The organism is Aquimarina atlantica (assembly GCF_000626715.1).
In the GTDB taxonomy this organism is placed as follows: Bacteria; Bacteroidota; Bacteroidia; order Flavobacteriales; family Flavobacteriaceae; genus Aquimarina; species Aquimarina atlantica.
This window is the reverse complement of record NZ_AQRA01000012.1, coordinates 1-57,671: the sequence shown is the minus strand read 5'-3', so window position 1 is coordinate 57,671 and position 57,671 is coordinate 1. Positions and strand designations below refer to the sequence as shown.

Annotated in this window: 52 protein-coding genes (1 of these 52 running past the window's edge); 25 read left to right on the top strand and 27 right to left on the bottom strand. The window is 32.7% G+C overall.

Going from position 1 to position 57,671, the window contains the following annotated elements; genetic code table 11:
• From sucC to ATO12_RS22070, 3 genes are all read left to right on the top strand, one after another.
• A protein-coding gene (gene sucC, locus ATO12_RS22080; RefSeq protein ID WP_034246807.1) for an ADP-forming succinate--CoA ligase subunit beta crosses the window boundary here: on the top strand, positions 1-594 show its final stretch. The gene continues 600 nt to the left of window position 1, outside the view; 594 of the gene's 1,194 nt are visible here — the last part of the coding sequence; the start codon falls outside the window, past its left edge; its stop codon occupies positions 592-594.
• An 89-nt stretch (positions 595-683) separates the two neighbouring features.
• Positions 684-1,190, top strand: coding sequence for a cupin domain-containing protein (locus ATO12_RS22075; protein WP_034246805.1), 507 nt, complete (start codon positions 684-686; stop codon positions 1,188-1,190).
• Positions 1,191-1,340: 150 nt separating this feature from the next.
• Entirely contained in the window at positions 1,341-1,673 is a 333-nt protein-coding gene (locus tag ATO12_RS22070) for a hypothetical protein (RefSeq protein WP_034246803.1), read from the top strand.
• Positions 1,674-1,730: 57 nt separating this feature from the next.
• Here the strand turns inward: ATO12_RS22070 and ATO12_RS22065 are convergent, their stop codons facing one another.
• Complete coding sequence (locus tag ATO12_RS22065) at positions 1,731-3,335, bottom strand: class I SAM-dependent methyltransferase (protein ID WP_034246801.1); 1,605 nt, start codon at positions 3,333-3,335, stop codon at positions 1,731-1,733.
• A gap of 91 nt (positions 3,336-3,426) precedes the next feature.
• A complete protein-coding gene (locus ATO12_RS22060; RefSeq protein WP_034246799.1) occupies positions 3,427-3,681 on the bottom strand; it encodes a DUF1456 family protein in 255 nt (84 codons plus the stop codon).
• Positions 3,682-3,797: 116 nt separating this feature from the next.
• On the opposite strand from ATO12_RS22060, the gene ATO12_RS22055 reads away from it, so the two are divergent.
• From ATO12_RS22055 to ATO12_RS22040, 4 genes are all read left to right on the top strand, one after another.
• Positions 3,798-4,199 (top strand): hypothetical protein, encoded by a 402-nt coding sequence (locus ATO12_RS22055; RefSeq protein WP_034246796.1) that lies wholly within the window; start codon positions 3,798-3,800, stop codon positions 4,197-4,199.
• Positions 4,200-4,482: 283 nt separating this feature from the next.
• Positions 4,483-4,920, top strand: a complete 438-nt coding sequence (locus ATO12_RS22050) for an Hsp20/alpha crystallin family protein (protein ID WP_034246794.1) — start codon at positions 4,483-4,485, stop codon at positions 4,918-4,920.
• A 193-nt stretch (positions 4,921-5,113) separates the two neighbouring features.
• Entirely contained in the window at positions 5,114-5,968 is an 855-nt protein-coding gene (locus ATO12_RS22045; protein ID WP_034246792.1) for an SPFH domain-containing protein, read from the top strand.
• Between the two features lie 3 nt (positions 5,969-5,971).
• Positions 5,972-6,151 (top strand): hypothetical protein, encoded by a 180-nt coding sequence (locus tag ATO12_RS22040; RefSeq protein ID WP_034246790.1) that lies wholly within the window; start codon positions 5,972-5,974, stop codon positions 6,149-6,151.
• A 74-nt stretch (positions 6,152-6,225) separates the two neighbouring features.
• On the opposite strand, the gene ATO12_RS22035 is transcribed toward ATO12_RS22040, so the two are convergent.
• From ATO12_RS22035 to ATO12_RS25170, 3 genes are read right to left on the bottom strand one after another with little or no spacing between them, the layout of a single operon-like run.
• Positions 6,226-6,849, bottom strand: a complete 624-nt coding sequence (locus ATO12_RS22035; protein ID WP_034246898.1) for a DUF2306 domain-containing protein — start codon at positions 6,847-6,849, stop codon at positions 6,226-6,228.
• An 8-nt stretch (positions 6,850-6,857) separates the two neighbouring features.
• Complete coding sequence (locus ATO12_RS22030) at positions 6,858-7,616, bottom strand: LytR/AlgR family response regulator transcription factor (protein WP_034246788.1); 759 nt, start codon at positions 7,614-7,616, stop codon at positions 6,858-6,860.
• 1 nt (position 7,617) lies between these two features.
• A complete protein-coding gene (locus ATO12_RS25170; protein WP_051576026.1) occupies positions 7,618-8,697 on the bottom strand; it encodes a sensor histidine kinase in 1,080 nt (359 codons plus the stop codon).
• 272 nt (positions 8,698-8,969) lie between these two features.
• Between ATO12_RS25170 and ATO12_RS22020 the strand changes: the two genes are divergently transcribed.
• Positions 8,970-11,354 (top strand): TonB-dependent receptor, encoded by a 2,385-nt coding sequence (locus tag ATO12_RS22020; RefSeq protein ID WP_034246786.1) that lies wholly within the window; start codon positions 8,970-8,972, stop codon positions 11,352-11,354.
• Positions 11,355-11,500: 146 nt separating this feature from the next.
• Here the strand turns inward: ATO12_RS22020 and ATO12_RS22015 are convergent, their stop codons facing one another.
• From ATO12_RS22015 to ATO12_RS21985, 6 genes are all read right to left on the bottom strand, one after another.
• Positions 11,501-12,028, bottom strand: coding sequence for a flavodoxin family protein (locus ATO12_RS22015; RefSeq protein WP_034246785.1), 528 nt, complete (start codon positions 12,026-12,028; stop codon positions 11,501-11,503).
• 174 nt (positions 12,029-12,202) lie between these two features.
• Positions 12,203-13,222, bottom strand: coding sequence for an adenosine deaminase (locus ATO12_RS22010; RefSeq protein ID WP_034246783.1), 1,020 nt, complete (start codon positions 13,220-13,222; stop codon positions 12,203-12,205).
• Positions 13,223-13,287: 65 nt separating this feature from the next.
• On the bottom strand, positions 13,288-15,294 hold the full coding sequence (uvrB, locus tag ATO12_RS22005; RefSeq protein WP_034246781.1) for an excinuclease ABC subunit UvrB: 2,007 nt from the start codon (positions 15,292-15,294) through the stop codon (positions 13,288-13,290).
• Between the two features lie 241 nt (positions 15,295-15,535).
• On the bottom strand, positions 15,536-18,361 hold the full coding sequence (locus tag ATO12_RS25165; protein ID WP_051576025.1) for a T9SS type B sorting domain-containing protein: 2,826 nt from the start codon (positions 18,359-18,361) through the stop codon (positions 15,536-15,538).
• Positions 18,362-18,386: 25 nt separating this feature from the next.
• Positions 18,387-19,223: an ABC transporter permease gene (locus ATO12_RS21990; protein ID WP_034246779.1), complete on the bottom strand. Its 837-nt coding sequence runs from the start codon at positions 19,221-19,223 to the stop codon at positions 18,387-18,389.
• A gap of 4 nt (positions 19,224-19,227) precedes the next feature.
• Complete coding sequence (locus ATO12_RS21985; protein ID WP_034246778.1) at positions 19,228-20,127, bottom strand: ABC transporter ATP-binding protein; 900 nt, start codon at positions 20,125-20,127, stop codon at positions 19,228-19,230.
• Between the two features lie 246 nt (positions 20,128-20,373).
• Here ATO12_RS21985 and ATO12_RS21980 point away from each other — a divergent pair, with 246 nt between their 5' ends.
• Positions 20,374-21,438 carry a hypothetical protein gene (locus tag ATO12_RS21980; RefSeq protein WP_034246777.1) on the top strand — a complete coding sequence of 355 codons (1,065 nt, stop codon included), beginning with the start codon at positions 20,374-20,376 and terminating at the stop codon, positions 21,436-21,438.
• Positions 21,439-21,551: 113 nt separating this feature from the next.
• On the opposite strand, the gene ATO12_RS21975 is transcribed toward ATO12_RS21980, so the two are convergent.
• From ATO12_RS21975 to ATO12_RS21945, 7 genes are all read right to left on the bottom strand, one after another.
• Entirely contained in the window at positions 21,552-22,325 is a 774-nt protein-coding gene (locus tag ATO12_RS21975; protein WP_034246775.1) for a sulfite exporter TauE/SafE family protein, read from the bottom strand.
• A gap of 28 nt (positions 22,326-22,353) precedes the next feature.
• Positions 22,354-23,412, bottom strand: a complete 1,059-nt coding sequence (locus ATO12_RS21970; RefSeq protein WP_034246773.1) for a nucleoid-associated protein — start codon at positions 23,410-23,412, stop codon at positions 22,354-22,356.
• 54 nt (positions 23,413-23,466) lie between these two features.
• Positions 23,467-23,982: an IS1096 element passenger TnpR family protein gene (locus ATO12_RS21965; protein WP_034246771.1), complete on the bottom strand. Its 516-nt coding sequence runs from the start codon at positions 23,980-23,982 to the stop codon at positions 23,467-23,469.
• A 42-nt stretch (positions 23,983-24,024) separates the two neighbouring features.
• The gene (locus ATO12_RS21960) at positions 24,025-25,041 is read right to left on the bottom strand and encodes a COX15/CtaA family protein (RefSeq protein WP_034246766.1); all 1,017 of its coding nucleotides are present in this window, start codon (positions 25,039-25,041) and stop codon (positions 24,025-24,027) included.
• 64 nt (positions 25,042-25,105) lie between these two features.
• Positions 25,106-25,462: a four helix bundle protein gene (locus ATO12_RS21955; protein ID WP_034246764.1), complete on the bottom strand. Its 357-nt coding sequence runs from the start codon at positions 25,460-25,462 to the stop codon at positions 25,106-25,108.
• Between the two features lie 65 nt (positions 25,463-25,527).
• The gene (locus ATO12_RS21950) at positions 25,528-26,952 is read right to left on the bottom strand and encodes a CCA tRNA nucleotidyltransferase (RefSeq protein ID WP_034246762.1); all 1,425 of its coding nucleotides are present in this window, start codon (positions 26,950-26,952) and stop codon (positions 25,528-25,530) included.
• Between the two features lie 7 nt (positions 26,953-26,959).
• Complete coding sequence (locus ATO12_RS21945) at positions 26,960-27,529, bottom strand: L-threonylcarbamoyladenylate synthase (protein WP_034246891.1); 570 nt, start codon at positions 27,527-27,529, stop codon at positions 26,960-26,962.
• A gap of 209 nt (positions 27,530-27,738) precedes the next feature.
• Between ATO12_RS21945 and ATO12_RS21940 the strand changes: the two genes are divergently transcribed.
• Positions 27,739-28,692 carry a hypothetical protein gene (locus ATO12_RS21940; protein WP_034246761.1) on the top strand — a complete coding sequence of 318 codons (954 nt, stop codon included), beginning with the start codon at positions 27,739-27,741 and terminating at the stop codon, positions 28,690-28,692.
• 131 nt (positions 28,693-28,823) lie between these two features.
• Here the strand turns inward: ATO12_RS21940 and ATO12_RS21935 are convergent, their stop codons facing one another.
• The gene (locus tag ATO12_RS21935) at positions 28,824-29,465 is read right to left on the bottom strand and encodes a class I SAM-dependent methyltransferase (RefSeq protein ID WP_034246759.1); all 642 of its coding nucleotides are present in this window, start codon (positions 29,463-29,465) and stop codon (positions 28,824-28,826) included.
• Positions 29,466-29,642: 177 nt separating this feature from the next.
• Positions 29,643-30,305: a class I SAM-dependent methyltransferase gene (locus ATO12_RS21930; protein ID WP_034246757.1), complete on the bottom strand. Its 663-nt coding sequence runs from the start codon at positions 30,303-30,305 to the stop codon at positions 29,643-29,645.
• A 108-nt stretch (positions 30,306-30,413) separates the two neighbouring features.
• Between ATO12_RS21930 and ATO12_RS21925 the strand changes: the two genes are divergently transcribed.
• From ATO12_RS21925 to ATO12_RS21915, 3 genes are all read left to right on the top strand, one after another.
• Positions 30,414-31,355, top strand: a complete 942-nt coding sequence (locus tag ATO12_RS21925) for a hypothetical protein (RefSeq protein WP_034246755.1) — start codon at positions 30,414-30,416, stop codon at positions 31,353-31,355.
• Positions 31,356-31,359: 4 nt separating this feature from the next.
• Positions 31,360-32,415 carry a glycosyltransferase family 4 protein gene (locus ATO12_RS21920; protein ID WP_034246753.1) on the top strand — a complete coding sequence of 352 codons (1,056 nt, stop codon included), beginning with the start codon at positions 31,360-31,362 and terminating at the stop codon, positions 32,413-32,415.
• A 107-nt stretch (positions 32,416-32,522) separates the two neighbouring features.
• On the top strand, positions 32,523-33,302 hold the full coding sequence (locus tag ATO12_RS21915; RefSeq protein WP_034246752.1) for a lipopolysaccharide kinase InaA family protein: 780 nt from the start codon (positions 32,523-32,525) through the stop codon (positions 33,300-33,302).
• Positions 33,303-33,318: 16 nt separating this feature from the next.
• Here the strand turns inward: ATO12_RS21915 and ATO12_RS21910 are convergent, their stop codons facing one another.
• The 7 genes from ATO12_RS21910 to ATO12_RS21880 all read right to left on the bottom strand — a co-directional run bounded on the left by ATO12_RS21910 (position 33,319) and on the right by ATO12_RS21880 (position 41,278).
• Positions 33,319-34,065, bottom strand: a complete 747-nt coding sequence (locus ATO12_RS21910; protein ID WP_034246750.1) for a LytR/AlgR family response regulator transcription factor — start codon at positions 34,063-34,065, stop codon at positions 33,319-33,321.
• Positions 34,062-35,099 (bottom strand): sensor histidine kinase, encoded by a 1,038-nt coding sequence (locus ATO12_RS21905; protein ID WP_081802137.1) that lies wholly within the window; start codon positions 35,097-35,099, stop codon positions 34,062-34,064. The genes ATO12_RS21910 and ATO12_RS21905 overlap by 4 nt, the downstream gene beginning before the upstream one ends.
• 11 nt (positions 35,100-35,110) lie before the next feature.
• Positions 35,111-35,980 carry a DUF4249 domain-containing protein gene (locus ATO12_RS21900; protein WP_034246748.1) on the bottom strand — a complete coding sequence of 290 codons (870 nt, stop codon included), beginning with the start codon at positions 35,978-35,980 and terminating at the stop codon, positions 35,111-35,113.
• Positions 35,981-35,991: 11 nt separating this feature from the next.
• A complete protein-coding gene (locus tag ATO12_RS21895; protein WP_034246746.1) occupies positions 35,992-38,367 on the bottom strand; it encodes a TonB-dependent receptor in 2,376 nt (791 codons plus the stop codon).
• A 152-nt stretch (positions 38,368-38,519) separates the two neighbouring features.
• Positions 38,520-39,287 (bottom strand): glycosyltransferase family 2 protein, encoded by a 768-nt coding sequence (locus ATO12_RS21890; protein WP_034246744.1) that lies wholly within the window; start codon positions 39,285-39,287, stop codon positions 38,520-38,522.
• A 37-nt stretch (positions 39,288-39,324) separates the two neighbouring features.
• Positions 39,325-40,386, bottom strand: a complete 1,062-nt coding sequence (locus tag ATO12_RS21885) for a glycosyltransferase family 9 protein (protein ID WP_034246742.1) — start codon at positions 40,384-40,386, stop codon at positions 39,325-39,327.
• A gap of 76 nt (positions 40,387-40,462) precedes the next feature.
• Entirely contained in the window at positions 40,463-41,278 is an 816-nt protein-coding gene (locus ATO12_RS21880; protein ID WP_034246740.1) for a 2,3,4,5-tetrahydropyridine-2,6-dicarboxylate N-succinyltransferase, read from the bottom strand.
• A gap of 126 nt (positions 41,279-41,404) precedes the next feature.
• Between ATO12_RS21880 and ruvX the strand changes: the two genes are divergently transcribed.
• The 12 genes from ruvX to ATO12_RS21820 all read left to right on the top strand — a co-directional run bounded on the left by ruvX (position 41,405) and on the right by ATO12_RS21820 (position 57,632).
• Positions 41,405-41,815: a Holliday junction resolvase RuvX gene (gene ruvX, locus ATO12_RS21875; RefSeq protein WP_034246738.1), complete on the top strand. Its 411-nt coding sequence runs from the start codon at positions 41,405-41,407 to the stop codon at positions 41,813-41,815.
• A gap of 24 nt (positions 41,816-41,839) precedes the next feature.
• Positions 41,840-42,430 carry a peptide deformylase gene (def, locus tag ATO12_RS21870; protein WP_034246734.1) on the top strand — a complete coding sequence of 197 codons (591 nt, stop codon included), beginning with the start codon at positions 41,840-41,842 and terminating at the stop codon, positions 42,428-42,430.
• Between the two features lie 206 nt (positions 42,431-42,636).
• Positions 42,637-43,059 (top strand): DUF5606 family protein, encoded by a 423-nt coding sequence (locus ATO12_RS21865; protein ID WP_034246729.1) that lies wholly within the window; start codon positions 42,637-42,639, stop codon positions 43,057-43,059.
• Positions 43,060-43,264: 205 nt separating this feature from the next.
• A complete protein-coding gene (locus ATO12_RS21860) occupies positions 43,265-44,905 on the top strand; it encodes a CTP synthase (protein ID WP_034246727.1) in 1,641 nt (546 codons plus the stop codon).
• Positions 44,906-44,996: 91 nt separating this feature from the next.
• Positions 44,997-46,883 carry a membrane protein insertase YidC gene (gene yidC, locus ATO12_RS21855; protein ID WP_034246724.1) on the top strand — a complete coding sequence of 629 codons (1,887 nt, stop codon included), beginning with the start codon at positions 44,997-44,999 and terminating at the stop codon, positions 46,881-46,883.
• A gap of 148 nt (positions 46,884-47,031) precedes the next feature.
• The gene (locus ATO12_RS21850; protein WP_034246722.1) at positions 47,032-47,721 is read left to right on the top strand and encodes a toxin-antitoxin system YwqK family antitoxin; all 690 of its coding nucleotides are present in this window, start codon (positions 47,032-47,034) and stop codon (positions 47,719-47,721) included.
• A 113-nt stretch (positions 47,722-47,834) separates the two neighbouring features.
• Entirely contained in the window at positions 47,835-49,022 is a 1,188-nt protein-coding gene (gene mnmA / locus ATO12_RS21845) for a tRNA 2-thiouridine(34) synthase MnmA (RefSeq protein WP_034246715.1), read from the top strand.
• A 27-nt stretch (positions 49,023-49,049) separates the two neighbouring features.
• Positions 49,050-49,994: an NAD(P)H-dependent flavin oxidoreductase gene (locus ATO12_RS21840; RefSeq protein WP_034246713.1), complete on the top strand. Its 945-nt coding sequence runs from the start codon at positions 49,050-49,052 to the stop codon at positions 49,992-49,994.
• A gap of 11 nt (positions 49,995-50,005) precedes the next feature.
• On the top strand, positions 50,006-50,779 hold the full coding sequence (gene mazG / locus ATO12_RS21835) for a nucleoside triphosphate pyrophosphohydrolase (protein WP_034246711.1): 774 nt from the start codon (positions 50,006-50,008) through the stop codon (positions 50,777-50,779).
• Positions 50,780-51,169: 390 nt separating this feature from the next.
• Positions 51,170-52,669 carry a helix-turn-helix domain-containing protein gene (locus ATO12_RS21830; RefSeq protein WP_131248878.1) on the top strand — a complete coding sequence of 500 codons (1,500 nt, stop codon included), beginning with the start codon at positions 51,170-51,172 and terminating at the stop codon, positions 52,667-52,669.
• Between the two features lie 572 nt (positions 52,670-53,241).
• A complete protein-coding gene (locus tag ATO12_RS21825; protein WP_051576022.1) occupies positions 53,242-56,268 on the top strand; it encodes a SusC/RagA family TonB-linked outer membrane protein in 3,027 nt (1,008 codons plus the stop codon).
• Positions 56,269-56,282: 14 nt separating this feature from the next.
• Positions 56,283-57,632 (top strand): RagB/SusD family nutrient uptake outer membrane protein, encoded by a 1,350-nt coding sequence (locus ATO12_RS21820; protein WP_034246709.1) that lies wholly within the window; start codon positions 56,283-56,285, stop codon positions 57,630-57,632.
• The last annotated feature ends 39 nt before the right edge of the window (positions 57,633-57,671 follow it).

Sequence of the window (57,671 nt, the reverse complement as noted above, 5' to 3'; positions counted from 1 at the left end):
GATGCATCTTTATTCGAAATAAATCCTGTTCTTAAGACAAGCGATGATAAAATTATGGCAGTAGATGCCAAGGTGACTTTGGATGATAATGCGTTATATCGTCATAAGAACTATGTAGATATGCGTGATATCAGAGAAGAAAACCCAATCGAGGTTGAGGCAAAAGAAGTAGGACTGAATTATGTTGATCTTGATGGAAATGTAGGATGTATGGTAAATGGTGCAGGTCTTGCAATGGCAACAATGGATTTGATTAAACAAGCAGGAGGAGAGCCTGCAAATTTCCTTGATGTAGGAGGTACTGCCGATGCAAAACGTGTAGAAACTGCATTTAGAATCATCCTTAAAGATCCAAATGTAAAAGCAATTCTAATCAATATTTTTGGAGGTATCGTTCGTTGTGATCGAGTAGCACAAGGAGTTGTAGATGCATATAAAAATATGGGTGATGCGATTAATGTGCCAATTATAGTTCGCTTGCAAGGTACTAATGCAGATATTGCAAAAGAACTAATTGACAATAGTGGATTAGATGTACAAAGTGCAGTACAGTTCCAGGAAGCTGCCGATAAAGTACAGGCAGTATTAGCGTAATAACTAATTAGATTTTAATATATATTAGAAGCGATCTATTAATGATCGCTTCTTTTTTTTATAAAAAAAACACCTAAATTATAAATACGATGAATACAAGGATAGAAAAAATAGTTCAGAAATTAGATATGAACCCACATCCCGAAGGTGGGTTTTATAAAGAAACCTATAGAAGCAAAGGGGGTATTCCTCAACATGTTTTAGGTGAAGCATATAGTGGAGAACGTAATTATTGTACTGCTATCTATTTTCTTCTTACTTCAGATAATTTTTCGGCGTTTCATAAAATTAATCAGGATGAAATATGGCATTATTATGAAGGAGCTTCTTTGTTTGTGCACGTGATTGATACAGAAGGAGAATATCGTCGCTATTCTGTAGGTATGAATTTAGAAGAAGGAGAGCTACCTCAATTGGTAGTTCCTGCCGGTTGCTGGTTTGCTTCTAGCGTAAAAAAAGAAAATAGTTATTCTTTAGTGGGGTGTACCGTATCGCCAGGTTTTGATTTCGATGATTTTGAGTTGGCAGAAAGAAAAGATTTGATTCGACAATTTCCAAAACACAAAGATGTAATTACTCAGCTTACAAGAAATTAACACAAGAGCTGGGAAGTGGCTTTTTTAGGGAGTTTCTATGTTAATTGCATTTGATTAGTTTGTTAATCTGTGTTAAAAATTCATTTTTAGTGTAACAAATTTGAGTAATCAATGGTCTTATAAGTATAAATCAATAAAAACGAATAGATCATGAAAAAATTGAATGTATTACTTTTGGCAGTTGCCTTCGCAGTAAGTAGTGTCGCAAGCGCGAGTACTAACCCAACGAAAATAGAAAACGCTCTTAATAAGGAGATTAGAACATTATTAAAGAAGCCATCTTTTAAAATTAAAAAAGAATTAACCGCTTATGTAACATTTACTTTAAATAGTAAAGGTGAGATCGTAGTGTTATCTGTTGATTCTAAAAGTGAAAACTTAGATGGTTATATTAAGAGTCGATTAAATTATAAAAAAGTAGGAACACAATATGGTTCTGAAGCTAAAGTATTCAAGATGCCTGTGCGTATCGTAGAAGAATAAGATTGTAAAACATGTGAATGCATAAAAAGTCCCGGAAATCATCAGCCGGGGCTTTTTTTATTTACCGATAATATAATTAATACTTACCGTTGCCAGGTCAGAATTCGGAAACTTAGAAAAGTATTTGTCATCACTTTGTAACCCTACTTCCTCAATTACTTTTAAGAAAGAATCGATCTCTAAAATATACTGATCAGAGAATCCATGCGTAGCATCATAGGCGGTAGCTGCAGTTTTGCCAAGATTTTTAGCAGTTAAATCTGGGGATATCGTATGTAGTTCTATGACAATTAACCCGAATTTTTCAATATGCGGAGCCCATTTTCTAAAATGATCTTTTAAATTTCTTTCAACATCGCTATTAAGTAATCGTTTTCCCCGATAAGCAAATGCACCAGTAGATTCGCTAGGAGTATCCAGTTGTGAAATCGGTTCGCTCCAAATTCTGTTGTGGTCTAGAAAAGTTCTTACTGATAATAAATCTTTTAATGCTATAGTATAGTTTTCTTTTAAATCTTTTTCTAATAAATCAGGATCACTGATGTCTCCCCAAATAACTTTGGCCCATATATCCGCTTGGATTAGGTTAGCTCTGGTGACTTTTAAAGCTGCTTTATTGTAATCTGCACCGACCAAAAATAAAGGGTAATCATCTAAGTGTTTACCACGAAGTGTTTTAGATTCAATAACTTCAAAAAGATGGATCAAAAAAGCGCCATTGCCACACCCCATATCCAGAATTCCTTTAGGTTGCTCGTCTAGAGGTTTGTTAAACAGGCTAATAATGATTTCATCAATCTTTTTGAAATAGGTAGTATGTGCACCTCCGCTCCCCCATACATTCATCTCCCGATCTACATGTATTTCGGTATCGCCTTCGGGATTCCATAGTACATTGGGATCCCCAAATAATAAAGCGTCCATTTGTCGAAACATAGGGATGTATGAAACAGTAACACCATAGGCAGAAGCTCTTTTGGCAAAAAACAATCCTTTATTGGTAAATGTGTAATTGTCATTTGATTTACTAAACCACCCCAGGTAGCTTAAGAATGTAAGGATGGTGTTAAAGCTTTCAGGAAATTTATGGTATTCATCTGCACTAAAAGATGCTTCCATGAAATATTTATGAAACATACCACCCATACCCAAGTGTACTGTAGTTGGCCCTACCAGAATACCCTCGATATGCTTAAGAACTTGATTCTGGACCTGAGTAATTGTACTATCTTTTTCAGCGGGCAGGTTAAAACGGTTTTGATATTTTTTAAATAGCTGCTCTAGCTTATGAAAAGGCTCTAATTCAAATTTTCTAGGGTGAAATTTGCCAGAATATTCTAATAGATTGACTACGTCTTCATATAGATGAAAATGATTAAAAGCCAATTCAGAAAGTGTATTGATTTTTATAATTACATCATCCTTATTTACTTCATAATCCAGCCAACCTTGAGCACTTAGTATACGTAGAGCGACATTTAAATATCCTTCATTGATCTTATGTGATACCGAAATCTGTGAAATTGATGTTTCTTTATGGCTAATTAAATAATCGGTAATATTATTTTTATAAAGAGAATAGGCAACAGGGGCTACAGCAATCCCATCTAAATGACAGAAAAGCTCTTCTCTAAACAATTGTTTTTCGGCTGCAGTAAGCATAGATACTTAAGTTGAATAATTGTTGAGTAAAAATTATTAGTCTCAACCAAATTAAGCATTTATTTTGAAGTAAAAACGTTAGTTGGTATTCTTATTTCTTTGTGGCGTCTTTCTTTTTTTCGGGCATCGGGCCTCTAAGATGAATAATTAATCCATTTAAGAAGTTACGTAGGATTTGATCGCCACATTCCATGTATTTGGGATGGTTTTCATTTCTGAAAAATGCACCTAGTTCGCTTTTAGTTACTTTAAAATCTACCAGCGCACAGATTTTTACAATATCGTCATCCCGTAATTTATGTGCAACTCTTAACTTTTTAAAAATATCATTGTTTGTTAAACCCATACTGCAAAGGTATGTCTTTTTGAATTGATAATGGGACTAAAATGAGAAGTTAAGTATGAAGAATGTTCTACGAGTTTAGTTGAAAATTACTATTTTCGACAAAAAGTAATTGGTTTATGTATAGTAAAGAAGAGAAGTTAAGTTTGCTTTCTGAAATGATACAGTTTGCTAAAGCAGATAAGAAATTTAAAGAACAAGAATATAATTTTATCCTGGTTATAGCATCGCAACTTAAGATAACAAAAGAAGAGGTGGATACTTTGGTAGAAGAAGGGGTAGAAAAAAAGAATTTACAGCCCGAGTCACAAAGAATTCTTCAATTTCATAGATTGGTGCTGCTTATGAATATCGATAAAGAGACTTCTTTATTAGAAATTCAAAAGATAAAAGAAATGGGACTGCATATGGGATTAAGGTCAGAGGCGGTTGATATGGTGCTTGAAAAAATGCATGAATACCCTAATAAAGTTATTCCGCCAAAGGAATTGATCTCTATTTTTACACGTTTTTATAATTAATGAGATCGTAAACTCAAGTGCTGAAAGTGAATTGAGTTTGCTAGATCGAATTATCTCGCTTTAGAGCGGGATCTTTTTTATCTGGATGTTTTCTGATCGAGAGAGTGATTACTAATTTTTCAAATATTTAAGCTTTTTTGTCATTCTTATGAAAATATATTTTGACAAAACGTCATTATTTTAATGTATTTTAGTGACAAAATGTCGTAAAAACTGAAACGGAACCTAAATTGTTATATACTCATTGTAATTGAAATTTTGAATAACCTTAAAAAAATATACAATGAGTTTACTAAAAAAAACAGACAGATTACCTTTTCTTTTCGATGATTTCTTTACTACCGATTGGCTTGGTGGAACATCTAATATCAATAAAATAGGTGTAAGTACTCCAGCAGTTAATGTTAAAGAAACAGATGAAGATTTTGTGGTAGAATTGGCTGCGCCAGGACTTGCCAAAGAAGACTTTAGTATTGAATTGAATAATGATGTGCTTACCATTTCTTCAGAGAGCACATCAGAAAAAGAAACTAAAGATGAAAAAGGTAAATACACACGAAAAGAATTTGGGTACAATGCATTTAAACGTTCATTTAGCTTGCCAGAAGCAGTAAATGGTAATAAAATAGGAGCTTCATATGAAAATGGAGTGTTATTGGTAAAACTTCCTAAAAAAGAAGAAGCAAAAGTACAACCAAAAAGGTTGATTGAGATTTCATGATTTGATTGATTTGAGATTTAGTTAGTTAATGTTTCAAAAACGCTCTTTGTTATAAAGAGCGTTTTTATTTTTTAGCTCAAATCTAAAAGAGTTCAACTAAGTCATTATTACTTCTTTAAATAGTTAATATTTGACCAATCTTCAAAATATTAGAAAATTATTCGTATTATTGTGATATCAAAATGATATTATTATGAAACATGAAAAAAATATAAAAGCAAGTAGCGGTTATCTAATGTTAGGTTTACTTTTATTAGTTATAATAGGGATGATTACTGGTTTGGTTGTAAGTGAAAATCCTTTGTTTGTAATTCTAATGGCGGTGATATTGTTTATCATTAAAGGTTTTTTTATTGTAAACCCCAATAGTTCTAAAGTAATGGTGTTATTTGGAGCGTATAAAGGAACAGTAAAGGATAATGGTTTCTTTTGGGCGAATCCTTTTTATGCGAGGCAAAGAATTTCTTTGAGAGCCAGAAACTTCTATAGCGAACGGGTAAAAGTGAATGATAAAATTGGCAATCCAATTTTGATTAATGTAATTTTGGTGTGGAAAGTAGCAGATACATATAAGGCAGCCTTTGATGTTGATCAGTACGAAGAGTTTGTAAGAGTACAAACAGATGCAGCCGTTAGAAAACTTGCAGGTTCTTATCCTTATGATAATTTTGCTGATGGGCAACAGGAAGTAACATTATTATCTGGTATGGATGAAGTAAATGAGGCTTTAGAAAATGAAATAACAGAACGTTTGGCTATTGCAGGAATAAAAGTTCTTGAAGCCAGAATTGGATATCTGGCATATGCTCCAGAGATAGCAAATTCGATGTTAAAAAGACAGCAAGCTGTAGCTATCGTAGCAGCGCGTAAAAAAATAGTAGAAGGAGCTGTTGGTATGGTAGAAGACGCTTTGACCAAATTATCTGCAGATGATATTATAGATTTTGATGAAGATAAAAAAGCATCTATGGTAAGTAATTTAATGGTAGTTCTGTGCGGCGATAAAGAAGCAACACCAGTAATTAATACCGGAACGTTACATTCGTAATTTATGAGTAAGAAAAAATCATTTGTTCTAAGAATAGACCCAGAAACCTTTAAGTCGATTGAAAAATGGGCTGATGATGAGTTTCGAAGTGTTAATGGGCAACTAGAATGGATGATACATAAAAGCCTTAAAGATGCTAAGCGTTTGAAATCTAAAAATAAATCTAACGATTCTGATGAATAGCGTAAAAAAATAAATAATTAATAGTATAAAAATGCTCTGGGATATTATATCAGGAGCATTTTTTATAGTGATGTTTAAATGGGATTTACAACCGATTTGGATTTGATTTTACTTACTAGATAATATGCAAAGATGAGATTTGGAATCCAGCAAAGCCATGCTACTATTCGATATGCAATGATAAAATCTCCTATAAGCATAATAAGTACAGGTAACCATATTCTAAGAGTTACTGCAGAAAAACATGCAGCATAGCTATAATACATCATAGTTTGGTGCTGGATGATTTGGGTAGTTTTGGCGTACCAGTATCCTTTTGCAGTGGTATATACCCAAAGTATTCCTAAGGATATAAATCCTAGAGATGCGATAACTCCTCCTGTGGCAAATAAACCAATGTAAATTCCTGAAATCCCGCTTATAAAAACCGTAATTACATAGATTTTCCCTATACGTTTATGTAACTCTAGCCGAGAGACTCTTATTTTTTTATTAAACTGAATCCAGCCTGTTAATAGCGCAATACCTCCTAAAAAGATATGATTATAAAAGGCAATATTCCATACTATATCTGTTAATAATTCACTTTCTTTTGAGGATAATAACCCAAACTTTGGAGCGGTAAAATACAGAAAAGGATAGAGACCTATTATAGTACCTAATAGAGCAAAAATGACTTGGATAATTTTTTTTATCATCTGAGAAATTAAAGATCCAGCCACTTTTTAAAATTAGAAGTCCGCTCCCGGGAAACAATGACCTGTTCATCGTTCATAGGTCTTAATTTTAATAATAATCTACTATTAAAATAACTGTGAATCTCAACTACAGCTTTAACAGAAATCATAAATTTTCTATTAATTCTAAAAAAATGAACAGGATCTAGAATTTCCTCAAGTTGATCTATAGTATATTCAATAGGATATTGCTTCCCCGTGTGGGAGTGCAAAAAAATAACTCCTTCATGTGATTTAAAATAAGCAATATCGTCAACATTAAAAGTATTAAATTGATTTCCAACTTTAATCATAAAACGGCGCTTGTATTCTTTTGTAAACAAGTTTTTAATGCGTTCGAATTTTGCATCTTCTATCAATGTATCAGGTCTTATAAAGCTCTTTTTGTATTTGGCAAGAGCGTTTTTTAAATCTTTTTTGTCAATTGGTTTTAGAAGGTAATCTAATCCATTATACTTAAAACCTCTTATGGCATATTCGTTATATGCTGTAGTAAATATAATAGGGGGGTGATCTTCTAACGTATCTAAAATATCGAATCCGTATCCATCATTTAATTGAATATCGAGGAATATTAGATCGGGGAGTGGATTATTCTCGAACCAATGCCTTCCGTTTTCTACAGAAGTGATTTGACCGGCAATCTTTATTTCTGGAGCTAACTCTTCGATGAGATTTGCCAAGCGCTTAGAGGCTATATTTTCGTCTTCAACAATTACAGCAGTCATTTTATGAAACTTTTACCATGGTAACTTCTTTTATATCTTTGGTCAATAGCGGGAGAGTAACCTTGAAATATTTATGCTCTGTTTCTACCAGTACTTCTTGATTTGTATAAAAGGAATACCTCTTTTTAATATTTTTAAGCCCTAATCGTGTTGATTCTTCTTTTTGTTTTCTTACCCGTAAATTATTTTGAATAAGAATACTGCTTTTTTCAATAGAAATAATACTAATCTCCAAAGGCCTTTCTTTAGAGTAATAATTGTGTTTTAAGGCGTTTTCTACAAGCATTTGTAGTGATAAGGTAGGGATTACATATTTTTTTGGGTTAACTGAAATATGAGTAGTAATGCTAAGGGCGTCTTCATGTCTTACATTCATCATAAATATAAAAGAATCAAGAAAACTTAATTCTTTTTCCAGGCTTACCAGATCTTCTTCACGATTATCCAGAATGTATCTATAACATGTTGCCAATCTGGATACAAAATCAGAAGCCAGATCCCTGTCTTGATACATTAGCGATGTAAGTGTATTTAAACTATTAAATAAAAAATGTGGACTAATTTGATTTTTTAAAGACTTATATTTAGAAGTCATGACTTCTTTTTTTAGCTTGTTCATCGTATTTTCCATTTCTTTTTTCTGTTTTAGAGAATAATAAAAGAGATTAAAAATAACAACGGCAAAACCTAAGAGTGTAGCTCTGAAAAAATCTATTCTAAATAGTAACCAGGGTTTATTAGTCTTAATTTTGCATATATGATTAAATTCAAAAATTGCCAAATAATATAATAAAGCAGCTATAGGAATAAAAATCGCCATATTTATAGCAATAATCTTCATTCCATTATTTAAATCCAGACTTTTACCTTGATTGGATTTAATTTCCTTTCGAATTAACCAATCGTTGGTTTCCCAGGTGAATATAAAAAGGAAAAAAGCACTACAGTAATAAAATAAACTAGTCGCATCAAATTCTGTAACATCTCCGCTGTGATCGATAGTGGATTTGATAAGAAAATAGACCACATTTATAACGATAAAGCGAAATGTAAACTTCTTTATGTATGCTTTAGAAATCATGTGTACAAGTCAATAATAGGTATATCCTTTTTTAATAGTATAGGTAAAGATACATAACTGATGTGCAATAATCATTTTTAGACATATTCAATCGTCAGATAAGAAGCTGAATTGTTTTAAATAACGTTTGACCCGATAATATTGGGGACTATTTCATTTTATACTATTCAGACTTGTTTTTGACATTTCAAGAGTAAAAATACCAACTGGGTATTTTAAGTTTTAAGAGTTAAAAAAGAAACTACAGATTTGAAAAAAATAGTAATCAAATCATGAGAAAAATCACTTTTGTATTTATTATTGTACTAGGATACATAGCAAATGCACAAACAGGAATCATTAAAGGTCTTGTTGTTGACAAGCAATCAGAAAGCCCTTTACCCGGAGCTACAATTGAATTATTAAATGTAGAACAAGCTATTGGAGTGATCACCGATATAGATGGGTATTTTACATTAGAAAATGTACCGCTTGGCCGCCAAATGATACGAGTAAGTTACATTGGATTCGAATCAATTACAATACCGAATATTGTGGTAACCTCTGGTAAGGATGCAGCGGTTAATGTGGCACTTATAGAAGCCTTTGATCGATTAGATGAGGTTATTATTACATCAGAAACAGGCAAAGCACAAGCTATAAATAAGCTTACATCTGTTTCGGCCAGACAGTTTGGAGTAGAAGAAGTAACACGTTTTTCGGGAGGACGGAGTGATGTTGGTCGTTTAGCAGCAAATTTTGCAGGTGTTTCTTCTCCCGATGATAGTAGAAATGATATTGTGATACGGGGTAACTCTCCTGTTGGATTACTATGGCGGTTAGAAGGAGTACCTATACCAAGTCCTAATCATTATTCTACGTTGGGAACGACAGGGGGACCAGTTTCTGCTTTAAACCCTAACCTATTAAAAAACTCAGATTTTATTACTTCAGCTTTCCCGGCAGAATATGGAAATGCAATAGGAGGAGTATTTGATCTTGGATTTAGAAAAGGTAATATAGATGACTATGAATATACTGGGCAGGTAGGTATTTTTACAGGAGTAGAAGCAATGGCAGAAGGACCATTAGGAAAAAATAATGGTTCATTTTTGGTAGCTGGGAGATATTCGTTAGTAAGTCTTTTAGGGATAGGAGCAGGAGGAACATCGGCTACACCTAATTACTATGATGTTTCGTTTAATGTAGATTTTGGAAAAAGTAAATTGGGTAACTTCTCATTATTCGGGATTATAGGTTTTTCTGATATTGAATTTCTCGGAGATGATATTGATGAGGATGATCTATTTGCTGCCGAAGATGAAAATTCTAAAGCAGATTCTGGTTTTGGGGTGATTGGTCTTAAACACCAGATCAATATTGGTTCATCCTCTTTTTTAAGAACAACAGTAGCAGGATCTTTCGCAACTAATGAATTTAGAGCAGATCGTTTTATTGAAAAAAACACTCCGCAAGAACGTATTATAAAATATACTGAAGCTGATAATACAGAATCACGCTTTACGTTTTCTACGCTTTTTAACTCTAAATTGAGCAGTAAAAGTACATTGCGAACAGGAGTTTTGGTAGAAAATTTTGGAATAGAGTCTATAGCACGAGACCGTACAAAACAACCTGATAATGATGGTGATGGTGACCCCGATCTTTTCACGTTTACAGATATAGACGAAAATCTAAGTATTATTCAACCCTATATTCAGGGGCAGTTTAGACTTACCGAAAAACTAACATTAAATGCTGGGCTGCACGGTCAGTATAGTACGCTGAATGAACAATTTGTATTTGAACCCAGAGCAGGACTTTCTTATAAGGTGAATCAGAATCATCGCTTTAGTTTCGGATATGGATTGCATCATCAACCAGTTCCTTTACCATTATTATTTTTGAATGAAGATGTTAATGGAGAATTGGTGCAAACCAATCTGGATCTTGATTTTGTGAGAAGTAATCATTATGTGTTAGGTTACGATGTAAGAATTAGTAAAGGTTGGAGAGGTAAAGTAGAGGTGTATTATCAGGATGTTAGTAAGGCGGCGGTAGAGCCCTTTTCGTCAAGTTATTCTTCTTTGACAGAGGGAGCAGACTTTGGATTCGAAAATGATAGGGTATCACTGGTTAATGAAGGGACAGGTTTTAATCAGGGAATAGAATTGACTTTAGAAAAGTTTTTTAGTGATGGATATTATGGACTGTTAACCACTTCACTATTCGAAAGTAAATACGAAGGAAGTGATGGCATAGAACGAAACACACCGTTTAATAATGGATATGTAGCCAATCTTCTTGCCGGAAAAGAGTTTACTATTGGTAAGACCAAGAAAGATGTATTGTTTTTTGATACTAAGTTAACTGTATCGGGAGGAAGGTATTTTACTCCCGTTAATCTAGAAGCTTCGCAATCGGCAGGTTTTCAGGTGTTACGAGAAGATTTAGCTTTTAGTGAGCAAAATGATGCCTATTTTAGATGGGATGTTAAATTTGGATACAAAATCAATAGTAAATCAAAAAAACGTTCTCATCAGTTTTATGTTGATCTTCAAAATGTAACGAATAATGAGAATATTTTTACGCGTCGTTATAACCGTTTAACGAATCAGGTAGATCAGGTAGATCAAATTGGATTCTTTCCTGATTTTGGGTATCGCTTTCAGTTCTAGAAAAATATTTCTCTTTTAATATGACAATAAATAGCATAGAAGCTTGTACGAGACACTACTTTAAGATAGTTAGAGGTATTTTTAAGAGCAAATAAATCTATCTACAGTATTGTATGTAATTTTTGACAAAGCATTAATCATTATGATTAATGCTTTGGTTTACCCTCTCTTTTTATCTTTTCAGAAATAAAAACATTGATATCACTCTGTAATTGCTTTGGAATATTTTCGTCTTCTATCCATGTATGAATATCTCCTAAATACTCCATACCAAGATAATGTGCACTTTCTATAAATGGCATTGTAAAACCTTCTTTTAATTCTGATCCAGAACCACAGCTTATCATTCCCATCTTTTTTCCTGCTAACTTTCTTCCGGTTGTCTTTTCGACTTTTATACAATCAGTTATCCTATCCATAAAATTTTTCATTATTCCACTCATTGCATACCAATATACTGGTGTAGCAAAAATAAGAGTGTCATAGTTCTCTACAATTTCTTTTATTGTGGGTAAAAAATCGTCATCCCTATTCTTAAAATCATAATCAAAAGGACCGATGTTTTTAGATTTCAAATCTATAATATCGAATCCGGTTCTTTCTTTTATAAATAATGTTATTTTGTTAGTATTTCCATTACTTTTCGAACTTCCTTGTAGTATTACGCCTCTCATATTCTGGGTTTAAAGATTACAGAACAAAGCTATTTTGTTTATAGCACATATCAAATAAGGGGCAAATTTTACCCTATAGTATTTGACAATCTAATTTGCAAGAGGAGTAAAAAGGAAGAAAAACTTATGTTTTGAAGTTGATTATATCATTGTTTTCTATACACCTATAGAAATCTAATTATTTTGAAAATACGTTTCGACCTGTGCAATCTTTTTTTCTTTTTCTTTGTCAGATAACCAGCTAGCTTTGAAGCTGTTTTTTACTAATTCTGTAATTTGCTTCTTAGAAAGGTTTAGTGCTTGAGCAATGCCTATATAATTCTCATTCATATACCCTCCAAAATAGGCTGGATCATCAGAATTAATGGTTACTAATAAACCTTTATCTATCATTTCTGGTAAAGGGTATTTTTTTAAATCGTCAATCACTTTTAACTCAAGATTAGACAAAGGACAGAGTGTTAACGGTATTTGTAGATCTGCCAATAACTTTACTAATCGATCATCTTCTAAACATCGGTTACCATGATCAATACGAGTTACTTTTAATAGATTAACAGCTTCCCAGATATATTCTGCTGGTCCTTCTTCTCCTGCATGAGCTACTGTTATAAAACCTTCTTCTTTTGCTTTAGTAAAAACACGTTCGAATTTTGAAGGTGGATTTCCTACTTCAGAAGAATCCAGGCCAACTCCACTAATCCATTTTTTGTAAGGTAAAGCCTGGTGTAATGTTTCAAAAGCCGAAGCTTCATCCAGATGTCGTAAAAAAGATAGTATCAATTTATAGGTAATCCCCAGTTTTTCTCTTCCATCCTCTAATGCACGATGAATCCCTTTAATAACGGTGTCAAATGAAATACCTCTATCGGTATGGGTTTGAGGGTCAAAAAAAATCTCTGTGTGTACAAGGTTTTGCGTATGGACTTTGGTAAGATATGCCCAGGTAAGATCATAAAAATCCTGTTCTTCGATAAGAACATTAGCACCAGCATAATAGATGTCAAGAAATTCTTGGAGATTATTAAAACTATACGCACTTTTTAACTCATCAACCGTGGAGTATTTGATTTCTTTATTGTTTCTTTTAGCAATTTTAAACATCAACTCAGGTTCGAATGTTCCTTCGATATGTAAATGAAGTTCTATTTTAGGTATGCCTTCAATAAATTTTTCAATTGAAACGTTATTCATAATGATCTTATGTTTTTTAATGGCATGATTATCTCAAGATCTGCACTATAATTATAAGGCAAAAATTATACTTTTTGATCCTGTATCTTACTTTGCAGCATTTTAATTTCATCCCGTAACCGAGCTGCAGTCATAAAATCCAATTCTTTAGCGGCTTTTTCCATTTCCTTACGAACATTACGGATTCGTGTCTCTAACTGTTCTTTAGTATAATATGCTGTTTCTTCTTCAGCAGCTTGTAGGGTAGGAGCATTTTCAAAAGTATATGGTTCTACTTTTTTACCCGCCAAGGCATTATCCAGAGACTTTTTAATTGCAGTTGGTGTTATACCATGTTTAGTGTTGTAAGCTATTTGTTTTTGTCGTCGGTATTCTGTATCATCAATAGTTTTTTGCATGCTATCCGTAATTTTATCGGCATACATAATTGCTTTTCCGTTTACATGCCTAGCTGCTCTACCAACCGTTTGTATCAAGGAACGCTTATTTCTTAAAAAACCTTCTTTGTCAGCATCCAGAATAGCCACTAACGATACTTCAGGAAGATCTAATCCTTCTCGTAATAAGTTTACTCCTATTAATACATCAAAAATACCTTTTCGCAGATCTTGCATTATTTCTACCCGTTCTAATGTATCTACATCACTGTGGATATATCTACAACGAATATCGATTCTAGTTAGATATTTTGCCAATTCCTCTGCCATTCTTTTGGTTAGTGTAGTAACAAGGATACGCTCATCTAAATCAATTCGTTTTTGCATTTCTTCGATAAGGTCATCGATTTGATTTAAGCTAGGGCGAACTTCTATTACAGGATCTAATAACCCTGTTGGTCTAATGATTTGTTCTACATAGGTTCCTTCACTTTTTTGCAATTCATAATCTGCTGGTGTAGCACTGATATACATAACTTGATTTTGGATTGCTTCAAGTTCTTCAAATTTTAAAGGTCTATTGTCCATTGCGGCAGGAAGTCTGAAGCCATATTCTACCAGGTTTTCCTTTCTCGAACGATCACCGCCGTACATGGCATGAGTTTGGGGTATAGTAACATGACTTTCATCAATAATCATTAAATAATCATCGGGGAAATAATCGAGTAAGCAGAATGGTCTTGTTCCCGGGTTTCTACCATCGAGATAACGAGAATAGTTCTCAATACCAGAACAATAACCAAGTTCTTTAATCATTTCCAGATCAAAATTAGTGCGCTCTTCTAATCGTTTAGCTTCTAGTGGTTTTCCGATTTCTTTAAAGTATTCTACCTGTTTTCCTAAATCAAGCGCAATTTGATCAATTGCATTATGTAATACTTCAGGAGAAGTTACAAACATATTGGCCGGATAAATATTCAATTGATCATATTTCTCAATAATGGTATTGGTTTGTACATCGAAAGATTCAATTTCTTCAATTTCGTCTCCAAAGAAATGAACTCTAAATGCATCATCAGCATAGCTTGGAAAAATATCAACAGTATCTCCTTTTATTCTAAAATTTCCATGTTTAAACTCCGCTTCGGTTCTCGAATATAAACTTTGTACCAAACGATGCAATAGAGCGGTCCTGGATACGAACTGTCCTGATTGTATCGAAATCACATTCTTTTTAAATTCAGCTGGATTACCAATACCGTATAGGCAAGATACTGAAGCGACAACCAAAACATCTCTCCGCCCTGATAAGAGCGATGAAGTAGCACTTAAACGTAGTTTTTCAATCTCATCATTGATCGATAAATCTTTTTCGATATAGGTTCCCGAAGTAGGAATATAAGCTTCTGGTTGATAGTAATCATAGTATGAAACAAAATATTCTACAGCATTCTTAGGAAAAAATTGCTTAAACTCAGAAAAAAGTTGTGCAGCCAACGTTTTATTATGCGCCAATATTAGAGTTGGCCGCTGTACTTGTTGGATTACATTAGCAGCGGTAAACGTTTTTCCTGATCCTGTTACGCCTAAAAGCGTTTGATATTTTTCGTTAGATTCAATACCTTCAACCAGTTGTCGTATTGCTTCTGGTTGATCTCCAGTAGGTTTGAATTCAGATTCCAATTCGAACTTCATGTATCTTCTCTTTTTCACAATAAAGATACCAAATCTACTTATAGAAGTGGTTTAAACTTTTTTCAATTCGCTATAAAAATGCTCTTTTTTGCTCAATTTTTGTCTTTTTATTACTTTGTAGCTCTACTTCGACTTAGCTCAGTACAAGTGCTATGAGGTGCAATCCCGAGTACTCGGGACAATTGATCAGAAAACTACTATTTTTCGCCAGAATCAAAAAAGTTTAAATCACTTCATAGAATTAACGAATAAGAGAGAAACTTCCGGTAAGAATTCTGCCATCTTCTAATTCTACACGAAACCAGTATTCGCTAGAGGGCATTAGTTTCCCGTTAAAAGTTCCATCCCATCCGGGAGTACCTGCTCTAAGTTGTTTGATTAGTTTTCCGTAGCGATTAAATATAAAAATTAGAGAATTACCCATAATCTGGTTTGATATTCCTTCTACGTTCCAGGTTTCATGAAAACCATCTCCATTTGGAGTGAAATACTTAGGGAATCCAACAACCGAAATATCTTGAGAGGTTACAGGGACACATCCGTTTTTGTCTCTTACATACACCCTGTGAAACCCGGGAGGTACATTGGTAAAGGTTGGATCATCCTGATATGCGCTCAAAACCCCATTTATTTCTATTGCATATTCATAATTACCCAAACCTTCTGCATTAATGGTAACTGTATTATTATCTCTTGCATCATTGATATCGATAGATCCTATAGTTGCTACACTAGATGCGGTTACAGTTACTGTTCTGGATTTAGAACATCCGGTTTGCTGACTTGTAATTTCTACGGTATAATCTCCGGGTTGATTTGCTAAAATTGTTTCTGTAGACTCATTTGTCGACCATAAGATTGTAAAATCATTGAGGTTACTATTGATTGGTAGGCCAGCATCGATTTCGATGTTAGTTTCGTTTTGACATAGGAAATACTCAGAATCAGGTTCGATATCGGGTAAGGGAACTACAAATAAACGTATGCTGCTTATCCCAAAACATTCTCCTCCATTTTCTTCAGCTTTTGCATAAACAATATCACTACCTTGAGTATTTTGTGTACGATTGGTAGTGGTCGTAATAGGGTTTCTGTTTAATAATGCGTCTTCTGTATTTTCATAATATGTAATGGTTAATCCAGGATTAGTAATTCCTGATAATATCTGTTGATTTGCTTCGGTTAGATCAAAAACGGTAAACCCATCTTCGGTACCATCATCATCGCAAACTCGTAACTCGGCATCGTTTATGTCGGTAGAACTCACCTCTAAAGTAACAGTGGCGATATCAAAACAGTTGGTATTGTTGGTATTAATCACCCGCGCATATACTTGTTGATTATTTTGAGTATTTTGAAAAGCATTTTCATTACTGATTCTTGGTGTTCCTGCTTGCGCAGCAGGTAGATCTATAAAAAATTGTGTTGTGTATTGATTATTTCCACCGGTAAGCTGATCGTTTGCAAGGTGTAAATCAAATAACGTAATGTTATCTCCAATAGTTTGATATGCATCACATTGTACTAGTGTGGAAGCAATTGCAGTTGGGACTTCGAAAAAAGTAGCATTAGCAACGCCAATGAGAGGGCAGCTACCATTATTAAGATCAACTTCTAATCTATAGTTGGCTGTTGTTGTGATATCCAAAAAATGAACAGCATTAGCAATCTGATTGTTGTCTACAAACCAGGTATAGCTGGCACCTGGGATATTTTGATAAGACAAACGATATGTACCTCCCTCACATAAAGCAAGATTAACGTTATTAGGGTCTCCATTATTAATGATATCAATATTTTTTGCAAAAATAGATTGAATAAAGGGGGGAAGCCCAAGAAGAGCACCTCTAGAACCATCTGTATTAACACGTACTCCTTGCTCGTTATAGACTATATTGGCTGCTGCTGCTTCGGGATTTTGGATGACTCCAAGATAATCACCTCTTTGGGTGTTGAAATCATATAGAGTTCGATAAATCTTACCATCTGGACCCAGTTGTATAGCTCCTGAGCCAAAAGAAAAAGTGCTTTGGTTATTTTGGTTAAGAATTCTTGTTCCACTTGCTGCAATTTGATTATCTGGCAATGACAAATCATATTGCATCAGAAAACTTTGTCCGTTTCCTTCATCTCCAATATCGAAAGTAGCATATAGTCTTTGTCCGGTTTGAGAAAACTCAATTCCATAAGGAGAATTACTGTTGCTTAACTCGATCTCATTACTAATAGTTCCGGTAGTATTATCAAAATTGTAAAGTAAAACTTTTCCTGGTCCGTTACCTGCTGTGACAGTTGCAAAACCAAAATGCGCTACAGCTAGTTTATCACCATCTGGAGAAGCTTTAATATACCCTAGAGCATTACGCCGATACCCAGAAAGAGGTACTGTTACTCCAACACGAGAAGTAACGGGTGTAGTGTTAACACCGGTTTGATCTACTTTAAACGCATAGAATGTATCTACAAAATGTGTAATGACCCAAAATGAATCACAATCATCACTTTTTACAGCTGTAATTTTTTCTGAACATTTGTATCGACTCTCTAAGCCATTTGAAGTATTGTAAGTAATTAAAGGTATGTTTTTTTGACCTGTAACTACAGCTCCATTTCCTCCATTCAAAGACATATCTACAATAGAATACATAAATCCATCGTTTACCCCATCTCCATCAAAAGTAGAGGGATCATTATCAGCATTGTCATGATGAGGTTCATCCACAGTAAAAACAACATACAGATTAGGGGAGTTTGGTTGAGGAACAATTAGTGCAGAGGAAGTACTAGAAGGATCACCTTTTAACCCAGTACCATTTTGCATAATGGCATGCGATCGATCCCAAACAGTAATACCATCGGTATAAAATAATAAATTTCCTGTTGCATCAGATATTGTAGTACACCCTTCAAGTGTATTTACTCTACCATTAGTAAGTGCTGTTGGGGGAGTTGTATTGAAACTTATACCTGCATTCTGACCAAAATACCAACTGTTAGCTTCTCCCTGACTATACAGCGATGGATAGTAAAGGAATAAAGCAAAAAAAACTATATAGATATATCGCATAGTTGAGCTCTGAAGCCCAAATATATTATAAATCTCTCTTTTTAAGCAAGTAATAAGACAGATATATAAAAACAACTGTCCAAACCAGTACAATTAAGATTTCATACCAATGTACAGCATAATCTCTTTGAAAAGTTTCTCCTAATTGACTTGCAGCCGATTGAATGAAATTTAAACGTGTAAATGGTTCATTAATCAAGGTTGCCATAGATTCTAAAGGAAAAAACTGTACGATATTATCTGCAATTTCGGTCCCTCTAAATAGTCTAAATTTTAGCAATGCATATATAATATTTTCTACAACCCACCAGATAAATAGAAACCCAAGGGCGAAGGCAGAACGCTTTACAAAAATCCCAAGGAACATACAAAAAGCAAAAAAGCCTATTAGTTTTATGAAATACGCCAGAACATATTCTAGATCAGAGAATATGATAGAAAACTCATTATAGTCAGAGAAGCTTAACCCTAAAATCATTGATACCACGAATAAAAACAGGGTAGAGATCAAGGCAAAGACACCAACAGTTAAAAACTTAGAACTAATGAATTCTTTTTTACTTAGACCATCGATTAGATTTTGTTTTAAGGTTCGATGACTGTATTCATTGGCCATCATAGAAACAATAACAATAGCCAAAAATAGCTTTGACCACGCAGCGATATATGTATTAAAATGCCATATATACGGGAAATTGAAAATGCCCTGATCTGCTATTCTAAATTTTACACCAGCAAAATTAAATTCTATCGAGGCGATTAAAGCGATAAAGGTTATTAATATAAAGTAGGTTATTGTAATTACCTTTGCGGCTTTATTATATTTTAGTTTTTGAAATTCTATATTTAGTAGTCGTAACATGGCTTTAGTTTAAATTGTTGGTTAATTGTAAGAATTGTTCTTCGAGACTTTCTTTTCGCTTCACAAGGTGTGTAAGAACTATTCCTTCTTTAAATAGTTGCCTGTTAAGACTTTCTGCATCCAGCTCATGTGCTAAAAACGCAATTATTTTCCCATCTTCTTCTTTGAAATTTTTAAAATCATTATGTTTAGATAACCATTCTGTTAATGCAGATTTTTGATCGCTCTTTAGTTCAAAAAAACCATAACTAGCATTCATTTCATCTACAGGTCCAGAATACAGTTTTACGCCTTTTCTTATAATCACCACATGGCTACATACTTTTTCTACTTCATCGAGTAGGTGAGATGCCAAAAGTATTGTAGTTCCCTGGGAAGCAATTTTTTTGATGATTTCACGAATTTGATGTATCCCTTGTGGATCTAATCCATTAGTTGGCTCATCAAGGATTAATATTTCGGGATCATTTAACAAGGCAGAAGCAATAGCTAATCGTTGTTTCATTCCTAGAGAGAACGTTCTGAACTTACTATCTTTTCGGTCTAATAACCCTACGACTTCAAGTTTTTCTTCAATTTTACTGCTGTCAACTCCTTTAATTTGGCATACCAATTTAAGGTTTTGAGCTGCAGTCATATATGGATAAAAGTTTGGGCGTTCTATAATAGCTCCAACTTTTTTTAGCGCATCATGAGTTGATGTATTGCCATCAAACCAGATAAACTCACCAGAGGTACTGTTAACAACATTAAGTACGATACCCAAAGTAGTAGATTTACCACTTCCATTTGGACCAAGAATGCCATACACATTTCCCTTTTTTATAGTAAAAGAGAGGTCTTTGACAGCCGTTAGTGCTCCAAACTTTTTGGTGAGATTGTTTAAGGTGAGGATATTTTCCAATTGTAATTGTTTTTGGTGGTTATATAAAACAAGACGACAAGTATAGGGTTTTGTTACAAGAAAGTTGATAGTTGTTGATTGTTTGTTGAGTGTAAGTGTATATTTTTTGATGTAGATGGTTATTTGTTGAATGTAGTGTATGTTTTTGCTGTAGATTATTGTTTACTATGCAGTATTTGGTGATTTTTTAAAGAATGATTTTGTACATCTGAAATTTGTAAATTGCTTTTCAGAAAAAGAAGTACAATGGACGAAAAATTAATGTCGAAGAAAAAACCAACGTATCCTATCAACGATAAACTGGATGCATATCTGAAAGAATGTAATCGTAAGATTAAGATTCCGGTATTTTATGATGATTTACTTAGGTTTTCGGGTTCTATAGTAGTTTATGATAGTAAGGATGAAGATACGCTATGGGTAAGAGTGTATTATGAAGAACATGAGCGACCAGAAATAGAATCCAGCCTTAAAAAAGTATATACAATTCTACATTCTGATGGTAATGAAGATGCTATTGAGTTTCTTAATATCGATGCTATAGACTATTGTACTTTTGGAAACTCAAAACCTTTTAGGATAAAAGTTAGAAATATCCTTAATGATAACTATACGTATATCTATGTGAAAAAGGCAGATGCCTCGCGTATTTATGGACTAGAATTAGAGCATATGTTTTCGCCCAATAGAATTAACTTTTTGGTGTATAAGAATACACTTATAGAAGAACATATTGCCGGGATTCCGGGAGATGTATTTATCAAAGATTTTTTACCCGATTTGAGTGATCAGGCCAAATCACAGATAGCAAAAGAATTTGTGAAGTTTAATGAGCGCTGCCAAATGCGATTACTAGGAGATATGCGATCTTATAACTATGTGATTATTCCTATTCACGATTTTGATCATGTAGAATATAAGATAAGAGCTATTGATTTTGATCAGCAATGTTATGAAGGAAAACTAAAAGTATATCAACCCCAGTTTTTTAAAGAGAATTTCGATATGGTGGATATTGTGATGAGCAAGTTGCAGCTGAGTTCTATCGAACAATATAAAAAAGAAGAGCGTTCTATTTTGGCAAAACGCGTATTAACATCGAGATCCCGTTATGAAAATTTGGTTGAATGTATGTGTGCCGATCGTATCTCTACCGAAGAAAATTTGAAAGAACTTAGAGAACACCTCTATAATTTTACTTTGGATTTAAAATTTCGTCGTAGTAAATCTATGGGAGAAGTTCTTAAAACAGCAATGGATTTTGTACGCCGTAATTATGAAAATGTAAATATGAGACGATTATTAGAGTGATGGATTATGTCTGATTTCGGAAGTCTGAAATATAAAGTAGAAAAACTTTGCTTCTTTGAAACTGTGAAACATCTGATTTTGCGTTTCTGGCCTCCATCTTCTAACTTAAAACCCTACAAAATGCCAATCCCCAGAAGTAGCGCAAAAACGATTAATAAAACCCCTACCACTATTTGAATTGTATGTATGGTGATTTTTTTAAGAAATTTATTCCCAATATAGGCTCCAATAAAGGCCATCGATGTTGCCACTATGAGCATAGGATAATTAAGCTGATCCCCTAATTGTAAAAAGTCTTTGGCATATATAGTAAGTCTCGAGATATCAATAAAACAGGCAATAACAACTCCTGTGGCTATAAAAGATTCTTTACTAAGTTTTGCCCGAATCAAAAAAGCGGTTCGTAATGCTCCTTGATGGCCTGATAATCCTCCAAAAAAACCACTTAATGCACCACCCCAGGGTAAATATTTGACATCAAATTCTAATCGTTTCAACTTTGGGATAAGATCGAAGAGAGAGAAAAAGATTAATACTATAGCAATAGATATTTTTACCGCTGTGATTTCATATATGGTATCAGCAATAGTATAGCTAAATAAGGGATCTATATAGGTGAGCTTCCCCAATGTATATGCGCCAAAAAAGGCAAATACAATAGCAGGTAGACCAAAACGTAGTACGGTTTGTAAATTAGCTTTTTTACCAACAAGAGTAAGTTTAAATAAGTTGTTAAGCAGATGCACTATTGCCGTAAGAGCAATTGCAATATCTATAGGGAAGAATATTGCAAATACAGGCATCAATAATGTACCTAATCCAAAACCAGAAAAAAATGTTAATCCCGATCCTAATAAAGCTATAATACCGACCAGAATAAAATCCATAATAGATAGTTATTAGCTTTTTGCCTTCTTAGGTTTTTTGTTCTTTATTGAAATATACCAAATAGTAATACATTTGCTTTTCTTCGTCCCATCCTTTTTCTACAAATTTTTCTGCAGACTCTGGGTTGATAAAATCCATCTTTATCTGCACATTAGTATCTAGGTTGATGACATTTTTCATCTTTTTACGAGCAGCAGTTACGGCATTATTGGCGATAGGAAAAGTGGTAAGATCCTCGATCTGATATTTTGGCGCTTTTTCTACTTTGTAATGTTTAAATTCTGGAATCAAATCAGGATTATCAATCACATCATTTAAAAATGCAGACTCTTCAAATTCATCATTTTTGGCAAAGTGGTTTACTGCACGGTTCATAAACATCACTTCTTCTTTTTTGTCTTCGGCAGGAAGGACCACATCTTTTGCAAAATCCTGGCAGAATTTCATATACTTCTTTGTGTAAAAATTCTCATCGGCAAAAGCCTCTACGCCTAAAAAGTGTTCTAACCAATATTTGGTATCGTAACGGTTAGAGTCTATAGAAAGGATTTTATATCCTTCTTCTTTTTTATGATTAAAAATTAGACAACCTTTATCTAGTTTATTAAGGTTTACACCTTGTTGAATTAATAATTCGATATCAGCTTCTTTTTCTTCAAACTGAAGGAAATCATGTTTTAATTCTGATTTAAAGATACCAATAGCATCAACTTTTTCATTATCGATAGTCACATTGTCTAAATAAGCGACGTATACTTCACCACTTTTAATATGCGGGTGTTGTGATTGCTCATATAATAATGAAGCAATTCTTTTAGATTTTTCATGAACCGAAGAAGGGTGTTCAAAAATTTCGGTTGCAATTTTAAACAGTGGATTAAATTCTATATCTACTTCATTAGCAAATTGAAAATAATTCTCTTCTTTTTCTCTAAAAGGTTTAAAAAAATATTCTTTTAGAAGTGCAGTTAATTCGTCATTAAGGACATATGGTGATTCTGACAAGAATATATTTTCATTTTTATTCTTGTTTCCAACCCGGTGAACCGATAATGATTCGATTTGAGTGCTATATAAGTTGATCATGACATGTATGTCATCCCAGCGAAGGCTGGGATCTTTTTAATTAATAGTTAAATTTTAATTCCAATTCTCATCAAACCCGAGGTCTTCATATTCATCAAGATCCATAAAATCTTTATTTTCACCTTCATTAAAATCATCTAATTCGTCTGCTTTAAACTCTTTATCAGGTGCCTGATCAGGTATTTGACCATGAATATACATTACATTTGGATATTCTCTTCCGTTTTCATATTCAGCAATTTCAGCAAGTTCTACCAAAAATGTCCACATACTTAAGAAGTCATAGATATAGATTAACTTGGGAGAAGCCTCATGAGCCACATCAATAAGAGTTGTCTCATTCATTAATCTAACAGGCTGATTACCATCACTCATATCAAATAATGATATTTCTTCTCCTTGATTCCATTGATCATCACTAATGTAAAAAGAAGCCATTTCTGTTCCATCAAAACCAAAAGATTGGGTTATTACATTATGAAACTGTTCTAAAGTTGCATCTTGTTCTATTTCAATATCTCTAAATACATCCTCTTCTGTATCCAGGATAATTCTGAAACGGTATATCATTATTTATTAATTTGAAAATGCAAAGATACTATAAATGCATTGTTATTTACTAAAACGATGTAATGAAAAAGTCATTGCCCCTAATAAGAAAAAAGCAACAATTTGATGTAATACTCCTAATACTATGGGGACTCTAAAAATTAATGTAAATATTCCTAGCAAAAACTGGATACAAACAATAATTACTAATGTATTTAGTGAATTAGATTGAATATTGTTTTTTTTAATTCTTTTGCCTCTATACCAGATAAAGACAATAAGTCCTACAACGATATAGGCCAAATAGCGGTGTACGAACTGAACTCCGCTTTTTCCTTCTACAAAATTCTTGATTAAAGGAGATTGCTCTATATAAACCGATTCATGAATTAAAGTTCTGTCACTCATTAATGGCCAATAATTATGTAGTAAACCAGCGTCTAATCCCGCAACAAAAGCACCATAGATAATTTGAAGTAAAAGAACTGCCAATCCCCATCGAATTAGATTTCTAAATTTAATATCAATTTGTTTTTTATTAGGATATATAAGATCAAGAGCTACCCAAAATGTATATGCAAAGGTTATGAATGCTGCAGTAAGATGCATGGCAAGACGATAGTGACTTACATCGGGTCTGTCAATTAACCCGCTTTTTACCATAAACCAGCCAAGAAACCCCTGAAAGCCTCCTAATAGCATTAGTATTATAGATTTTTTTATAGTGGGTTTAGTAAGTTGCTTTCTGATTAAGAAATATACGAATGGGATGATAAATACGACACCTATAAATCTTCCTATAACTCTATGCAGCCATTCCCAGAAATAGATATCTTTAAAATCTTCGAGAGTAAATTGATGGTTTATCTTTTGATATTCGGGGTATTGTTTGTACAGATCAAATGCAGCATTCCATTCTGTTTCATTCATAGGAGGAATAGTGCCCGAAATTAATTTATAATTAGAGATCGATAGCCCAGAATGAGTAAGTCTGGTAATTCCACCAACAATAACCATAATAAAAATCAATAAGCAGCCTGTAAGCAACCAGTATATTACCTTTTTATTGTCTTTTTTCATTTTTTTTTGTTAAGAAGAATCTAAGACATGAGGAATCTTAGAATCTAAGAAAAGTATAATTTTATTAAGAATCTTTGATTTTTTTGATATAACTAACTAGCATACGCTCAATTTCTCTAGTGTTTTCGAACAAAATATTGAAGTTGTTTTCTTGAATAAAAGAAAGGTTCTTTCCTATTTCTAATTGGGTCTGTAATTCAAAAAGTGAACTGATAGCAATATTTAAAAATCTTAAATAATCATTTTTACCTAACCTTCCATAACCTTCAGCGATGTTACTAGGAACTGAAATTGATGCTCTTCTTATTTGAGAAGTTAAGCCATATAATTCTTCTTTAGGAAATGTTTTTGTTTCAAGATATATATTAGTGACTAATTCCATCGATTTTTGCCAAATTATCAGGTTTCTGAATGTACTCATAATTGATTTAGTATTAAATTAAAATTTCAAAAACTATAGTTTTATAGCCTTTGAAACTTAGATTCTTAGCTACTCTTTAGTCCTAATTCTTCTCCTTTTTTAACCATATATGCATAAGCTGCCTCATGTTCATTAGGAATTTCGCCTTCTAGAATTGCTTCTTTTATAGCTTCTTTAATGATTCCTATTTCACGAGAGGGTTTGATGTTAAAAGTATCCATAATCTCTTCTCCTGTAACTGGTGGTTGAAAGTTACGAATGTGATCTCGCTCTTCAACTTCAATCATTTTTTGCCTTACAATCTTGAAATTATTGTGATACTTTTTAAAGCGTTTAGGGTTTTTGGTAGTAATATCGGCTTCACAGAGTGTCATTAATTCTTCAATATATTCTCCTGCATCAAACACTAGTCTTCGAACTGCAGAATCTGTGACTTCTGTTGCAATCACTATAGGCCTGGAGCTCATTAATACCATTTTTTGCACAAATTTCATTTTTTCATTTAAAGGCATTTTTAAACGCTTAAAGAGTTTAAATACCATTTTTGAACCCACAAATTCATGACCATGAAAAGTCCACCCTACTTTTTTGCTAAATTTTTTGGTAGGTGCTTTACCAATATCATGAAGTAAAGCTGCCCAGCGTAACCAGAGATCATCTGTGTTTTGAGCAATATTATCTACCACTTCTAGCGTGTGGTAAAAATTATCTTTATGTCGTTGCCCTTCGACTTCATCTATACCTTTTAAATCAATTAGTTCGGGTAAGATATAACCCAAAAGACCAGTTTGTTCTAGTAATTTAAAACCTGTTGACGGCTTATCGCTTAAAATAATTTTATGTAACTCATCTACGATACGTTCTTTGGTAATGATTTTAATTCGGTCTTTGTTTTTTGCAATAGCCTCTAGTGAAGAGGATTCTATTTTGAAGTTGAGTTGCGTAGCAAAACGAATTGCTCTCATCATTCTTAAAGGATCATCAGAATAGGTAATATCAGGATTTAAAGGAGTACGGATTATTTTTGATTTAAGATCTTCTAAACCATTAAATGGGTCTAATATTTCACCATAATTTTCTGGTGATAGGTGTAAGGCAAGAGTGTTAATCGTAAAATCCCGTCTATTTTGGTCATCTTCTAAACTTCCATTTTCTACTTTGGGATTACGGCTATTTTCTACGTAAGATTCTTTTCGTGCTCCAACAAATTCTACCTCGATATCCTCGGTTTTTAGCATTGCCGTACCATAGGTTTTAAAAATCTGTACTTTGGGATTGCCAGGTAAAAGATTGGATACTTCTTTTGCTAATGCTATACCACTGCCAACAGCAACGATGTCAATATCTTTAGCAGTCTTTCTTTGCAATATATGATCTCTTACAAATCCTCCGATCACATAGCTGTCTAGTTCTAGATTTGCTGATGCTTTGGCAATTGTATCAAAAATTGGATGTTGTAAAGCTTCTTTATAATTTTTGATTTCCGACATGAATCAATTACTTCCTAATAATTTTTACGGTACTATCGCTTCCTATTTTAATAATCGAAGAAGGTTTAGCTCCTTTTTTTTGTAAAGGCAAATTTACGACATAGTCTACGCCTTCCAAAATTGCAGCAGGTATTTCTTTTAAGTTTTTTGGAGCAGGCATACCACTAATATTAGCAGAAGTGGAGACAATAGGTCGTTTAAACTTCTTAATTAGTTTTCCGCAAAAAGGATCTTTCACCACCCGAATACCTAATGTGTTATCATTTGCAATAATATTTTCTGCCACACGCAGAGGTCTGTCATAAATAATAGTAGTGGGTTTTGTAGCGTATTTTAGAATATCATAGGCTACTTCGGGAACTTCTTCTATATATTGCTGCAGCATTTTAAAATCACTAACCAAACAGATCATAGATTTGCTTTCTTCCCGTTTTTTTAAGGCGTACACCTTATCAACTGCTTCTGCATTAGTGGCGTCACAACCAATACCCCAAATCGTATCAGTAGGATAGAGGATAATTCCTCCTTTTTTTAACGTGTTGATTGCGTTTTGGGTTTCTATAGCTTGATCAGACATTAGTTTTTGAATTAATTGGTGATTATGAAAAGGTATTACTTTAAAACTTCTTTTGTAAGAAAAGTTAAAGTAGTTGTAATTATAGTTTTTGCCGGTAACATGCTTATTGTCGAAAACATTCATTTACGAATTGGCCAATTTCATTATACAAATTCTGAATGCATGACAGAAATTATTTTGTGCAAAAATAATCTTAAAACTTTAATATTATGAAAAAAATCATTTTTTTACTGTTCATAATGACAGTAATCATTTCTTGTGAAAAAGGAGATGTCAATTCTATTGAACAAGAGACAAACATCGAGTCAACTGTTGAATCAAAAACGAATAGATTTTCTTTTAAAGATTGGAATGAATTTAATGATCTTTATACTAAGTTTTCAAAATTGAGTATGGAGGAGTTAGAAATCAATTCTTTTTTCTCCTTTGATAGAGACCTTGAAGTTTCACCTGCAATTCAAGGGATTTTAAATGATGATAGTGAGTTTGAATTAGGTGGGAAAATCATTTGGTTTACTAATGGTAAATTTTATGAACTTGACGAAGGAGAAATTACCGTTCAAAAATCTAGTATAGAAAACCTTAAAGAAGTCGGGTCTGTATCTTATACCCGAATTAACCCTAAAGGAGAGACTACTAACAATGTATCAGACATAGGTGCTGTAAAAAGAGTTGTTGTGGATAATCAATATGAATTTAGAAAGCAAAGATATGTCGAGAATTGTGGTTCGGGTAACACACAAGGGCCTTCTCCAAGAGCTTTTAAATATGTACATGAAGTTTATGCAGAACATCTCAATACAGGAGGGCCTTTCGAAGTTCATTCCTATAGAATATTTTTACGAGTAAAATTAGAATATAATCGTAAACGCAGGAAATGGAGGCTTTCTGGAGAAAGAAGAGAGATTTCAATTAATTTAACGAATAACTCTTTTTTAAGAAATCACAATGGTCCTGTATCATCTCATCCAAGCGATGTTAATAATCGTTCTGTTGTATTCTCATCTGCTTGTGCTACACATCAAACCATACTCCTTAATTCTGTAACTGCTCCTGGTGAAATAGCTGGTGCACATTGGGATATTAATGTAAACGGAACCATAACAGAGAAGATGTATGGTGATGTAGAACGTAACCGATGGAGAGATCGAATTAATTGGTAGTTTGATTTGTGTTAAAAATAAATCTATCTAAAGATAAAGGGCCCCGACAGTGGAGCCCTTTATTAATTTGTATCTAAAATATGATATTACCATTATCTAAAGAAATCTAGGGTATATATCTTTTTTAGATCTTACCTTTTAACTACTGTGGCATACTGCAGATATCTCATATCCATTGCTGTAAATAGAAAAGGAATATTGTAGAGAAATGGCTTAATAGATTTTGTTTTATTGATACCTTTATGAAGTACTATTTTATACCCTAATCTCGTATACATATTTGCAATACTCTTACCTGTAAAGAATCGCAAGTGCGTTTTATCCATAATACCGTGTTCTTCATATTCCCAATTCTTTTTAAGCACTAGATTTTTTAAAGCACTATGGTATCTCATATTGGGTATCGAACTTATAATGACACCATTTTGTGATAGTTTACTTTTTATTTTTTCTAGCACCCAATATGGATCTACAAGATGTTCTAAAACATCATTAAAATAGATGGCATCAAAATGATTATCTGGTAGTTCATCAATAAATTTTTCACATTCACCAATAAAAACTTTATCGAGTACTTTTTCGGCTTTTTTTCCATGCTCTGGCATCAATTCAATACCCCAGGTTTCAGTATTGTGTTTTTCTTTAATAAAAGCAGCAAAAGTACCTTCTCCACAACCAACATCTAATACTGTTTTTGCATCTTTCGGAAAAAAAGAAAACATTTCATTTCTGATGTTATTGTAGTATCCCTCGGGTTTATTGTCATAATCCATTACTATAAATGTTTTTGGTTAATGATAATTCTTGTAATTACATTTTGTAGAAATTATTACTTTGGTTTAGGGTGCAATTACTAAATATCATGCAAATATATCGATCTATACTAAAATCACATGAATTAGTAATAGGTAATCGAAGTGTAATAATTTCTTTAAACTTTATACACAAGGTTATTTTTTTACTAATAAAATTTGATATGCATTAATTAAAATCTCCCAATCTTTTTTTAGCATATACTCTACAACCGTTTTTCCTTTACCACCACCAGGAAGCCTGCAATCATCTATTAAAACGATAGATTTATCGTGTAGTTTATCTTCGGCCAGGATAAATTCTTGTAAGTGATGCTCCTGACTTTTCTTTTGAATCTCTATATCTGTTTTTGAATAATCATAACTATCTAAGTACAAAAAGTCGATAGATTCATTAAAATTCTTTAGAAAATCTAGCGAATCTCCCAGATGCACCGTTGTACTATCTTGCAAATTTTCTTCTTGTACTGCTTTCTGAGCCCCTTGCACAGAATCTTTGCTAATATCTACAGAATGTAATTTTGCATTATTTTCTTTTGCCCATTTACCAAAAACAATTGTTGCCCCACCATCGGTTTTAGTTCCTTTAAGACCATTTCTTGATGTTCCTGTTTCAACCAATATTTTAGCATTTCGTTCATTTAACAACTGTAATGTTTTAGAAAAAGTTATTCGTCTTCTTCTAAAATTATATTTGTAGGGCATAAAAGGGTATAATGACTTATGTTTAATAAGTTTGAGGATTTTGGGAAATGCAATCCCTAATAGTACAATAAGTAAGATGATAAATAGATAATTCATTATAATGGTTTTAATATAATGCTGACAAATGTATTGATTTTAAAAATTACTTTTTTAGCAATATGATTCTTTAGTTTTAGTAAGTTTGTCTCTATTATTATTTGAAATATGAAAATAACACTGATTAGTCTTGATGTTTTGGGGATTAACGATGAAATTGCCAAGAGTCTAAAAAAGCAGGGATATGAAGTTAATCATATAAACTTTCACACTTTTAGGTATCAGTATCCTACAGTTTTTCATCGAATTTTTAATTTTATTGGGAAAACTTTTTTTAAGTATGATATAAAAAAGAATCACTTAAATAAAGAAATTCTTAAGCGATTGAATGAGATTGGGAAACAAGATAAAATCCTAATGCTTAACGCTAATTTTTTACTTCCTCAGATTATTAAAAATATAAGTTCATTTACAGAGGATTTGACAGCATTTTTTAATGATAATATAGAAAGAATACCAAAAATATTATTAGTAGCACCTTTTTTTAATGAGGTATATACTTTTGAGCCCAATGATTCAAAAAACCATAATTTTAAATTTGCAACAAATTATATTTTTGAAGAAAACAAAAATAACCTATCAATAGAACAAGAGGTTTTTAATATAAGTACGTTTAGTAAACGATCTAAAGTTATAGATAATATTGCTCTACAATTAGATGAGTTAGGGGTGTCCTATAAAATTGTTAGTTTCGGGAAAAAGAAAATCGAATCTGAAAGTAGTGTAGAATACGTTACAGAACGAATAAATATGAGAGAGGTTAATGAGTTAGTGGCGCATTCTAATGTACTTTTAGATATTCATAGAGAAGGACAAGATGGACTGTCGTTTAGAGTTTTTGAAAGTTTAGGAAACAGCAAAAAACTAATAACTACCAATGCAGCAATTGCCAACTACGATTTTTATAACCCAAATAATATCTTGATCATAGATAAAAATGATATTCAAATCCCTAAATCTTTTTTTGAAAACAAATATGAAGAAATACCAGATGAGATCTATCAAAAATATCTGGTAGATAATTGGGTAAAGAGAATTCTAAATTTATAATAAGGTGAAAAATAAAAGAGTATTTGTAGATTTTCATTACTTAAAAAACTTAAATAAAGGTTTTGGGCAATTTTCGTATCATCTGTCAAAAGCTTTTTCATCTATTGATACTGATTTGAATTATGTTTTCTATACCCCCAAAAAAGGAGGTTATAAATCAATATTTAATCAGAAGAATATTTTTGTTAAATACTATTATTCAATACATCGCCAGTTGGGCATCTTTGGTCGTAATTATATATTTCATTCTACTAACCAGCTAAGTAAAATTGAACCTTCAAATAAGAAAATCCCATACGTTTTAACCATTCATGATATTAATTTTATGTATGAGGATACCATAGATCAGAAAACGAAGGATTTTATTCAAAAAAAGATAGATAGAGCCCAAGTACTTGTGTTTGTATCACACTTTACCAAAGATGAGGTGAATAAACATTTTAATGTTACTGCATCAAAAACGCAAAAAGTAATCTATAATGGTAATTCTTTAAAAGAAACCTTGTTAGTTGATCAAGGTGAGAGTACAGATGACTATCTTTTTTGTATTACGGAAATGAGACCATACAAAAACCTGGAGAAGCTTATTTTAATGATGAACCACATTCCAGAAAAATTTAAACTCATTCTTGCAGGAAAAGGTAGTAGTGATTATGTGTTACATTTAAAAAAAATAATTCAAGAAAATAAGCTGGAAAATAGAGTCTTTTTAAAAGGTGTTGTATCCGAAGAAACAAAAATAGAACTGTTTACTAATTGTTTTGCTTTTGTATTTCCTTCTTCTAGAGAGGGATTTGGATTACCAGTGGTTGAAGCATTAAACTTTAATAAGCCTATTTTTCTTTATAATAAAACCTCGCTACCCGAAATAGGAGGAGAAGCATGTTTTTATTGGGAAGAATTAGGACCTGAATATATGGCTGATGTATTTTTAACAAAAATTGCCTATTTTGAATCTAATAGATATGTGATGGAGGAAAAAATTAAAACCCAATTAGAAAAATTTAGTTGGCAAACAGCAGCGTTAGAATACAATGAAATATACAAATCTTTGATGTGATTTATATTAAGTACCTAAGTGTATAAGCTTGTCTTATCCCCCAGAATACTAATTATCGAGGAACCGTATCAAAAAAATACTTTTGTTTAGATTATTATACATAAAGAATGCAACGTAAATTTATCATACATCCAAAATACAAATCGGTTGAAACCGAAGTGCAGAAAACAATAGCACATTTTGATGATTATCATGAGGTATTGGGAGATGCAGAACGCAATGTTATAAAAATTGTAGAGATTGAAGGCAAAAAGTATACTATCAAATCATTCAAGGTTCCTAATTTTATAAATCAGGTTGTATATCGATTCTTTAGAAAATCAAAAGCAGAAAGATCCTATAATTATGCCAATAGGTTATTAGAACTAGGAATAAAAACTCCATTCCCATTAGCCTATGATCTATATACTACCTTTTTTTTATTTAGAAAAAGCTATTATGTTAGTGAATTGCTTAATTATGACCTTACCTATCGCGAATTGGTACACGAGCCAGATTATCCAGATCACGAAGCTATTTTAAGAGCTTTTACAAGATTTACATATGATCTTCATGAAAAAGGAATCCTGTTTTTAGATCATTCTCCCGGGAATACTCTAATCGTAAAGACAAGTGCAGGATATGATTTTTATTTGGTAGACCTTAATAGGATGGAATTTAGAGATTTAGATATGGAAACCAGGATTCGTAATTTTTCGAGATTAACTCCAAAAAAGGAAATGGTTGCAATCATGTCTAATGAATATGCTAAATTAACCGGTGAGGACGAATCAACGTTATATCAAACTATGTGGGGACTTACTGAAGCATTTCAAAAGAAATATCATGATAAAATAGCCTTGAAAAGAAAAATATTTTTCTGGAAGAAAAAATATAGAGAGCATTAAAAATGAATAGTTACGATTAAATCGAAAGCCATTTTTTAAATTTCCCTAACTTTTCAATAGCAACAAATATATTACTTTCATGAGACGCAGGCTTTAAAGCTATTTTTATCCTCGACTTCGAAGAGTAATACATTTCTCCGATAGATTTTAAATGAACGATATATTTTCTGTTGATTCTAAAAAAATCTAACGGATTTAACTCTTGTTCTAGTTTTTTTAAAGAAAAATCGATAGGTATTTTCTTGCCATCCCATAGTTTAATGAAAGTTAATTTTTCGTCTGTATAAAAATAGGCAACCTGATTAATATCTATTGTTTTTAAATGGGTATTCATCTTTACCAAAAATCTCTTTTTGTATTCATGTTCAGTGTGCAAAAACAAATCTTTATATGCCGGAAGCTGTTTCTTATTCAGTAAAAAAAACTTATTTATACTACGTTGAAGGGTTTCTTTGGTAACTGGCTTTAAAAGATAATCAATACTATTTTGTTCAAAAGCTTTGATAGCATATTCAGAGTATGCGGTGGTAAATATTATAGGAACGTTAATATCCAGTATTTTAAAAATTTCAAAAGAATACCCGTCAGATAAATTAATATCTAAAAAAATGAGATCGGGATTTTCTGTAGATAGATAGTGTATAGATTCGTTTACAGAAGAAAGTACTTTTGTGATTATAATTTGATCATTAACTTCCTGAATTAAGTTTTGTAATCTAATGGCAGCAATACTTTCGTCTTCTATAATAATACTTTTTATCATAATTCAGGTTCTATTAAAGGAATATAAGCTATATAATTACCATTGATTATTTTAAAATGCGGAACCTCTGGATGCAGCATTTTATATTGATTGATTAGATTTTTTAACCCTATTCCTAATGATTTTTCATAATGATGATTTTTAGGCTGAAAGTTATTCATTACTTTAATACTATTACCTTCACTTATGATAGATATTTTTAGCGGTTTATTGCTTTCGATGATATTATGCTTTATAGCATTCTCTAGTAACAATTCTAAAGTCATAGGAGGTAGTAAAAAATTAAGTTTAGCTTCTTCGATATGATCTTCGAGAGTTATATGTTCTCCAAACCTTATTTTTTGCAAGGACATATAGGAGTATATTAGTTTAAGTTCTTTTCTTAAAGTTACTACAACTTCTTCGCTTTGGGTTAAATTATACCTGTAGATATTAGACAGCTCCTGCAAAAAATATTCGGCCTTTTTGCTGTCAATACTAATTAAGCCCAGGAGGCTATTAAAACTATTAAAAAGAAAGTGGGGGTTTAACTGTTTTTTTAGAGCTAAATATTGAGCTATAGATTTTTCGCTTTGGTATTGAGTTAGTTTTACTTTAATATCTTGTTTTTCTTTTTGAGATTCAAGAAAAATCTCAATAAAATATACAAATACGATTATAGAAAAACAGGCAAGTAATACTGCCCAAAACGCTAAATCAAAGAAAGGTTCGGGGCCTTCATCATCATTGAAAAAATAAGAACTCAACCCTTTTAAAATAAAAGTAAGCACTAGAGTTTTGAGTGTAATAACAATAGCCCAAAAACTTAAAAAGTGTACTTTGTTTCCACCTCTTATAATTTTATTTGCAATGGTGTTTTTGATATACAGCCTTGACCAAAAAACAAATAAAGTAAAAGAAAAACTCACAGGTAACAGGATTAAAGTTTCAATGATACCTTCTTCTAGACCATCGGCATAGATTTCACCAATAAGATGAAGAGCATTCAACAAAAGAATGATAAGTAGATAAAAATATACTCTGTTACTTTTCAATGTATACTATTTTAGTTTTCAGTAATGGTTACAGTATCTTCTTCTACATCTATCACATAAAAATACCCAAGGGCACGATTGCTACTATTGTCTAAATTTATCAAATTTCCTCGTATTGATGCCGGAGGAGGATTACCGACTATTGGATTTCCTAAATTTCCAGTTTGAGTAAATAATTCTTTAAGGTAATCAAAATAAGGTTCTGATATTGATAATTGTTGAGCGGTTGCTATATCCCCAATTTCAAAAAAGATATCTTCGTTAGGTTTAACCCCAATACGTTGTTTCCCATCAAAAAATTCATCAGATACGATTAGTACTTGGCTATTCCCAGGGTCAGGAACGGTAACGAACTCATTATTTTTGAAGAGTCTGTAATGGTAAAAATTTTGAACATTAATAGGATCGGTTGTATCAAATTTTACATAGTATCCTTCGTCTGCAAAAACAGTTTCTTCTTCAAACTCATAATAAAACTTATCAAATCTGGGCACTTCTGCCAGTAACATATCAGTTCCTTGATAGGTTTCTCCTTTCCATAAGATTGTAATAGTGTAGGTGTTTCCAATTTCTGGGAGTATGTCTGAGTTTTCATAAAATCCATTGTTTGTATGTTCAAAAACCCAGGAATTCGTGCCATCGGATATCGTAACCTGGGCGTCACTAACAAACGGAAAGTCTTTATTAGATAAAAAGGGGGCTGTAGTTAGTAATCTTATTTGTTGTGTGGTGACGGGAGTTTTGATATTTCGCTCTAAGCCTCCATCAATTACTAGTCGAGGGGGTGTTTCGACTAGGGAGATATCATTGGTAACATCTGTTTCACAGGAAGAAACGATTATAATTAATAATGTGAGCAGTATGGTGATTATATTTTTCATGCTAATAATTTTTAAAATTTGAATTCGTATGATATACTAGGTACGATCCCAAAGAATGATAATTTGGTTGCTTGTGTCATTCCTGTAGCTATTTCTACGTTGTTAGTTTCGCCAATTTCATTGAAATAGATCGAGGCTGCATTTTGCCTGTTATACAGATTAACAATACTGAAAATCCATTTTCCTTTTTTACCTTTTTTGGGATTTAATGTTGCCGAAATATCTAACCTGTGATATGTAGGTAATCGATTGCCATTTCTATTGTTATAATCGGCTACCACTAGTCCATTTTGTGTATACCGTCCTGTGGGGTAAGTAACGGGTCTTCCTGAGCCAAAAATGAAATTTACCCCAAAATCCCATCTACTATTAAGTTTATAAAAACCAACTAGGTTTAGTTCGTGTAATTGATCACTGTTGTTGGGGTAGTACTTATTATTGTTAACACCCAGTACTTTGTTTTCAGAACGAGCAAGAGTATAGCTCAACCATCCCGTAAGCTTTCCTTCGTTTTTATTAAGTTGTACTTCTAATCCATAAGCTCTTCCTTTTCCTTGTACAACCTGAGTTTCTATTTCTTCGGTAAATAGAAGGTCTGCTCCATCAATAAAATCGGTTACGTCTTTTAGTTTTTTATAATAAGCTTCTAGACTAAGGTCATATTTCCCCTTTTTAAAAGATTTAAAATACCCAAGTGCGAGCTGATCTGCTGATTGTGGTGATAAATATGGGCCACTGGGAGACCATATATCTAGAGGAGTAGGAGAAGTAGTATTAGAAATAAGATGTAAATATTGATACATTTTATTATAACTTAGTTTTAAAGAATTAGATTCGTTTAAGAGGTACCGAATAGAAATTCTAGGTTCTAAACCATTAAATGTTTTGATACGTTTTCCAGAACCATAATTTGTGACCTGTGTAACTTCATTTTCTTCATAGATATCCTGTTCAGCGTTATAGGTTAGAGGATTTCCTGTATTATATTCACGAATATCTTCCTTTCCTAATCTTGAGAAGTTTGACCAACGTACACCATATTGTAAACTTAAATCATCAGAAAGCTTTTGTTTTAAATCGGCATAAATACCATTTTCTAAACCAAATTTCTGACTAAATTCTTCTTCATTAATAGTAGAACCTTTAAAAGGGGATATTTTTCCTGGTTTGAAATTGTAATACGTAACATCGATACCTGTTTTAAGAGTATTATTGTTATTGATAAACCAGGATAACCTTGGTTTAAAATTATAGTTAGTAATACTGGATTTCCATCTAAACTCGGATCCTGTTCTCAAATTATCAAGGTTGTAATCGTAATTACTATAGATAGCAGAAGTTTGCAAAAAAAGTTTTTCATTAAGAATACTAGTCCAGCGTAAAGATGCTGATGTGTTTCCCCAGATGGTTCCTAAAAATTTATCTAGTTCGAATTTATCCCTGCCAAAATATCCCGATAAAAATAGACGGTTGTTTGTGCCAATATTGTAATTCGATTTAAGGTTTAGGTCATAGAAAAAAAGCGAACTATTTTTAAAATCATCAGTAAGAAAAGTAAACAAATCAATATATGACCTTCTACCTGCTAGCATATAACTTCCAGAAGCTTCTTCTTTATTGCCTTTTAATATTGGCCCTTCTATCAGTGCTTTTGCCGAAATTAAACCAACTCCTATTTCTCCGCCAAAATCTTTAGTGTTGCCTTCTCGTTGTTTAATATCTAGTACCGACGATAATCTTCCTCCATATATTGATGGGATTCCTCCTTTGTATAGCTTTGCATTTTTAATAGCATTAGAATTAAAGACAGAGAAAAAACCAAACAGATGAGAGGCGTTATAAATAGTGGCTTCGTCAAGAAGGATAAGGTTTTGATCAACAGATCCACCTCTTACATTAAACCCAGAAGAAGCTTCATTAACACTGGACACACCGGGTAATAATTGAAGTGATTTTAACACATCTGGTTCACCAAGTATGGCAGGTAGCTTTTTGATGGTTTCTCCTTTTAAGGAAATCACACTCATTTCGATCGATTCGATGTTTTTTCGAGTTGTATTAGAAGAAATCACAATCTCATCTAATTCTGCTAATTCTTCGGTAAGATCAAAATCTATTTTCTGATTACCCGTTATGCTAATCTCTTTACTAATAGTTTTATATCCTAAATAGCTAATTTCAATTTGGTGAATGCCTTTTTTTAGATGTATAGAATAAAAACCATAGTCGTTTGTGGTAGTTCCGTATGTATTATCAATAATAATATTAACTCCCAGTAGTTTTTCACCAGAAAGATTGTCTTTTACATATCCACTTATTGAAAATTTTTCCTGAGCATAACTTCCAAGACAAAATAGACAAAATAGGTATACAAGTTGTTTCTTCATATTTGATATAGTTTTAAACAATTTTTATTCAAAACTATATCTGTTATATACTATGTATTCTAAAATAAAGAAGAGCCTCGAAAAAACCTGATAAACCCGGTTTTTTTAAATAAGAGTTTTTTTTTGAGAAAAAATATAGAAATTTTTATATGTTATTTTCGATTTTTTCGGAATAGCCAAAGCTTTACATATCTCATAAAAACTGCATATGCCTGAACATAACCTATAACTAAACCAGGAACACCATCTCTAAATCCGCTTTGTATAATGTAATGTTTAAAAAAAGCCCAAAGTGGTTTTATAATAAAATGATATGGTGTTAATCGTTTTGTTTTTTTGTCATAATCTTCTGCTTGCCAAGAGGCATACCTGTTTAGTTTATTAATGTAAGCATCAAAAGTAGTATATGTATTGTGGTAAAATTTGTTTTTTAATATTCCTACTTTACCTGGGGTAACAATTTCTTCATGTACATGCCTGTCATCATATTTACATTGATCTCTATGAAATAATCGAATAACTTTATCATTTCGCCACCCACTATAGTGTATTCTTTCTCCCATAAAATGATTCATTCGCTTTATCCAATAGGCTACATAATTATCTTTTCCGGGATCTTTTAATATCTCTAGTACTTCGCTTTTAAGCTCTGGAGTTACTCTTTCGTCTGCATCAACTAATAATATCCATTCGTGCGTCGCTTGAGGAATAGCCCAATTTTTTTGAAATGAAGGATAATCAAATTCTCTTTGAATAATGAAATCTGTATATTCTCTTGCAATTTCGACCGTCTTATCTGTACTAAAAGAATCAACAACCATAATTTCATCGGCAAATGAAACTGATTCTAATACATCTTTGATATTATGTTCTTCGTTATAGCATGGGATTATAGCAGTAACTTTCTCTCTATGTAAAATCTCTTTTTCTATGATGATTTGGTTTTAAAAATGCAAATTACAAGTTTTTACTTAAAAAATTATGCAATTGTTTAATGAATAATTCTGTTTTAAAATAAGGGTAAAGTTCTAAGGAATTCTTTTTGAGTTCTTTATTGCTTTTATTTAAAAATAATTCAGGCATATAATCAGATAAGTGAACCGATGTTTGTCTTTCTCCATCCTCAAACATATTCCAATCTTTTTTATGAATCCAGGGAGAAAAAACAGTAAAAGTTGGTATATCAAGAGCTTTGGCCATATTTACAGCGCCTCCTTCGTTCCCTATTAACGCATCGCAATGAGAGAGAATTGCAAGGAATCCTCGTAAACTTTTGGCAAATACATCAAAATGAATATGCCTCTGTGTTTTAGGCATGGTAAGGTTATAGATTGTACGGGCATCTTTTTCCTGATTTGGGATATAATTAAAAAGAATATTTGCCTCTGTATTCTTAACAACTGCATCTATGGCTTCAGCCATATACTCGAAAGGAAGTGTTTTTCTCATTTCGCTACCTAAAACACTAATCATGATTAACGGTGTCTTGGCAACAATCCCGTTGGATTCTAAAAACTCACGAGCTTTTTCTTTTTCTTCTTTGGTTAAAAATATTTTTGGTCTTGTGATCTCAGAGGTAATTCTGTTTTCGGGAAAAACCAAACGTAATCTGTTTTCTATTGCTATACTAGCATTTGTAATAGGAACAAGATTTCTTTTAATGGTTTTTGTGTAAAAAAATTGAGTGTACCATTTATAGAAAGACACTCTTTTTGAAGCACCAGAAAATAGAGTGATGAGGTTGCTCTCTAATTTACCATATACATCGATTACATGATCATATTTAGACTTTCGTATTTCTTTTAAAAAAGCATAAAAAGCCTTTTTGTCATTTTGGTATTCATTTTTAAATTCTATAATATGATCAAAAAATGGGTTTTCTGTTATGACAGATTTGGTATTAGAGTTCACTAAAAAATCAATAGTAGCATTAGGGTACTCTTTTCGTAATGCTTCACAAATAATAGTACTTGTGAGCACATCACCAATCATCTTTTGTTGAATAACCAAAATCTTCATATGCTATTGATCAAAATAATTGAGCTTGTCTTAAAAAAAAGAGAAGACAAGCTCAAGTTTTTTTACATGCTTTACACTATACGGCTACATCGTATTCACGAAGAGCATCATTAAGTGAAGTTTTCTTGTCTGTACTTTCTTTACGTTTTCCAATAATTAAAGCGCAAGGTACATTAAATTCTCCAGCAGCAAATTTCTTAGTATAACTTCCTGGAATTACAACAGATCCAGCAGGAACAACTCCTTTTCTTTCTACAGGAGTATTTCCAGTAACATCAATAATCTTGGTAGATGCTGTTAATACTACATTAGCACCTAATACAGCTTCTTTTTCTACTCGAACTCCTTCGACTACAATACACCTGGATCCTATAAATGCATTATCTTCTATAATTACAGGAGCAGCCTGTAATGGCTCTAAAACACCACCGATGCCAACACCACCGCTAAGATGAACATTTTTTCCTATTTGAGCACAACTACCTACAGTTGCCCATGTATCTACCATAGTTCCTTGATCTACATAAGCTCCTATGTTTACATAACTAGGCATTAAAATAGTACCAGGAGAGATGTAAGCACCGTGACGTGCAACTGCATTAGGAACTACACGAATTCCTTTAGCTTCATATCCTTTTTTTAATGGAATTTTGTCGTGATATTCAAAAATTCCAGCTTCTAGAGTTTCCATTTTTTGAATAGGGAAATATAATACTACTCCTTTTTTTACCCATTCATTTACTTGCCAGCCACCTTCTACAGGTTCTGCAACTCTAAGTTTTCCCGAGTCCAATAAGTTAATTACTTCACGTATTGCACTTTGCGTATTTGATTCTTTTAAAAGCTCTCTGTTTTCCCAGGCTTTTTCTATGGTTTCTTTTAGTTGGTTCATCGAATAAAAAATTTTGGTAAAGATAATAGCTTCCTTTTAAAAAAGTATCGATTATAGATATTTTAGGAAACCATTAATAAATAAGTGTCGTTTTGTAATAATATTATATTTTTGCAAAAAAAAGGAATGCCACGGATTTTAGCGATTGATTATGGAGCAAAACGTTGCGGGATTGCAGTTACAGATGAGTTGCAGATTATCGCTTCTGGGTTAACTACTGTTGACACCAGAGATTTATTATCATGGCTAAAGGATTATGTGTATAAGGAAGAAATCGAGCTTTTTATAGTAGGAGAACCTAAAAGGTTGCATGGAGAAGCTTCAGAGAGTGAACAGTTAATTTTACCTTTTTTAGAAAAATTAAATAAATTACTTCCTGATATTCCTGTAAAAAGAATTGATGAACGCTTTACTTCTAAAATTGCTTTTGATACTATGATAGCTAGTGGTATTTCAAAAAAGAAGAGAAGAGATAAGGCATTGGTAGATCAGATTAGTGCGACGATTATATTACAAGATTATTTGTATAATCGATAAATAATTAGAAATAAGAAATAAAATATGATATTTCCCATTGTAGCATACGGAGATCCGGTATTGAAGAAAAAAGGAAAAGAGATAACCAAAGATTATCCCAAATTGTCAGAATTGCTGGACAATATGTTTGAGACCATGTATAATGCACATGGAGTAGGATTAGCAGCTCCTCAGATTGGACTTCCTATTCGATTATTTATTGTTGATGCAGAGCCTTTTTCTGAAGACGAAGAATTATCTAAAGAAGCAGCAGACCAGTTAAAAAACTTTAAAAAAGTATTCATTAACGCTACCATTTTAGAAGAAACAGGTGAGGAGTGGGCTTTTGCCGAAGGATGTTTAAGTATTCCCGAAATACGAGAAGATGTATTTCGTAATGAAACTATAAAAATCCACTATTTTGATGAGAATTTTGTAGAGCATACCGAGACGTATGGTGGGTTGGCAGCAAGAGTAATTCAGCATGAATATGATCATATCGAAGGCGTTTTGTTTACAGATAAACTATCGAGCCTTAAAAAGCGTTTAATAAAAGGGAAATTAGCAAATATTTCTAAAGGGAAAATTAATTCAGAATACAGAATGCGATTTCCTTTATTAAAAAAGGGTAGATAATCACAGGCTACTTTTAATATTTATGTTGGTGAAATGTTTGATTTTTTAAAACGAACTACTGATATTTGCCAACTTTGTGAGGGAGATGAACAAGTTTTAAAAATTTCAATAGTAATTGAAATAATTGATATGTAAATCCCTTATGGATCTGCATTATTACAGATCTGATCTTTGAAAAGAAATATATCATAAATAGATAAAAATATATGAGCTTAGATAAAATATTAGCAATTTCGGGTAAACCTGGTTTATATGAGTTAAAAACTCAAACTCGAAGTGGATTTTTAGCAGAATCTTTATTAGATGGAAAAAGGTTGTCGGTAAGTATAAGACACAATGTAAGTGTGCTTAGCGAAATTGCAATTTATACATTTACAGAAGAAGTTCCTTTACGAGAAATTTTTAAAAAGATTTTTGAAAAAGAAAATGGCGAAAAAGCTATTAATCACAAAGAATCTAAAGATAAATTAGAAGCTTATTTTAGTGAAATATTACCAGATTATGATGAGGATAGAGTATATGCCAGTGATATGAAAAAAGTGATTCAATGGTACAATATTTTACAATCCAAAGGATTAACAGATTTTGATGAAGTAGAAGAGGAGAAAGTTGCCGAAGAAGAAGAATAAGAGCATAATTTTTTATAATAAAATCCTGTCGTGAGACAGGATTTTATTTTTATATATATGTTGTGAATTCATTTTCAGATTTTTAAGTTGTTGAAGGAATATGGATAAGTTACATAATATTGATTGATTTTCGATGTATGATTTGATGACTTCTTCGTATTTTTGCGCAAAATTTTAATACAATCTTACTAAATATTTAGTTTACATGGCTAATACCAAATATGTTTTTGTAACCGGAGGTGTGTCTTCTTCTTTAGGAAAAGGGATTATAGCAGCTTCTCTGGCAAAATTATTACAAGCAAGAGGATACAGGGTTACAATTCAGAAACTGGATCCATATATTAATGTCGATCCGGGAACCTTGAATCCATATGAACATGGTGAATGCTATGTAACCGATGATGGAGCAGAGACGGATCTAGATCTGGGACATTATGAGCGTTTTCTGAATACACCAACTTCTCAAGCCAATAATGTAACTACAGGAAGAATATACCAAAGTGTTATCCAAAAAGAAAGAAGAGGAGAGTTTTTAGGAAAAACAGTTCAGGTTGTTCCACATATCACAAACGAAATAAAGGAAAGAATACAGATTCTGGGTAAAAGTGGATCCTATGATATTGTAATTACCGAAATAGGAGGAACCGTTGGTGATATAGAATCTTTACCATATATAGAAGCTGTACGTCAATTAAAATGGGAGCTTGGGGATACTAATGCTTTGGTGATTCACTTAACTCTAATTCCTTACCTTTCTGCAGCTGGAGAGCTAAAAACAAAACCTACTCAGCATAGTGTAAAAACATTGATGGAAAGTGGGATCAAAGCAGATATTTTGGTATGTAGAACAGAGCATGAACTCTCTGATGATTTACGTAAAAAACTAGCACTGTTTTGTAACGTTAGACAAGAAGCTGTAATACAATCTATAGATGCATCTACAATTTATGATGTACCCAATCTAATGTTAGAAGAAGGTTTGGATAAAGTAGTACTTAGGCAACTGGTTCTTCAAGATGATGATACTCCGGATTTAGAAAACTGGAATAAGTTTCTGCAAAGACATAAGAATCCCAAATGCCAGGTCACTATTGGACTTATAGGTAAATATGTAGAATTACAAGATTCTTATAAATCGATTTTAGAAGCTTTCATTCATGCTGGTGCAGAGAATGAGGTGAAAGTAAATGTGGTAAGTATACATTCTGAATATATTACTAACGATACAATAGAAAATGAAATAGCTCACCTAGACGGGATTCTGGTAGCACCGGGGTTTGGTGAACGTGGAACAGAAGGAAAAATAAAAGCGGTACAATTTGCAAGAGAAAATAAACTCCCGTTTTTTGGAATTTGTTTAGGAATGCAAATGGCAGTTATTGAATATTCTCGCAATGTTATAGGAATTAAAGAAGCTTCTTCTGTAGAAGTAGATGAAAATACTCCACATCCCGTAATTGATATTATGGAAGAGCAAAAGAATATTACCGATATGGGGGGGACTATGCGATTAGGTTCCTGGGATTGTGAATTGAAAGAAAACAGTAAAGTGTTTGAAGCATACGGAAAATCTATGATTGCCGAACGACATCGTCATAGATATGAATATAATAACAATTATAAAGAACAATTAGAAAAAGCAGGGCTTAGGACTACAGGGGTTAATCCAAAAACCGGATTGGTAGAAATTGTAGAGATCCCAGATCATCCATGGTTTGTTGGGGTGCAATATCATCCAGAGTATAAGAGTACAGTTGCAAACCCACATCCTTTGTTTATTGCTTTTATAAGAGCAGCTGTAGAATATTCAAAAAGTAATAAGAGTGCCAAAGTGTCACAAGGATAGCAATTGGCCAGATAATTGACAACAAAATAACAATATATAATTCTAAAAGCCTTTCTGAGACATCAGATAAAGGCTTTTTATACATCAATACATGGAAGAAAAGAAATTTGATCTTAATTCGATAATTGGATTTGCACTTATTTTTGGAATCATCGTTTGGATGTTCTATCTAAATCAACCAACTCCAGAAGAAATTGAGGCAGAAAAAGCTAAAAAAGAACAGTTAGAGTCAGAGACAAAAACAGACAAGGAAAAAACTACAGATTTTGTAAAAGAAAGCGAAGCTATCATAGCAAATCCATTAGACTCCGTTGCATTATCTAATGCAAAGTCACAGCTAGGAGCATTTTCGTATTCTGCTAGTTTACCTTCGGCAAAAGATGAATTTACCAGAATCGAGAATGAAGTTTTGAGCCTTAAAGTAAATAATAGAGGAGGATATATTTCTGAAGCATTATTAAAAAACTTTAAGACCTATGATTCTGTTCCTGTATACCTGATTAAAGATGGTAAAAACGCTTCTTTCAATATTAATTTTGGAACCACAGATAATAGAATCTTAAATACAAAAGATTTATTCTTTGAACCTACGGTAACCAAAAATGGAGAAAATACAATCTTATCTATGAAATTGAAGGTTTCGAATACCAAATTTCTAGAGTATAGATATGAACTGAAACCAGATGAGTATATGGTTGATTTTACAGTTCGATCTCAAGGGTTACAACAAGTAATTAATAGCAGCCAAACAGTAAATCTGGATTGGAAACTTCAAGGCATAAGGCATGCTAAAAGCGCAACATATGAAAATCGATACACCGAGGTTTTATATGAATATGATGGTGATAAAGATGATTATTTAGGACAAGGAGAGTTTGCAGACGACGAAGAGCAAGATGTAAGTTGGATTGCTTTTAAACAACATTTCTTTACCTCTGTGCTGTTAACAGATACTCCATTCAAAAAAGCATCTTTTACCTCTAAAAATATAGCAAACTCAAGCGAGCTAGATGATAAAGACATAAAAGTGACCAAAGAATTTTCTGCCTCTATGCCTTTAGAGTTACAAGGAGGAGAGCTTAATTATTCAATGGATTGGTATTATGGTCCTACTGACTATAGAATTTTAAATACGTATAAGCGTAATCTTGATGAGATAGTGCCTCTAGGCTGGGGGATTTTCGGAATAATCAACAAATATCTGTTTATACCGTTTTTCGCGTTTTTAAGTGGTTTCTTACCTTATGGAATCGCTATTATTGTGATGACTATTATTGTACGTATCATTTTATCTCCTGTTACATATAAGTCGTATTTATCACAGGCTAAAATGAAAGTTTTACGTCCAGAGATTACAGAAATTAATGAGAAGCATAAGGATAATGCAATGAAGAGGCAACAAGAAACAATGGCTCTTTATGGTAAAGCAGGAGTTAACCCGATGAGTGGTTGTTTGCCAGCGGTAATGCAGATCCCCGTTTTTTATGCCTTATTCAATTTCTTCCCAAGTGCATTTCAATTACGACAAAAAAGTTTCTTGTGGGCAGATGATTTGTCTAGTTATGATACTATAGCAGAGCTGCCATTTACTATACCTTTTTATGGAGATCATATCAGTTTGTTTCCTATACTGGCATCGGTAGCTATTTTTATCTATATGATGATGACTACGGGCCAAACTATGCAAACGCAACAACCAGGCATGCCTAATATGAAATTTATTATGTATTTATCGCCATTAATGATGTTGTTCTTCTTTAATAACTATGCGAGTGGTTTATCATTGTATTATTTTATTTCTAACCTAATTACTATAGGGATTATGTTAGTCATTAAAAACGTGATTATTGATGAAGATAAGATTCATGCCAAAATTCAAGAAAATAAGAAGAAACCTAAAAAACAAGGTAAGTTCCAGAAAAAGATGAAAGAATTAATGGAACAGGCAGAACAACAACAAAAGGCAAAAAAGAAATAACCTTAAATATTGATATATTTTAGAAAAGCTCCTGAATAAGGAGCTTTTTTTTAATTTAACCTTCGTTTTGTGAATTTGATTTTATAATATTGGTATACTTTTTGGAGATTAAATTTGTTGAAATAATGTCCCAAATTAAATTGTAGTTATGCGAAGTATATTTTTATTTTGTAGTTTATCTTTTCTTATATGTTTTTCTGTTTTAGGTCAAAAATATAATGCATTTGACGCTAATGGTAAGCGACATGGTAAATGGCAAAAAAAATATGAAGGTAGTGATCAGCTACGTTATGAAGGGAGTTTTGATCACGGAAAAGAAATAGGAGAATTTAAATTTTATCAGCCTAATGGAGGTAGTTCTCCTACAGCGATTAAGTTATTTTCTAAAAATAGCGATACTGTTAATGTAACGTACTTTACTCAAAAAGGAAAAATAATAAGCGAAGGGCAGATGATCGGTAAAAACCGTATAGGGATATGGAAATATTATCATAAAGGATCTGATAAGATTATGATGACCGAACAATACCAATCTGGAAAATTAGATGGAGAACAACTTACCTATTTTGAGAATGGTCAGTTAACCGAAAAAGCTTCATATATCAATGGCAAGCAAAATGGAAAAAGAATCATGTATTCTGATACAGGTGTGATTATAAAAGAATTTACCTATGAAAATGACCAGTTACATGGGATAACTAAGTATTATGATACCAACGGGGTATTGATTATCGAAGGAAATTATAAAAGAGGACGTAAAGATGGTATGTGGAACTACTATAAAGATGGAAAACTCTCTGAACAAAAATTATTTCCGGTTCAAAAAAGAGGGTTTTAAGATTGATATATAAAATATCGGTATAGATAAAACCATAAAGCATTGCACTAGCATTGCTTTTTTTATTTATTACTTTTGCATAAAAATTTTAAAGATTAAATACAGCATTTTTGATGAAGAGAGTAATCGTAGGATTATCGGGTGGAGTTGATTCTAGTGTAGCCGCATATTTACTTAAAGAACAGGGGTATGAAGTTATTGGCTTGTTTATGAAAAACTGGCATGATGACTCTGTCACAATATCTGATGAATGCCCTTGGTTAGATGATAGTAATGATGCCTTATTGGTAGCAGAAAAGTTAGGAATACCATTTCAGACTGTTGATCTTAGTGAAGAGTATAAAGAGCGTATAGTAGATTATATGTTTAATGAATACGAAAAAGGACGTACACCTAATCCTGATGTATTGTGTAATCGTGAAATCAAATTTGATGTTTTCCTGAAAATTGCGCTATCTCTTGGAGCAGATTATGTAGCTACAGGGCATTATTGCAGAAAGGATACTATTATAAAAGATGGAAAAGAAGTACATCGTTTATTAGAAGGAAAAGACCCTAATAAAGATCAATCATATTTTTTATGCCAACTATCCCAGGAACAACTGGCAAAAACGCTTTTTCCTGTAGGTGAATTACTGAAACCTGAAGTTAGAGATGTTGCCAAAGCGCAAGGTTTGGCAACCGCAAATAAAAAAGACTCTCAGGGATTATGTTTTATTGGGAAAGTTAGGTTACCAGAGTTTCTTCAACAAAAATTACAACCAAAACAAGGAAATATTATTGAAATATCTTCTTCAGAAAAAAAATATCAACGAGAACGTCCTCAATTTACATCCAAAAGAGATGAATTAGAATTTTTGTCTAACAAATACACGTATGATATTAATGATGGTAAGGTAGTAGGAAAACATCAGGGAGCACATTATTATACTAAAGGACAACGTAAAGGTTTGGCTGTCGGAGGTACCCCAGAACCACTTTTTGTAATAGAAACCGATGTAGAAACGAATACTATTTATACAGGCCAGGGGAAAAGACATCCTGGATTATATAGAAAAGCTTTGTTTATAGCTATAGAAGAGTTGCATTGGGTGAGAGATGATCTTAAACTAATGATAGATGAAGAGCTAGAAGTAATGGCAAGAATTCGATACAGACAACCATTAGAGAAAGCTATATTGTATAGAGTTGACTCTGGAGTATATGTGGTTTTCGAAAATGATCAAAGTGCTATAACTGAAGGTCAATTTGTGGCGTGGTATATCGAAGACGAATTAGTTGGGTCTGGAGTAATCTCATAAAAATTAAACTACACATATTTATATTGTATGAACAAAATTAAAGAGCTATTTAATATTCAATACCCAATAATACAAGGTGGGATGATATGGGCAAGTGGTTGGAGATTAGCAAGTGCAGTAAGTAACTCAGGAGGGTTAGGGCTTATAGGATCAGGATCTATGTACCCAGATGTACTTAGAGAGCATATTCAGAAATGCAAAAAAGCAACCAGTAAACCTTTCGGGGTAAATATCCCGATGTTATACCCCAACTTGGAAGAAGCTATACAAATCATCATCGAAGAAGGTGTAAAAATAGTATTTACCTCTGCCGGGAACCCAAAAATATATACGCCATATCTTAAAGAAAAAGGAATTACAGTGGTGCATGTGGTAAGTAGTCTTAAGTTTGCTTTAAAAGCCCAAGAGGCGGGTGTTGACGCAGTGGTAGCAGAAGGATTTGAAGCAGGAGGACATAATGGAAGAGATGAGACTACTACATTGGCATTGATCCCTATGGTAAAGGAAAAAATAAATGTTCCTTTAATCGCTGCAGGAGGTATTGCTACTGGTGCAGCTATGTATGCTGTTATGGCCCTAGGTGCAGATGGTGTTCAGGTAGGAAGTCGTTTTGTGGCAAGTGACGAGGCATCTTCGCATATCGATTTCAAAAATATGGTGGTCGAAGCAAAAGAAGGAGATACACAACTTACTTTAAAGGAGTTAGCGCCGGTAAGGTTACTTAAAAATAAGTTTTATCAGGATGTAGCTGCATTATATGCTACTGCCCCCTCGATAGATGAGTTAAAAACACTATTAGGACGTGCCAGGGCAAAACGAGGTATGTTTGAAGGAGATCTAACCGAAGGGGAATTAGAGATAGGACAGGTTTCTGGATTAATTCACGAAATAAAGCCCGCTGGCATCATAATAGAAGATATGGTTAAAGAGTTTAAAGTAACCAAAAATCGGATGGAACAAATTACTTTATGAGTATATCGCATATGAATTCGAGAAAAGATCAGCTTCAAGCTTTTGATAGATTATTAACTATCATGGATGAACTTCGTGAGCAATGTCCGTGGGATAAAAAACAAACACTTCAATCTTTAAGACATTTAACTATAGAAGAGACTTATGAGCTTGGCGATGCAATTTTGGATAATGATCTGGAAGAAATAAAAAAAGAACTCGGAGATTTACTATTGCATATCGTGTTTTATGCTAAAATTGGAAGCGAAACAAAAGCTTTTGATATTGCAGATGTTGCCAACGAGATTTGTGAAAAATTAGTTCATAGGCATCCTCATATTTATGGAGATGTTTCTGTTGACAATGAAGAAGATGTAAAACGTAACTGGGAAAATTTAAAACTTAAAGAAGGAAAAAATAGTGTTCTCGAAGGAGTTCCTAAATCTTTACCTGCAATGGTAAAGGCAAGCAGAATTCAGGATAAAGTGGCCGGAGTGGGATTTGACTGGGAAGAACCTTATCAGGTATTTGAAAAACTTAAAGAAGAACTTGGCGAATTACAACACGAAATAGAAGCAGAAGATCAGGAAAAAATAGAATCAGAATTTGGAGATGTTCTTTTTTCTATGATTAACTATGCTCGTTTTCTTAAGGTAAATCCAGAAGATTCGCTAGAACGTACGAACAAAAAATTTATAAAGAGGTTTCAGTATCTAGAGTCGAAAGCAAAAGAAAATAATAAAAGCCTTAGAGATATGACACTTGCCGAAATGGACGTTTTTTGGGAAGAAGCAAAAAAGTTATGATCATATTTATTTAGACCTGCTACCCAATATAACTATTATCGAAGAAAGAATATCTTTTTTAGTGGATGAAAAACATTCAATCGACTTTTAGATTATCTAATTTTATATTCTTACCCCAATTTTTTATTTATATGTTAGAACATAATGATAATAATAACCAGTTTTTTTTGATGATAAACAGGTTAATGAATACTGTTTTTGCACTTTTTTTTTATGGTTTTCACTTATTTTATTACCTTGAAAAGCCTATAAACACTGGTTTTTTAGGTAAAATATTATCGGGATACTCTTCTATAACAATTTTTTAACAGAAAGAAATCGTAAATTAGTGGTTAAATTCATCATCAATCAATCGTGAGGCTAACTCAAAGAAGAACAATATTAACATACTTGTTTTTCATCTTTATTTTGTTCATTCCTTTAAAAGGGTATTGTTTCTTTATTGAAACAAATGAGAGAAATGAGGATGGAAATTCCTATAAGCTATTATTTTCTAAAGATCAGTTTTCTAATAGGTCAGATTCTGTATATACTACAGAAGCTGATCAAGATATGGCACAAGAAAAAATAACTGACTCTACAGCTATATTTAAAGAATGGGCATTTTCTTATGCCAAAATTGATCAGCCCAAATTAGCTTGTGAGTTTATCGAAAAGTATATTAAAGCAACTCTTGATGTAAATTTTGTTGATCATAGTAATTTTGATCAAATAAGTACATCAGAACCTTATAAACAACTAGCAGGTAGGTATCTAAAACAGTTTGACTGGCTTGCTCTCTTTTGTTTTTATATTTCTTTTGTTGGGTTTTTTATAGCTATAGTATTAAATTTTCGTAAAGGCACAGATAAGACAGCTAGTTTGCTGATGAGTATTTTTGTACTCCTGAATTCGTGTTTTATGGCTCATTTGGGACTGTATTTTATGAATTATGAATATTATTGGCCGCATACATTATTTATGTTTTCTACGTTTGGGCTATTATACGGTCCTATTATATATTTTTATTTTAAAAGAGCATCACAAAACTATAAATTCAAACGTTTAGACCTACTACATTTGATGCCTACCATATTTCTGGTAATATTATTATTACCTGTTTATTTATTACCAGCAGAAGAAAAGCTTAGAATGGTCATACATTATGAACGACCATACCTCACTTTAATTTCAGTTTCAAAACTATTATCATTGTTAATTTATGGTGTTTTAATGGTTATGGTTTATGTCCGAAAGGATAAGAAGAGGTTGCATTTTTCGAAACAATTACTTAATTGGCAGCGAAACATAATGATATTTTGTGCTGTATACATATTGTCATACGCGGTATACGCATTTTTAAATATATTGCATTTAGGTAGTGGATTTTTGTTTAACGTACAAGTAGTTTCGTTAGCAGTTATGGTACTGTATATTAGCTATTCTGCATTTGTCCAACCTTCATTATTTGGAAAATTAAGAATAGTAAAGTCAGAAGATGAAAAAGAAGAAAAGATACCTGAAAATAAAAATAGTAAATACGAAAAATCAGGATTAACACCAAGTTTGTCACTAGAGCTTAAGGTAAAATTGCTGTATTTACTAAAAGAAGAGAAGATTTATAAACAAAATGATATTACTCTTCATAAAGTTTCGCTATTACTAGATACTACAAGACACAATACTTCTCAGATTATAAATGAACATTTCGGGCTTAATTTTTTTGAATTAATCAATAAATATAGAATAGAAGAAGCCAAAGAAATTTTAAAAGGAGAAAGATATAAAGGTTTTAATATCATTGATGTAGCCTATGAAGTTGGTTTTAATAATAAAGTTACTTTTAATAAATCATTTAAAAAGTATAACCAAATCACTCCCTCAGAATATTTAAAACGATTTGTGGCATAGTGCAAGAGATTTTAAGCAAAAAGTGATTTTTTTTCTTTTCAGAGATACGTTTTTTAGCTTTGTTTTTACTTGTTCATTTGTCTGAAAACCAATAAGGTATGCTGTTGAGTAAATCGATATTTAGAATAAAAGAAAGGAAAATAATAGCCCTGATTTTGCATATTAGTTTTCTTTAAAAGGCATAAATGTTGACATTTATTTTTTAGAATTTACGCTTTTCTACGTTTTTTTAGATCAAATGATTCATTTTTTTTAATTTTTTTTCAAATATTGATTTTTTACTTGTATAAAAATATCTCTTTTGTATTAAAAATGTAATCTACCAGGTTGATTTTAGTATTTAAATCACATTCAATATATAGTCTGTTTTGAAAATTTAAGGATTGTTAATAAACAATGCTTATATTTATGATATCATAAATAAAAGAATAGATAAGCTGAGTATATGTTGTTTTTTTATGAAATTTTATATCAATTCGTAAAAATGTAAGCGTAGTTATACATGTAATTCTTTTCTTCCTTTTGTGATAAAACTAACTATTTAAGTTTAATCTTTTTTAAAAATTCTATTTATGAGGTTACATCATTACAAATTATTTGTGCTCGCTTTTTTGGTATCGGGCATGATGTCTGCTCAACAACAAATCTCTGGAACTGTCCAGGGCGAAGGGGGGCTACCATTACCTGGGGTTAATATCATCATACAAGGTAAATCTACAGGTACACAAACAGATTTTGACGGGCAATACACAATTAATGCCGCTGTAGGCGAAGTACTTGTGTATTCATATTTAGGTTTTGTTACCCAACAGATAACTGTGTCGGGACAAAATCAAATTAATGTAGTGCTAAAAGAAGATGTAGGAGTATTAGAAGAAGTTGTTGTGGTTGGATTTGGTACTCAATCAAAACGATTACTAACAGGTAACGTATCGAAAATTGAAGCAGGCCAAATTGGGGGTATTTCTACACCTAGTGTACAAAATGCATTGATAGCTAAGGCACCAGGGGTGCAAATTACACAAATTAATGGTAAGTTAGAAGGGGGAGTAAAGGTAATTATTAGAGGACTTTCTTCGATATCGGCTTCTCAGGAACCGTTATATGTCATTGATGGAATTGAGATGAATAATAGAAATTCTTCCTCGATTGGTGCGAATTTGAATCCTTTATTAACGGTAAATCCAAATGACATAGAGTCAATTGATATTTTGAAAGATGCTTCTGCTACAGCTATTTATGGAGCAAAAGGTACGAATGGAGTTATACTGATTACAACCAAAAGAGGTAAGGAGGGTAAATCGCAGGTTTCTGTTGATCTTTCTACAGCATTTGGAAAACCAACGAACAAAAGAGATTGGTTAAATGCTAGCCAGTATGAAGAATTGCTTAGAGAAGCAGTATCCAATGTTGGAGGGGCAGATGATTTTGTAGATAATGTATTACCCGTTTTTCAGGGAGATCAGGACTGGAGAACTATTGATACAGATTGGCAAGAAGAAGCTTTTCAGGATAGCTACATTAATGATCTTAATGTGTCTATTTCTGGCGGAAATGAAAAGACAGTAAGTTTTATATCAGGATCAACCAACGATTCAGAAGGTATTATTAGAGGTAACGGTTTAAAACGTTATAGTATGAGAGCAAACATTGATCACAATGTTAGTAAAAACCTTAGTGTTGGTGTGAATGCAAGTTATTCGAGTACTATAATTAATAGGATAGCTGGGGATAATGCATTTGTGACTCCTTTGCAAGCTATTGCGCAAGTACCTACTTCGCCAACTCACCTATTAAATGGTGAACCAAATGGTACTGTTGGTACGGGTACAAGAACGTTATATAGTAATTTCTTATTGCAAGATAAACACTCGTTTCGTAAAACTTCGATTAGAAGAATTTTAGCAAAGGTATTTGGAGATATAGATATTTTACCTTCGTTAACTTTAAGATCAGAGTTTGGTTATGACTATTTATATCAGACAGTTGATAGAAATACGGGTAGATTGGCCCCATTTCAATCTACAAATGGTCAAAGTTTTGCTTCAGATAATGGCACAGAAATACTATCTACAAATAATTATTTTACGTATGATTATTCTTCTGGTGGAGCATCTAGTCTCAATTTTGTTTTAGGGATGACGTATACCAGGTTAAAAAATAGATTTAATTCAGTAACAGGAGATGGTTTTCCTACGGATAGTTTTAGATCTATTGAAAGTGCAGCGACTATTTCGGCAGGTGATGGTACTTTTACAGATTGGGCACAAATAGCTTACTTTGCAAGAGCATCATATGATTTTAAAAAGAGATATCTTATAAATGCTACCCTTCGCCGTGATTCATCCTCTCGATTTGGTAAAGGTAAAAGAAATGCATTTTTCCCTGCAGTTTCGGTCGGTTGGATTGTATCTGAAGAAAACTTTTTACATGATTCGAGTATACTATCAAATTTAAAACTTAGGGCCAGTTGGGGAGTTAATGGTAATACTCCAACTGTAGATTTTGGATCTAAAGCTCTGTACGGAGGGACTAATTATGATGCTGTTTCAGGTATAGCTTTTACGCAAATAGAAAACCCCGATTTAAAATGGGAAGAAACTGCTCAGCAAAATTTTGGTCTTGATTTCGGATTTTTAAATAATAGAATAACCGGTGAGATCGATTATTATATTAAAAAAACAGATGACTTGATATTTAATCAGCGACTTCCGTATGAAACAGGTGCTCCTAATAACGCTACAATACTTAAAAATGTAGGTGATTTGGAAAATAAAGGCTTTGAATTTGTATTAAATACAGTAAATATTCAAACTGATAATCTTACATGGGAAACCAGTTTTAATATTGCTACCAATAAAAATGAAATCATTAGCTTACCAAATGGTGATGATTTGATCACAGGTCAAAATATTCTTAGAGAAGGGGAACCTATTAATTCTTTCTTTATGGTAGAATATGCAGGTGTAAATCCTGCTAATGGTGATGCAGAATATATTTTGAATACAACCAATGCTGATGGTACAATAAATAGAGGGAGAACTAACGACTTTTCGCAGGCAGAACGAATCATTGCCGGAAACCCTAACCCAGATTTGTTTGGAGGTTTAACCAGTACATTGAATTATAAAACAATTGATTTTTCTTTTACTTTTCAAGGACAATGGGGGGCTCAGGTATTTAATGGAGCTGGACAATATCAAGAACAAGGCTTTGGAAATGGTTTGGATAATCAAGATGTGTACATATATGAAAATAGATGGCAAAACCCGGGAGATATAACGAATGTGCCTCAGGTAAGATATCGTCAAAATAATGGGCATTCTAATAGTACCAGGTATTTACAAGATGCAGATTTTATAAGATTAAGAAATATAACGCTTGGATATTCTTTACCACAGAGTGCATTGGATAAATTAGGGATGAATAAGATAAGGCTTTATGTATCTGGATTAAATCTTCTAACCTTTACGGATTTTAGGGGCTATGATCCAGAATCGACTAATGATGATGCAAATACCAATACTAATGTAGGTAGTACTTTTTACTCTGCACCGCCAGCAAAAGTATATACACTGGGTGTTAATTTAACATTTTAAAAAAAAAATAAATTATGAAATTTTTGAAATTTTTAATATTAATTGTGATATTCAGTAATACATCGTGCGAAAATGAACTGGATATAGAACCACAGCAAAGTGTTTCTACTGAAGTAGCGACATCAACAGCAGAAAATATTGAAGCAATTCTTACTGGTGCTTATGATTCTGCAAGAAGTGGAGATCCTACTTTTGGAGGTGGAAATTATGATGGAGATTTGGCAAATATAGCGGTCTTGTATGGTAATACAGATCAGATAGAATGGAATGGGACATTTGCTAACTTAAGAGAGTTATTTAATAAAGAACTAGATAATGTTAATGCTAGTGCTAATGGAATGTGGCGCGATGCTTATTTGTTATTTGGTGCTGTTAATACAGTGCTGGCAAACTTAGATAAATTTGAAGATGTGGATCAAAAAAACCGAGTTGAAGGAGAGGCAATGTTTTTAAGAGGGCTTGCATATTTTGATATCATACGCTTGTATGGTCAACAATATAATGCGGGTGGAGGAAATACTCAACCAGGTGTTCCTATTGTTCTGGATCCTCCGAGTCTTGAACGATTAGTGCCTAGAAGTTCTGTAGAAGACGTGTATACGCAAATTATTCAGGATTTAACAAGTGCTTATAGTAAATTACCTGATACTAATGGAGACAGAGCTGATAAATATGCAGCGCAGGCAGTATTAGCCAGGGTGTATTTGCAACAAGGTAATTATGCTGCTGCAAGAGATGCTGCAGACGATGTGATACAAAACAGTGGACATAGTTTAATGCCTGATTTTAATGCGGTTTTTGATTCTGATGATAACACGGCAGAAACTATTTTTTCATTTGTTGTTAATACTCAAGAAGGAACCAATCGACATGTAGTGCATTTTGCAAGTGAAGCTTTAGGAGGTAGAGGAGGAGATATATCTATTGCTCAAGCCTATATAGATAAGTTTGATTCTGCCGCAGATGAAAGAAGAAATTATACCTATACAGACGGAGGATTAACATTAAGCTCTAAGTTTGTGAGACAGTTTGCTAATACTCAGCAGATCAGATTGGCAGAAATGCATCTAATAAGAGCAGAATGTAACTTCAGAGAGAGTACATCTGTTGGTCAGGCTCCATTGGCAGAAATAAACGCTTTAAGAGCGAGATCTTCTGCTCCTGCACTTGGCGCCTTAACTATTGATCTAATTTTAAATGAGAGAGAGCTAGAACTAGGTTTTGAAGGGTTTGTATTACATGATTACAAGCGAACACAACGCAATATAGGAGGGTTACCTTATAATGACAATAAGTTAGTTTTTCCTGTACCTCAACAAGCAAGAGATAGAAATGATTTGTTAGATCAAAACCCAGGGTATTAAGCTAATTTTTAAATAAAGGAATACTCTTAATTTTTATAA

Bases quoted from the DNA above. Each gene is read 5' to 3' on its own strand.
- ATO12_RS21850 (WP_034246722.1), top strand. From the start codon at position 47,032: ATGCGAAGTATATTTTTATTTTGTAGTTTATCTTTTCTTATATGTTTT.
- ATO12_RS21965 (WP_034246771.1), bottom strand. From the start codon at position 23,982: ATGATATACCGTTTCAGAATTATCCTGGATACAGAAGAGGATGTATTT.
- ATO12_RS21970 (WP_034246773.1), bottom strand. From the start codon at position 23,412: ATGATCAACTTATATAGCACTCAAATCGAATCATTATCGGTTCACCGG.
- ATO12_RS22060 (WP_034246799.1), bottom strand. From the start codon at position 3,681: ATGGGTTTAACAAACAATGATATTTTTAAAAAGTTAAGAGTTGCACAT.
- yidC (WP_034246724.1), top strand. From the start codon at position 44,997: ATGGAAGAAAAGAAATTTGATCTTAATTCGATAATTGGATTTGCACTT.
- uvrB (WP_034246781.1), bottom strand. From the start codon at position 15,294: ATGAAGTTCGAATTGGAATCTGAATTCAAACCTACTGGAGATCAACCA.
- ATO12_RS21820 (WP_034246709.1), top strand. From the start codon at position 56,283: ATGAAATTTTTGAAATTTTTAATATTAATTGTGATATTCAGTAATACA.
- ATO12_RS21885 (WP_034246742.1), bottom strand. From the start codon at position 40,386: ATGAAGATTTTGGTTATTCAACAAAAGATGATTGGTGATGTGCTCACA.
- ATO12_RS21860 (WP_034246727.1), top strand. From the start codon at position 43,265: ATGGCTAATACCAAATATGTTTTTGTAACCGGAGGTGTGTCTTCTTCT.
- ATO12_RS21910 (WP_034246750.1), bottom strand. From the start codon at position 34,065: ATGATAAAAAGTATTATTATAGAAGACGAAAGTATTGCTGCCATTAGA.
- ATO12_RS21895 (WP_034246746.1), bottom strand. From the start codon at position 38,367: ATGAAGAAACAACTTGTATACCTATTTTGTCTATTTTGTCTTGGAAGT.
- ATO12_RS21945 (WP_034246891.1), bottom strand. From the start codon at position 27,529: ATGTCTGATCAAGCTATAGAAACCCAAAACGCAATCAACACGTTAAAA.
- ATO12_RS22055 (WP_034246796.1), top strand. From the start codon at position 3,798: ATGTATAGTAAAGAAGAGAAGTTAAGTTTGCTTTCTGAAATGATACAG.
- ATO12_RS21825 (WP_051576022.1), top strand. From the start codon at position 53,242: ATGAGGTTACATCATTACAAATTATTTGTGCTCGCTTTTTTGGTATCG.
- ruvX (WP_034246738.1), top strand. From the start codon at position 41,405: ATGCCACGGATTTTAGCGATTGATTATGGAGCAAAACGTTGCGGGATT.
- ATO12_RS22040 (WP_034246790.1), top strand. From the start codon at position 5,972: ATGAGTAAGAAAAAATCATTTGTTCTAAGAATAGACCCAGAAACCTTT.
- ATO12_RS21840 (WP_034246713.1), top strand. From the start codon at position 49,050: ATGAACAAAATTAAAGAGCTATTTAATATTCAATACCCAATAATACAA.
- ATO12_RS21935 (WP_034246759.1), bottom strand. From the start codon at position 29,465: ATGGATTATGACAATAAACCCGAGGGATACTACAATAACATCAGAAAT.
- ATO12_RS22075 (WP_034246805.1), top strand. From the start codon at position 684: ATGAATACAAGGATAGAAAAAATAGTTCAGAAATTAGATATGAACCCA.
- ATO12_RS21940 (WP_034246761.1), top strand. From the start codon at position 27,739: ATGAAAAAAATCATTTTTTTACTGTTCATAATGACAGTAATCATTTCT.
- ATO12_RS22020 (WP_034246786.1), top strand. From the start codon at position 8,970: ATGAGAAAAATCACTTTTGTATTTATTATTGTACTAGGATACATAGCA.
- ATO12_RS21980 (WP_034246777.1), top strand. From the start codon at position 20,374: ATGGACGAAAAATTAATGTCGAAGAAAAAACCAACGTATCCTATCAAC.
- ATO12_RS25165 (WP_051576025.1), bottom strand. From the start codon at position 18,361: ATGCGATATATCTATATAGTTTTTTTTGCTTTATTCCTTTACTATCCA.
- ATO12_RS21900 (WP_034246748.1), bottom strand. From the start codon at position 35,980: ATGAAAAATATAATCACCATACTGCTCACATTATTAATTATAATCGTT.
- ATO12_RS22065 (WP_034246801.1), bottom strand. From the start codon at position 3,335: ATGCTTACTGCAGCCGAAAAACAATTGTTTAGAGAAGAGCTTTTCTGT.
- ATO12_RS21880 (WP_034246740.1), bottom strand. From the start codon at position 41,278: ATGAACCAACTAAAAGAAACCATAGAAAAAGCCTGGGAAAACAGAGAG.
- ATO12_RS21990 (WP_034246779.1), bottom strand. From the start codon at position 19,223: ATGTTACGACTACTAAATATAGAATTTCAAAAACTAAAATATAATAAA.
- ATO12_RS22070 (WP_034246803.1), top strand. From the start codon at position 1,341: ATGAAAAAATTGAATGTATTACTTTTGGCAGTTGCCTTCGCAGTAAGT.
- ATO12_RS21865 (WP_034246729.1), top strand. From the start codon at position 42,637: ATGAGCTTAGATAAAATATTAGCAATTTCGGGTAAACCTGGTTTATAT.
- ATO12_RS22050 (WP_034246794.1), top strand. From the start codon at position 4,483: ATGAGTTTACTAAAAAAAACAGACAGATTACCTTTTCTTTTCGATGAT.
- ATO12_RS22035 (WP_034246898.1), bottom strand. From the start codon at position 6,849: ATGATAAAAAAAATTATCCAAGTCATTTTTGCTCTATTAGGTACTATA.
- ATO12_RS21950 (WP_034246762.1), bottom strand. From the start codon at position 26,952: ATGTCGGAAATCAAAAATTATAAAGAAGCTTTACAACATCCAATTTTT.
- mnmA (WP_034246715.1), top strand. From the start codon at position 47,835: ATGAAGAGAGTAATCGTAGGATTATCGGGTGGAGTTGATTCTAGTGTA.
- ATO12_RS21915 (WP_034246752.1), top strand. From the start codon at position 32,523: ATGCAACGTAAATTTATCATACATCCAAAATACAAATCGGTTGAAACC.
- ATO12_RS21955 (WP_034246764.1), bottom strand. From the start codon at position 25,462: ATGAGTACATTCAGAAACCTGATAATTTGGCAAAAATCGATGGAATTA.
- ATO12_RS22015 (WP_034246785.1), bottom strand. From the start codon at position 12,028: ATGAGAGGCGTAATACTACAAGGAAGTTCGAAAAGTAATGGAAATACT.
- mazG (WP_034246711.1), top strand. From the start codon at position 50,006: ATGAATTCGAGAAAAGATCAGCTTCAAGCTTTTGATAGATTATTAACT.
- ATO12_RS21925 (WP_034246755.1), top strand. From the start codon at position 30,414: ATGAAAATAACACTGATTAGTCTTGATGTTTTGGGGATTAACGATGAA.
- ATO12_RS21960 (WP_034246766.1), bottom strand. From the start codon at position 25,041: ATGAAAAAAGACAATAAAAAGGTAATATACTGGTTGCTTACAGGCTGC.
- def (WP_034246734.1), top strand. From the start codon at position 41,840: ATGATATTTCCCATTGTAGCATACGGAGATCCGGTATTGAAGAAAAAA.
- ATO12_RS22030 (WP_034246788.1), bottom strand. From the start codon at position 7,616: ATGACTGCTGTAATTGTTGAAGACGAAAATATAGCCTCTAAGCGCTTG.
- ATO12_RS21975 (WP_034246775.1), bottom strand. From the start codon at position 22,325: ATGGATTTTATTCTGGTCGGTATTATAGCTTTATTAGGATCGGGATTA.
- ATO12_RS22010 (WP_034246783.1), bottom strand. From the start codon at position 13,222: ATGAATAACGTTTCAATTGAAAAATTTATTGAAGGCATACCTAAAATA.
- ATO12_RS25170 (WP_051576026.1), bottom strand. From the start codon at position 8,697: ATGATTTCTAAAGCATACATAAAGAAGTTTACATTTCGCTTTATCGTT.
- ATO12_RS21930 (WP_034246757.1), bottom strand. From the start codon at position 30,305: ATGAATTATCTATTTATCATCTTACTTATTGTACTATTAGGGATTGCA.
- ATO12_RS22045 (WP_034246792.1), top strand. From the start codon at position 5,114: ATGAAACATGAAAAAAATATAAAAGCAAGTAGCGGTTATCTAATGTTA.